Origin of the sequence: Enterobacter sp. SGAir0187 (genome assembly GCF_002952735.2) — a bacterium.
GTDB lineage: Bacteria > Pseudomonadota > Gammaproteobacteria > Enterobacterales > Enterobacteriaceae > Enterobacter > Enterobacter quasiroggenkampii.
The window spans coordinates 2110361-2168031 of sequence record NZ_CP025034.2 but is presented as its reverse complement, the minus strand read 5'-3'; the positions used below and the strand labels follow the sequence as shown (position 1 = coordinate 2168031).

Genomic DNA, 57671 nt, shown 5'->3' with positions numbered 1-57671 from the left:
GAAAGACAAAAAGGCGGGATTGGTTTGCGCGGCCCGGGTGAAACCCAGCTCGAAACCGACCGTCGTTTGCTGCGTGGCCGAATTACCCAGATCCTCTCACGTCTGGAAAGGGTTGAGAAACAGCGTGAGCAGGGGCGCCGGGCACGAACCAAAGCCGACATCCCGACGGTGTCGCTGGTGGGGTATACCAACGCCGGTAAATCCACCCTGTTTAACCAGATAACCGAGGCCCAGGTGTATGCCGCAGACCAGCTGTTTGCGACCCTGGACCCTACGCTGCGCCGTATTGACGTCGCGGACGTCGGTGAAACGGTGCTGGCGGATACCGTAGGGTTTATCCGTCACCTGCCGCATGACCTGGTGGCGGCATTCAAGGCCACCCTGCAGGAGACGCGACAGGCGACGCTGCTGCTGCACGTGATTGATGCGGCAGACGTGCGCGTGCAGGAGAACATCGACGCGGTAAACGTGGTGCTCGAAGAGATCGACGCCCACGAAATTCCCACGCTGTTGGTCATGAACAAGATCGATATGCTGGACGATTTCGAACCGCGTATCGACAGAGATGAAGAGAACAAACCGATTCGGGTCTGGCTTTCTGCCCAGACCGGTATTGGTGTGCCACTGCTTTTCCAGGCTTTGACAGAACGTCTTTCCGGTGAGGTAGCTCAGCACACGCTGCGACTGCCGCCACAGGAAGGCAGGCTGCGCAGCCGGTTTTATCAGCTTCAGGCGATAGAAAAAGAGTGGATGGAGGATGACGGCAGCGTGGGGATGCAGGTGCGTATGCCGATCGTTGACTGGCGTCGCCTCTGTAAACAAGAACCTGCGCTGGTCGACTATATCGTCTGATCAGAAAGGGGATGCCTGAATAATTCGCCCTTGCATAACAAATATGGAGCATATACATGGCGTGGAATCAGCCCGGTAATAACGGACAGGACCGCGACCCGTGGGGAAGCAGCAATAATCAAGGCGGCAACTCTGGGGGAAATGGCAACAAAGGTGGTCGCGAGCAGGGGCCGCCGGATCTGGATGATATTTTCCGCAAGCTGAGCAAAAAGCTTGGTGGTCTTGGCGGAGGTAAAGGTTCTGGCTCAGGTGGAAATTCCACCCAGGGGCCGCGCCCGCAAATGGGTGGCCGCGTAGTGGGCATTGTTGCCGCTGCAGTGGTAATCATCTGGGCTGCTACCGGGTTCTACACCATTAAAGAAGCGGAACGCGGTGTGGTGACCCGCTTCGGTAAATTCAGCCATCTGGTTGAGCCGGGCCTGAACTGGAAACCGACCTTCATTGACGACGTGACTGCGGTCAACGTGGAATCCGTCCGTGAACTGGCCGCCTCCGGCGTGATGCTGACCTCTGACGAAAACGTCGTGCGCGTTGAGATGAACGTGCAGTACCGCGTAACCGATCCTGAGCGTTATCTGTTTAGCGTGACCAGCGCCGATGACAGCCTGCGTCAGGCGACCGACAGCGCCCTGCGTGGCGTGATCGGTAAATACACCATGGACCGCATTCTGACCGAAGGTCGTACCGTTATTCGTAGCGATACCCAGCGTGAGCTGGAAGAGACCATTCGTCCGTATAACATGGGTATTACCCTGCTGGACGTCAACTTCCAGGCTGCCCGTCCGCCGGAAGAGGTAAAAGCGGCCTTTGACGATGCGATTGCTGCACGTGAAAACGAACAGCAGTACATCCGTGAAGCAGAAGCGTATACCAACGAAGTTCAGCCGCGTGCTAACGGTCAGGCGCAGCGTATTCTGGAAGAAGCGCGTGCGTATAAGACCCAGACCATCCTGGAAGCACAGGGTGAAGTGGCTCGCTTTGCGAAGATCCTGCCGGAATATAAAGCGGCGCCGGAAATTACCCGTGAGCGTCTCTATATCGAGACCATGGAAAAAGTGCTGAGCCACACCCGCAAAGTGTTGGTTAACGACAGTAAAGGCGGAAACCTGATGGTGCTGCCGCTGGATCAGATGCTGAAAGGCGGTTCTGCTCCGGCAGCAAAAGATAACAGCGGTGCGAACAACCTGCTGCGTCTGCCGCCATCCTCAACGGGCAGCGCCAGCACGAACACAACGCCTTCTTCGAACGATGGTGACATTATGGACCAACGCCGTGCTAACGCGCAGCGTAACGACTACCAGCGTCAGGGGGAATAAGGATGCGTAAGTCAGTTATTGCGATCATCGTCATCGTACTGGTCGTGCTTTATACCTCGATCTTTGTGGTGAAAGAGGGCGAGCGTGGGATCAAGTTCCAGTTCAGCAGCGTCGTGCGTGATGGCGACAAACGTCCGGTCATTTACGAACCGGGCCTGCACTTCAAGGTGCCGTTCATTCAGTCTGTGAAAACGCTGGATGCGCGTATCCAGACCATGGATAACCAGGCTGACCGTTTCGTGACCAAAGAGAAGAAAGACCTGATCGTTGATTCCTATATCAAATGGCGCATCAGTGATTTCAGCCGTTACTTCCTGGCAACGGGCGGCGGTGACGTTTCTCAGGCGGAAGTGCTGCTGAAACGTAAGTTCTCTGACCGTCTTCGTTCCGAGATTGGTCGTCTGGATGTGAAAGACATCGTGACCGACTCCCGTGGGCGTCTGACCCTGGAAGTTCGCGATGCGCTGAACTCCGGCACCGCGGGCACGGAAGATGAAGTTTCAACGCCAGCAGCTGACGATGCAATTGCCAAAGCGGCTGAACGCGTTCAGGCAGAAACCAACGGTAAAGTGCCGGTGATCAACCCGAACAGTATGGCTGCGCTGGGTATCGAAGTGGTGGACGTGCGTATCAAGCAGATCAACCTGCCGGTGGAAGTGTCCGAGGCGATTTACAACCGTATGCGCGCCGAGCGTGAAGCGGTCGCCCGTCGTCACCGTTCACAGGGCCAGGAAGAGGCGGAGAAACTGCGTGCTGCTGCGGACTACGAAGTGGCCAAGACGCTGGCGGAATCTGAGCGCCAGGGCCGTATCCTGCGCGGTGAAGGTGATGCGGAAGCCGCGAAACTCTTTGCTGATGCCTTCAGCCAGGATCCTGACTTCTATGCCTTTATCCGTAGCCTGCGTGCTTACGAGAATAGCTTCCAGAGCAACCAGGATGTGATGGTGCTCAGCCCGGACAGCGATTTCTTCCGTTATATGAAGACGCCGACTAACGCAACGCGATAAACTCAGGCTCGTTTGAGTATTCAAACCACCGCTCCCCACGGAGCGGTGGTTTTCTTTTATAAGGAACAAAAATGAATTCAACGATCTGGCTCGCGCTGGCCCTGGTCCTGGTGCTGGAAGGTCTGGGACCGATGCTCTATCCACGCGCCTGGCGTCGAATGATCGCCACGATGAGCCAACTGCCGGATAATATTTTACGTCGTTTTGGCGGCGGTCTTGTGGTTGCTGGCATCGTGATCTACTACATGTTGAGGAAAACGATTGGCTGATCAAAAACTAGCCGCAATTGGCGTATTTTGAGGTCAAAAAGTGCTGTATATCTGAAAAAGCGATGGTAGAATCCATTTTTAAGCAAACGGTGATTTTGAAAAAAATGGGTAACAACGTCGTCGTACTGGGCACCCAATGGGGTGACGAAGGTAAAGGGAAGATTGTTGATCTTCTGACTGAACGGGCTAAATATGTTGTGCGCTACCAGGGTGGTCACAACGCAGGCCATACTCTCGTAATCAACGGTGAAAAAACCGTCCTCCATCTTATTCCATCAGGCATTCTTCGCGAAAACGTCACCAGCATCATCGGTAACGGCGTTGTGCTGTCTCCAGCGGCGCTGATGAAAGAGATGAAAGGTCTGGAAGACCGTGGTATCCCTGTTCGTGAGCGTCTGCTGCTCTCCGAAGCCTGCCCGCTGATCCTGGATTATCACGTGGCGCTGGACGTTGCGCGTGAAAAAGCGCGTGGCGCGAAAGCGATCGGCACCACCGGTCGTGGTATCGGCCCGGCTTACGAAGATAAAGTTGCACGTCGCGGTCTGCGCGTGGGCGACCTCTTCGACAAAGCGACCTTCGCTGAAAAACTGAAAGAAGTGATGGAATATCACAACTTCCAGTTGGTGAACTTCTACAAAGCTGACGCTGTTGACTACCAGAAAGTGCTGGATGACGTCATGGCGATTGCAGATATTCTGACCGGTATGGTTGTTGATGTATCCGATCTGCTGGACCAGGCGCGCAAGCGTGGCGATTTCGTCATGTTCGAAGGTGCGCAGGGTACGCTGCTGGACATCGACCACGGTACCTATCCGTACGTCACCTCCTCTAACACCACTGCGGGTGGCGTGGCGACCGGCTCTGGCCTGGGTCCACGTTATGTGGATTACGTTCTGGGTATCATCAAAGCGTACTCCACTCGCGTGGGTGCAGGTCCATTCCCGACCGAACTGTTTGATGAAACCGGCGAGTTCCTGTGCAAGCAGGGTAACGAGTTTGGCGCGACCACCGGTCGTCGTCGTCGTACCGGCTGGCTGGATGCGGTTGCCGTGCGTCGTGCAGTGCAGATCAACTCCCTGTCTGGCTTCTGCCTGACCAAGCTGGACGTACTGGACGGCCTGAAAGAAGTGAAAATCTGCGTAGGCTACCGTATGCCAGATGGCCGCGAAGTGACCACCACTCCGCTGGCTGCTGACGACTGGGAAGGCATTGAGCCAATCTACGAAACCATGCCGGGCTGGTCTGAGACCACTTTCGGTGTGAAAGAGCGTAGCGGCCTGCCGCAGGCGGCGCTGGATTACATCAAGCGTATTGAAGAACTGACCGAAGTGCCGATCGATATTATTTCTACCGGCCCGGATCGTACTGAAACGATGATCCTGCGCGACCCGTTCGACGCATAATCTTCGTGACTGCTGGCCTGCGGGGAGACCCGTAGGCCGGATAAGCGTAGCGCCATCCGGCGACCGCTCCTGGATCTCCGCTTTTTCGCCCCGTCTGTCAAATAAATTAGCCGCTAACTATCTGGCTGGTTTATCATCATTAATGAATATCTCTGCGGTTTGTCCGCGATTTCCCTTTTTCCTGAGGTTGATGTGCAGTTAACAAGTTTCACCGATTACGGCTTACGCGCGCTGATCTACATGGCGTCGTTACCCGATGGGAAAATGACCAGTATCTCTGAAGTTACAGAGGTCTACGGCGTATCCCGTAATCATATGGTCAAAATAATCAATCAACTTAGTCGTGCCGGATACGTTGCTGCCGTCCGCGGGAAGAATGGTGGGATCCGTCTTGGTAAACCGGCACAGAGTATTCGTGTTGGCGATGTGGTACGTGAACTGGAGCCGCTCTCTCTGGTGAACTGCAGCAGCGAGTTCTGCCACATCACGCCCGCTTGCCGCCTGAAACAGGCGCTTTCTAAGGCCGTGCAAAGTTTTCTCATGGAACTGGATAACTACACGCTGGCCGATTTGGTTGAAGAGAATCAACCGCTTTATAAATTATTGCTGGTGGAATGAAGAAAATTTCCACCGGAGCTGACAACGGAGGAACCGACATGTCACACGATCCTTTCCAGGAACGCGAAGCCGAAAAATACGCGAATCCTATCCCCAGCCGCGAGTTCATCATTGAACACTTAACAAAACGCGAAAAACCCGCCAATCGTGAAGAACTTGCCGTTGAATTAAATATTGAAGGTGAAGAGCAAATTGAAGCCCTTCGCCGCCGCCTGCGCGCGATGGAGCGTGACGGGCAACTGGTCTTTACCCGCCGCCAGTGCTACGCGCTGCCGGAACGCCTCGATCTGCTGAAAGGGACCGTCATTGGTCACCGCGATGGCTTTGGCTTCCTGCGCGTGGAAGGCCGTAAGGACGACCTTTACCTCTCATCCGAACAGATGAAAATGTGCATCCACGGCGACCAAATTCTGGCGCAGCCGCTGGGCGCCGACCGTAAAGGCCGCCGCGAAGCGCGCGTCGTGCGCGTTCTGGTGCCAAAAACCAGCCAGATTGTCGGCCGCTACTTTACCGACGCGGGCGTGGGGTTCGTGGTGCCTGACGACAGCCGTCTGAGCTTCGACATCCTGATCCCACCTGAAGAGGTGATGGGCGCCCGCATGGGCTTTGTGGTGGTAGTGGAACTCACCCAGCGCCCAACCCGTCGCACCAAAGCGGTAGGTAAAATCGTCGAAGTGCTGGGCGATAACATGGGCACCGGCATGGCCGTTGATATGGCGCTGCGCACCCACGAAATTCCGTACATCTGGCCGAAAGCGGTTGAAGAGCAGATCGAAAGCCTGCGTGAAGAAGTGCCGGAAGAATCCAAAGTGGGCCGCGTGGATCTCCGCTCCCTGCCGCTGGTCACGATCGACGGTGAAGACGCTCGCGACTTTGATGACGCCGTCTACTGCGAGAAAAAACGCGGTGGCGGCTGGCGTCTGTGGGTAGCGATTGCAGACGTAAGCTACTATGTTCGTCCGCATACCCCGCTGGATAACGAAGCGCGCAGCCGCGGTACCTCGGTCTACTTCCCGTCGCAGGTTGTACCGATGCTGCCGGAAGTGCTCTCTAACGGTCTGTGCTCCCTGAACCCGCAGGTTGACCGCCTCTGTATGGTGTGTGAGATGACCATCTCCAACAAAGGGCGCTTAACCGGTTACAAGTTCTACGAAGCGGTGATGAGCTCGCATGCGCGTCTGACCTATACCAAGGTCTGGCATATGCTGCAGGGCGACCAGGATCTGCGCGAACAGTACGCGCCGCTGGTCAAACACATCGAAGAGCTGCATAACCTCTACAAAACGCTGGATCAGGCGCGCGAAGAGCGCGGCGGGATCTCGTTTGAGAGCGAAGAGGCGAAGTTTATCTTCAACGCCGAGCGCCGCATTGAGCGGATCGAACAGACCCAGCGTAACGATGCGCACAAGCTGATCGAAGAGTGTATGATTCTGGCGAACATCTCGGCGGCACGCTTCGTTGAGAAAGCCAAAGAACCGGCGCTGTTCCGTATTCACGATAAACCGTCGACGGAAGCCATCACCGCGTTCCGCTCCGTGCTGGCCGAACTGGGCCTGGAGCTGCCGGGCGGCAACAAGCCAGAGCCGCGCGATTACGCCGAGCTGCTGGAATCCATTAGCGATCGTCCTGATGCAGAAATGCTGCAGACGATGCTGCTGCGCTCAATGAAGCAGGCGATTTACGATCCGGAAAACCGCGGTCACTTCGGCCTTGCGCTGCAGTCTTACGCCCACTTTACGTCGCCGATCCGTCGTTATCCTGACCTCTCTCTGCACCGTGCAATCAAGTATCTGCTGGCGCAGGAGCAGGGACATAAAGGGAACACCACCGAAACCGGTGGCTACCACTATTCGATGGAAGAGATGCTGCAGCTGGGTCAGCACTGCTCCATGACCGAACGCCGTGCCGATGAGGCCACCCGCGACGTGGCGGACTGGCTGAAGTGTGACTTTATGCTGGACCAGGTAGGTAACGTCTTTAAAGGCGTGATTGCCAGCGTGACCGGCTTTGGTTTCTTCGTTCGTCTGGACGAGCTGTTTATCGACGGTCTGGTGCACGTCTCCAGTCTGGACAACGACTACTACCGCTTCGACCAGGTCGGTCAGCGCCTGATTGGCGAGTCTGGCGGCCAGACCTATCGTCTGGGCGACCGCGTGGAAGTGAAGGTTGAGGCCGTGAATATGGACGACCGTAAAATCGACTTCAGCCTGATCTCCAGCGAGCGCGCCCCGCGTAACGTCGGTAAAACCGAGCGCGAAAGAGCGAAAAAAGGCGGAAACGGCAAAACGAGCGGCAAGCGCCGTCAGGCCGGTAAGAAGGTGAACTTCGAGCCGGACAGCGCGTTCCGCGGCGAGAAGAAGCAGAAGCCGAAGGCGGCGAAGAAAGAAGCCCGTTCAGCGAAGAAACCTTCCGCGAAGACACAGAAAATAGCGGCCGCCACCAAAGCGAAGCGCGCGGCTAAGAAAAAGCAGGCGGAGTAAATTCTCCCCTCACCCTAACCCTCTCCCCAACCGGGAGAGGGGAAATACTTATTACGAGAACCATCAATGAGTGAAATGATTTACGGCATCCACGCGGTGCAGGCCCTTCTCGAGCGCGCACCGGAGCGTTTTCAGGAAGTGTTTATTCTGAAAGGGCGTGAAGACAAACGTCTGATGCCGCTGATCCACGCTCTGGAAGCGCAGGGCGTGGTGATCCAGCTGGCGAACCGCCAGTTCCTGGATGAAAAAAGTGACGGGGCGGTGCACCAGGGCATTATTGCCCGCGTGAAGCCGGGCCGTCAGTATCAGGAGAACGATCTGCCGGATCTGATCGCTGGGCTGGAGAATCCATTCTTCCTGATCCTCGATGGTGTTACCGATCCGCATAACCTCGGCGCGTGTCTGCGCAGCGCGGATGCGGCGGGCGTGCATGCGGTGATCGTGCCGAAAGATCGCTCCGCGCAGCTGAACGCGACGGCGAAGAAAGTGGCCTGCGGCGCGGCGGAAAACGTTCCGCTGATCCGCGTGACCAACCTGGCGCGCACCATGCGTCTGCTGCAGGAAGAGAACATCTGGATCGTCGGTACTGCCGGTGAAGCGGACCATACTCTGTACCAGAGCAAAATGACCGGCCGCCTGGCGCTGGTGATGGGTGCGGAAGGCGAAGGCATGCGTCGTCTGACCCGCGAGCACTGCGACGAGCTGATCAGCATCCCGATGGCGGGCAGCGTGTCCTCCCTGAACGTGTCTGTTGCGACGGGCATCTGCCTGTTTGAAGCGGTGCGTCAGCGTAGCTGATTTTCGCCCGGTGGCGCTTCGCTTACAGGGCCTACGGTTTTGTAGGCCGGGTAAGCGCCACCCGGCAAAACAACCTCACTCCTCTAACGACCGCAAATGGTCATCCTTCCTCAGTGTCATCAGCGCGAAAATACTCACCACCGCCGTTGCCATCACGTAGTACGCCGGAATATCGAGGTTGCCCGTCTGCTTAATCAGCCCGGTTATGATTAACCCTGCGCATCCCGAGAAAATCGCGTTCGATAACGAGTAGGCCAGCCCCAGCCCCGTATAGCGCACGCGGGTCGGGAACATCTCAGAGAGCATCGCCGGGCCCGGCCCTGCCAGCATGCCCACCAGACCGCCCGCAATCAGTACCACTATCGCTTTCACCGCCAGCGTGCTGGACTCCGCCTGCAGAAGTTTCAGCAGCGGCAGGGCGAGGATCAGAAGCAGCGCGGTGGCGATAATCATGACCGTGCGACGCCCGATCCTATCGCTCAGGATCCCCGACGGAATGATGGTCAGCGCAAACCCAACGTTCGAAATCACCGCGATCAGCAGCGCCTGGTTAAACCCGGTGTGCAGCGCCGACTGCAGATAGGTCGGCATAATCACCAGGTAGGTATACCCCGCCGCAGACCAGACCATCACGCGGCCAATCCCCATCACGATGGCCCTGAGCGTGGCGGCAATGTCCGCCTGAGCGACAGCCGGTTTGTCCTGCTGCTGCACAAAGCTGGGTGTTTCCTCCATGCTGACGCGAAGCCACAGCGCAACAGCGCCCATGGGCAGCGCCAGGAAGAAAGGAATACGCCAGCCCCAGTCGTGCAGGGCCTCAGGCGTGAGGAGGGCAGAGAGCAGCGCCACGATGCCTGCACCCGCTAACAGCCCCAGCGCTACGGTAAAGGATTGCCACGCGCCATAGAGCCCGCGCTTGCCGCGCGGAGCAAACTCCGTCATCAGCGAGACCGCACCGCCGTACTCACCCCCCGCGAACAGCCCCTGCAGGATGCGCAGCAGCGTAACGATCAGCGGTGCGGCAATCCCGATGCTGGCGTAGACCGGCACAATGCCGATGGCGGCGGTAGCGAGCGTCATCAGCACCAGCACAATAATGAGCGTCGGCTTACGGCCAATTCGGTCGCCGATGCGTCCAAACACCACCGCACCCAGCGGACGGAAGAAGAAGGCGATGGCGAATGAGGCGTAGGTGAGGATCAGGCTGGTAAGCCCCGCTTCTCCTTCAAGCTGGAAGAAGTTCTTCGCAATGACGGTCGCCAGAAAACCATAGACCGCAAACTCATACCACTCGATAAAGTTACCAATGGAGCCGGCAATTAATGCTCGCTTGTGCGCATCCGGTTGCATAACGATCCTCACTGAAAGGGTAAGAATAAATTATTCAACAAAAGCGGAGTCATGAAATAGTTTATTCTTATATTCTGTGAGCTATTTCACGAATGATATCAGCGGGATCGTGAACGTGTGACTCCCCTCCCATGCAGCGTATGCGCGGTCTGTCCATACTTATCGTCATTGCCACTGAAGGAGGAAGACAGTATGCACTGGCAGACCCATACCGTTTTCAATCAACCCGCACCACTCTCTAACAGCAACCTTTTTCTCTCGGACTGCGCGCTGCGTGACGCCGTTTCGCGCGAGGGTGCCGAGTGGGATATCGAGCTGCTCGCCAGCATAGGACAGCAGTTAGGCACCGCAGAGTCGCTGGAGCTGGGCAGGCTGGCGAACGTGAATCCGCCGGAGTTGCTTCGCTATGACGCCACCGGAGAGCGACTGGATGACGTCCGCTTTCACCCGGCATGGCACCTGCTGATGCAGGGGCTATGTGCCAATCGGGTACATAACCTGGCCTGGGAAGAGGAGGCGCGTAAAGGGTCGTTTGTCGCGCGGGCCGCACGCTTTGTGCTTCATGCTCAGGTGGAAGCGGGCACGCTTTGCCCGGTCACCATGACGTTTGCCGCCACGCCGCTGCTGCAGCAGGCGCTTCCCAAAATATTTCACGACTGGCTGACGCCGCTACTCAGCGATCGCTACGATCCGCATCTGGCCCCCGGCGCGCAAAAGCGCGGCCTGCTGATCGGTATGGGGATGACGGAAAAGCAGGGCGGCTCAGACGTGCTGAGCAACACCACCAAAGCGGAAAAATGTGGCGACGGCAGCTACCGGCTGGTGGGGCATAAATGGTTTTTCTCCGTCCCGCAAAGCGATGCACACCTGGTGCTGGCCCAGGCGAAAGGCGGGCTATCCTGCTTTTTTGTGCCGCGCTTTTTGCCTGACGGACAGCGCAACGCCGTCCGGCTGGAGCGCCTCAAGGACAAGCTCGGGAACCGCTCCAACGCCAGCAGCGAGGTGGAGTTCCTGGATGCCTCCGGCTGGCTGCTGGGGGAAGAGGGCGAAGGGGTACGGCAGATCCTCAAAATGGGCGGGCTGACGCGCTTTGACTGCGCGCTGGGTAGCCACGGACTGATGCGCCGTGCGCTGTCCGTGGCGCTGTACCATGCGCATCAGCGCCAGACCTTCGGCAAAAATCTTATCGATCAGCCGCTCATGCGCGAAGTGCTAAGCCGGATGGCGCTGGTGCTGGAGGGGCAAACGGCGCTGCTGTTCCGCCTGGCGCGGGCGTGGGATAAACGCGCGGATCCGCAGGAGGCGGCATGGGCGCGGCTGTTTACCCCGGCCGCGAAATTTAGCGTGTGCAAAGCGGGTATCCCGTTTGTGGCTGAAGCGATGGAGGTGCTGGGCGGAGTCGGGTACTGCGAGGAGAGCGAACTTCCCCGCCTGTATCGCGAGATGCCGGTGAACAGCATCTGGGAAGGGTCCGGCAACATCATGTGCCTGGACGTGCTGCGCGTGCTGGCGAAGCAGCCGGGTATTCACGATCTGCTTGCCGATGAGTTTGCACAGGTCAAAGGGCAGGACAGACACTTCGACCGCAGCTGGCGACAGCTTCAGCAAAAACTGCGTAAACCGCAGGAGGCGCAGGGGCGGGAAATTGCGCAGCAGCTTTTCCTGCTGGGTGCCGGGAGCGAAATGCTGCGGCACGCATCGCCCCCGGTGGCGCAGGCGTGGTGCCGCATGATGCTGGATACCCGTGGCGGCACGCTGATGAGCGAGCAGGTGCAAAATGACCTGCTGCTGCGTGCGACGGGCAGAGTCGGTTAGTCTTTTAGCTGGAACAGACTTACCAGCTGGGCCAGATGTGATCCCTTCTCGCGCAGCGTTTGAGCCGTTTGTTCGCTGCGTGAGATACGATCGGCATTGATATGCGACGCTTCGCCAATGTGGGTCATGGCAAGATTCACCTGGCCAATCCCGGCGGACTGCTCGCGTGAAGCATGGTTAATCTCGGTGACCAACTGGCTGATGTTATCGATATGAATGATGATGTCATCCATCGCCAGGCGCGTCTTTTCAGACAGCGCATGGCCCTCACTCACTTTCCTGAGCGTATCGCCAATAAGCTGTTCAATCTCCTTCACCGCGTTAGCGCTGCGTCCTGCCAGGGCGCGAACTTCCTGCGCGACCACCGCAAACCCTTTCCCGTGCTCGCCCGCGCGGGCCGCTTCCACTGCCGCATTCAGCGCCAGGATATTGGTCTGGAAAGCGATGGACTCAATCACGCGCGTGATGTCTTCGATGCGTTTTGACGCTTCGCGAATGTCGTCCATCGTCGACACCGCGTGGGTGACCGTCTCACCGCCCTGATGCACCGCGAGCGAGGTTTCACCCACCAGCTGCTGCGTTTGCTCCATATTGGCGGCATTTTGCTGCACGGTGGCGGCCAGCTGCTCCATGCTGGCGGAGGTCTCTTCCACGCTGCTGGCCTGCTTGTTGATCTGCTCTGAAATCTCGCCAGTGTCGGCGGCCAGCGCGTTGGTGCCCAAATGGATCTCGCCTGCGGCCTCGCGGACCTGCAGGACAATTTTTTGCAGGCCGCCACCGATGCCGTTGATGGCGTCGATCAGCTGGCCGACTTCGTCCTGGCGCGTCACGGGCAGGCTGGAACGGAGATCCCCTGCGGCATATTGCCGGGCAAGATGGATCACATTGCGCAGCGGTCGGGTCAGCACGCGGCGAATAATGACCACGAACAGACCAGCAAACAGGATAGATAAGACCACGCCGGCCAGCAGGAAACGATCGCGCATGGCGGTAACGCTTGAGAGCAGCACCGATTTATCCACTTCGCCGACAATAGTCCAGTTCCAGCCTGGCAGCGGGGTATACGCCATTTTCAGCGTGCGGCCGTCGTCGCTTACGCGTTCCAGCGTGCCGGGCTTGTCACCCAGAAGCTGCTGCTGCGTCGCGTCGTCCCACTTCGGCAGCTGCCCCTCTTCACCGGCATGGAAAAGGTATTGCCCGCGCGTTTTGCCGTTGCTGCGATCCAGCACGAAGAAGTGACCGCTCTCACCCAGGCGGCGGTTGAGAATTTTCTCGCGCATGACGTTCCAGGAGTGAGTGATGTCCACCCCGACAAAGACGATCGCAATGACCTGTCCTTCGGCGTTTTTTACGGGCTGATACTGGGTGATGTAGCGTTTGCCAAACAGCAGCGCCAGTCCGCGGTAGACTTCCCCTCTGTTGACGGCGGCAAAGGCCGGACTGGAGGCATCCAGCACGGTACCCATCGCCCGCTCGCCATTCTCTTTGCGCAGGGAGGTCGCTACGCGAACAAAGTCGTTTCCGCTGCGTACAAACAGCGTCGAGATGGCTCCCGTACGGTTCAGGAAGTCGTCCGACAGGGTGTTATTTTCATGTAGCCCGGTGTCGCCGCCTTTCAGAAGCGGGACGCTGAGCCCGTTGATCGTCTGGGGTTGGGAAGGATCACTATTCAGTGGCTGCGGTAAAAAGGTAGTAAACAGCCGGGTATAACTCTCAACCTCTTCACTCAGGCTGGTGTTAAACATCTGCACCATGTCGACCATGCCGGTAGACTGATTATGCAGGTCTTCTACCGCAAGGGCTTCAAGCTGCTGGCTGGCTTTTTGACTGAGCAGAAAAGTGAAAAGCAGAAACAGCGTGGCGACACTGACGCCCGTAAGCAGCGACAGCTTCGCTCCCAGGCCTGCACGGCGAAAAACGTTGATCATAAATTGCTCATCATTGAAAAGGTATGGTTCTTCAACGGCAGAGAGGGGATTACGTTTACTGAATTAATGTAACAAAATGTTATTTTGTTGTTATTGGTTGGTTTTTTATTAGATAAAAAATTTGCAAAAGCGAAAAGCCACTAAAAATAAGTGGCTTTTATCAGGAGGGATATTACACGTAGAGAATGGCCTGTACCCGCCAGTGGTCGATATGGTTATCTTCCTGCATCTGGATGATGCGATACCATGAAGCACCCTGCTCATCGGCCTTTAATGCCACAACGCGTTCAACGTCTTGCGGGCTCCCCGAGATATTATTCACGGAGATCTGGCCAATTTCATTCAGGCCAGTTACACAGTCAGCACTGGCGAATTCTGCTGACTGCGCAGTGGTGCTCACCAGGCCTGCTGAGAGCAACAGAGAGGTCAAAGCAAGAGTTCGTTTCATCGTCAGCTCCATTTCACATATCTCCGGTATCCGCCGGGCAATCCTTCGCAAATAAACTCCCTTCCATTGACGCGGGCATGGAGTTTATTGTGGACAGGAAAATGTCTATGGACGCAAAGCAGTGTAAATCTCGTTCAAAGGTAAACCATTATTTACGGTACAAAATGGCCTGTGAATACCACTGTCCCGTTATGATGGTTTCGTCGATCATAATGATGACGTAATAATCTGCTTTGGCGGCGACGGCCTGTGCTTTTATTGCCGCTTCTGCGTCATCCGGAGAGCCGCGAACCAGCGCGGAGACGGTGCCCATTCGTTGTAATCCTTCCGTCTGATTACGATGAATCTCCTGCGGATGATCGGCGACCGGTGGAGCGGGTTGCGGCGTTCCCTGCAGCGCGCTACAGCCACTGAGCAGAAACACCAGCACTAAAGCAGCAAACCTGCGCATAACCATATCTCGTTTCCTGATAGCCATAGTGTAGTTGTCTGTGAATTTAGTTTTGGGGGAATGTTCCCGAAGTGTTATCTGGGACGTATATTTCGAATGAAAATGATGTGAAAGCGTAACCCAGTTCTCAACATTATGAATCATACATTCGTACAGGGTCGACAATGATTGAAATTGAAATACGCCACCTCGGCGACCATGAAATTTTACACGCTATGCCAGCGGGTAAACGTGATAAACCGCTGCCTGTTGTGGTTTTTTATCATGGGTTTACCTCATCGAAGCTGGTTTACAGTTATTTTGCGGTTGCGCTGGCGCAGGTGGGTTTTCGCGTGGTGATGCCGGATGCGCCTGACCACGGCGCCCGCTTTATGGGTAACGAACAGGCGCGCCTTGGGCAGTTCTGGCACATTCTGCACGGGAGTCTGACCGAGTTTGCCGGGTTGCGCGATGCGCTTTATGAGGCAGGGCTGGTGGCTGAGAATCGTCTGGCCGTGGCCGGGGCGTCGATGGGCGGTATGACGGCGCTGGGGATTATGACGCATCATCCGGAAGTGAAATCGGTCGCCTGCCTGATGGGCTCGGGCTATTTTACGTCGCTGGCGAAGACGCTCTTTCCCCCTCAGGATTTAGCGGAAATCACCGCGACGCTCGAAGAGTGGGACGTGACCCGGGCATTGCCGCGCCTGGCGGATCGCCCGCTGCTGCTGTGGCACGGCGACGCGGATGATGTGGTCCCGCCTGAGGGAACCTTCCGACTACAGCAGGCGTTAATGAATGCAGGCCTGGACGGTAATCTCACCTGTCTGTGGGAAGCGGGCGTTCGCCACCGCATCACGCCCACGGCGCTGGACGCTACGGTGGCGTTTTTCCGCCAGCACCTTTAAACGCGCAGCACTTTTACGCCCTGATCTTCCAGCTTCTGGATGATCTCAGGGTTGGCGCCTTTGCCGGTGATCACCATGTCGATCTGTTCGGCACGGCTGAACAGCATGCCAGCGCGCTCGCCCACTTTGCTGCTGTCGACCAGCACAACGAGCTTGCCCACAACGTTGAGCATATTTTGTTCCGCCATCGCGGTCAGCATATCGGTTTTATACAGGCCATCTGCCGTCAGGCCTTTGCCGCTGGTAAACATCCAGTGCCCGGCATAGAGACTGTTTTCGCTGTCCTGAGGGCTAAGGGTGATGGACTGGCTTTTATTGTACTGCCCGCCCATGATCACCACGCTCTCATGCTCCTGGTCGATGAGATAGTTAGCGAGCGGTAAGTAGTTGGTGATGATTTGCACCGGCTTGCCGCACATTTCACGGCCCAGCAGAAATGCCGTGGAGCCGCAGTTGATCACGACGCTCTCACCGGGGTTCACCAGCTGCGACGCGGCTCTGGCGATCCGCACTTTTTCATCATGATTTTGCGCCTGATGAATATTCATTGGCGACCAGCGTGGACGCTGCTGGCTGATGGCTTCTGCGCCGTTGCGGACTTTTTTCAGCTTGCCGCTCTCATCCAGCTTGTTGATGTCTCGCCGCGCCGTTGCCGGGGAGATCCCTAAACGTTCGATCACTTTCTCGACGGTGATAAACCCTGTTTGCGCCAGGAGTTCCAGGAGAATTTGATGCCGTTGCGCTTCCGTCATGAGCTATTCCGATAAGAATTGATTTGAAAAGATGATATTTGAAATAGCGTGAAATTACTAAAAGAAATATGACATCGCCAGACATCACGTCTGGCGATGTGGCTACACAATCAGAGGAAGGACTTGAACGGCAGGTCTGGCTCAATGGTGAAGCAATCATCGAAACCACGTGGGTAGTGATATTCAAGATTATCTTTGTCCAGCGGCCAGATGAACTTGCCGCCGACCTGCCAGATGAACGGCTTGAAGCCATACTTCAGGCGGTCTTTTTTCATCTCCCACAGCACGCGGATTTCCTGCGGATCGGCCTGGAAGTTTGACCAGATATCGTGGTGGAACGGAATCACCACTTTGGTATTCAGCGCTTCCGCCATGCGCAGCATGTCGGCGCTGGTCATTTTGTCAGTAATGCCGCGCGGGTTCTCACCGTAGGAGCCCAGCGCCACGTCAATCTGGTGCTCGTTACCGTGCTTCGCGTAGTAGTTGGAGTAGTGAGAGTCACCGCTGTGGTACAGGGAGCCGCCAGGGGTTTTAAACAGATAGTTAACCGCGCGCTCATCCATACCGTCCGGCAGTACACCCGCGGCTTTCTGATCGGCAGGCAGGGTAATCAGTGCGGTACGGTCAAAGGCATCCAGCGCATGGATTTCAATATCTTTAATTTTCACCACGTCGCCAGGCTTCATCACGATGCAGCGCTCTTTCGGCACGCCCCAGCCAATCCACAGATCCACGCAGGTCTGCGGCCCGATAAACGGCACATCGTCAGCACAGTTTTGCATCACCGCTGCCGCCACGTTCACATCGATATGATCGTTGTGATCGTGAGTGGAGAGCACGGCGTCGATCTGGCGAATGGCAAACGGATCGAGCACAAACGGCGTGGTACGCAGGTTCGGCTGCAGTTTTTCCACGCCCGCCATGCGCTGCATCTGGTGGCCCTTTTTCATCAACGGGTTGCCGTGGCTCTGCTTGCCGGTGCCGCACCAGAAATCGACGCAGATATTGGCGCCGCCTTCTGATTTCAGCCAGATACCGGTGCAGCCCAGCCACCACATCGCAAAGGTACCAGGAGCAACCTGTTCCTGCTCGATCTCTTCATTCAGCCAGCTGCCCCATTCCGGGAAGGTGCTCAGAATCCATGACTCACGGGTGATGGTGTTCACTTTACTCATCGTTTTGACTCCTGGTTTAATCAAAAATAATCACATTATGATTTGTTGTGATTAATGCTGGCACCATTTGACGCGCTTTGCAATGGTAAAAATGCGGATTTTTATCCGTTCAACTTCACAGATTCTCCGCTTCTTGCTTGTTATAGTAGTACGCACAACTCATTAATTTGATGAATTATAAAGATTAATTTGTTTTTGCAATGCAGTGGTGAAAATCATTATTAACTGCATGGAAATAAATTGCGTGATACGTCACAAATAATCAAATGCAATCTTGTGGTGATTATTTGTGATTAATAGAGTGATGACACCAACCGCACAGGGATTACCCCTCGTGTTCTCATTTCTGGAGAGAGTTATGGAGATCCTCTACAACGTCTTTACCGTGTTCTTTAATCAGGTAATGACCAACGCCCCGCTGCTGCTGGGTATCGTGACGTGTCTGGGCTATATCCTGCTGCGCAAAAGCGTCAGCGTGATTATTAAAGGCACCATCAAAACCATTATCGGTTTCATGCTGTTACAGGCGGGGTCTGGCATTCTGACCAGCACCTTTAAGCCGGTCGTCGCCAAAATGTCCGAAGTGTATGGCATCAACGGTGCGATTTCTGACACTTACGCCTCAATGATGGCCACCATCGAGCGCATGGGTGATGCCTATAGCTGGGTGGGGTATGCAGTGCTGCTCGCCCTGGCGCTGAACATCATCTACGTTCTCCTGCGCCGCATTACCGGCATTCGCACCATCATGCTCACCGGGCACATCATGTTCCAGCAGGCGGGGCTGATCGCGGTTTCTCTCTATATCTTCGGTTACCCAATGTGGACCACGATTATCTGCACCGCGGTGCTGGTCTCGCTCTACTGGGGTATCACCTCCAACATGATGTACAAGCCGACTCAGGAAGTGACGGACGGCTGCGGTTTCTCCATCGGCCATCAGCAGCAGTTTGCTTCCTGGATTGCCTATAAAGTTGCGCCATACCTGGGCAAAAAAGAAGAGAGCGTTGAAGACCTCAAGCTGCCTGGCTGGCTGAATATCTTCCATGACAACATCGTTTCGACCGCAATTGTGATGACCATCTTCTTCGGCGCCATTCTGCTCTCCTTCGGTATTGACGTGGTGCAGGCGATGGCAGGCAAAACCCACTGGACGGTTTACATCCTGCAGACCGGTTTCTCCTTCGCGGTGGCGATCTTCATCATCACTCAGGGCGTACGTATGTTCGTCGCCGAACTGTCGGAAGCGTTCAACGGTATCTCCCAGCGCCTGATCCCTGGCGCGGTACTGGCCATCGACTGTGCCGCTATCTATAGCTTCGCGCCAAACGCGGTGGTCTGGGGCTTTATGTGGGGCACTATCGGCCAGCTGATTGCGGTGGGCATTCTGGTCGGCTGCGGCTCCTCAATCCTGATTATTCCAGGCTTTATCCCGATGTTCTTCTCCAACGCCACCATCGGCGTATTCGCTAACCACTTCGGCGGCTGGCGTGCGGCGCTCAAAATCTGCCTGGTGATGGGCATGGTGGAAATCTTCGGTTGCGTGTGGGCGGTCAAGCTCACCGGTATGAGCGCCTGGATGGGCATGGCGGACTGGTCAATTCTGGCACCGCCGATGATGCAGGGCTTTGCCTCCATCGGGCTGGTCTTTATGGCCATCATCATCCTGATTGCTCTGGCTTATATGTTCTTCGCTGGCCGTTCGCTGCGAGCAGAAGAAGACGCGGAAAAACAAACAGCAGAAGTCTCTGCTCATTAAGGAGTTTCGATTATGACCGTACGTATCCTGGCTGTGTGTGGTAATGGGCAAGGCAGCTCCATGATCATGAAGATGAAAGTGGACCAGTTTTTAACCCAGTCCAACATCGACCACACGGTGAACAGCTGCGCAGTGGGTGAATACAAAAGTGAGTTGAACGGCGCGGACATCATCATCGCCTCTACTCATATCGCCGGCGAAATCAGTGTGTCGGGTAATAAATACGTGGTGGGCGTGCGCAACATGCTGTCGCCTGCGGATTTCGGACCAAAACTGCTGGAAGTGATTAAAGAGCACTTCCCACAAGACGTGAAGTAAGGACGCCACATGAAACTACGTGATTCGCTGGCAGAGAATAACTCCATCCTTTTACAGGCTGAGGCTAGCACCTGGCAGGAAGCGGTAAAGCTGAGTGTGGATCTGCTGGTTAAGGCTGACGTTGTCGAGCCGCGTTACTACCAGGCCATTCTGGATGGCGTGGCGCAGCATGGCCCTTACTTTGTGATTGCGCCAGGTCTGGCGATGCCGCATGGCCGCCCGGAAGAGGGTGTGAAGAAAACCGGCTTCGCGCTGGTGACGCTGAAAACGCCGCTGGTGTTTAACCACGAAGATAACGACCCGGTCGACATCCTGATCACCATGGCCGCTGTTGACGCTAACACCCACCAGGAGGTGGGCATCATGCAGATCGTCAATCTGTTTGATGACGAAGCCAATTTCGATCGTTTACGCGCCTGCCGTACCGAGCAGGACGTGCTGGATTTAATTGATAACGCCACAGCGGCGGCTGTTTAAGAGGAATTGAAAATGTCATTACCCATGTTGCAGGTTGCGCTCGATAACCAAACCTTGTCCCACGCTTATGAAACGACCCGTCTGATTGCGGAAGAAGTCGATATCATCGAAGTGGGTACCATTCTCTGCGTGGGCGAGGGCGTTCGTGCCGTTCGCGACCTGAAAGCGCTTTATCCGCACAAAATCGTGCTGGCAGATGCCAAAATTGCCGACGCAGGCAAAATCCTCTCCCGCATGTGCTTCGAAGCCAACGCCGACTGGGTCACCGTCATTTGCTGTGCGGATATCAACACCGCCAAAGGCGCGCTGGACGTGGCAAAAGAGTTTAACGGCGACGTGCAGATTGAGCTGACAGGTTTCTGGACCTGGGAGCAGGCCCAGGAGTGGCGTGATGCGGGTATACAGCAGGTGGTGTATCACCGCAGCCGCGATGCGCAGGCCGCAGGGGTGGCGTGGGGCGAAGCGGATATCAGCGCGATCAAACGTCTGGCGGATATGGGCTTTAAAGTCACCGTTACCGGCGGTCTGGCACTGGAAGATCTGCCGCTGTTCAAGGGCATTCCGATTCACGTCTTTATTGCCGGTCGCAGCATTCGTGATGCGGCGTCTCCGGTGGAAGCGGCGCGTCAGTTCAAACGCTCAATCGCTCAGCTTTGGGGCTAAGGAGCGGGTATGTTGTCCAAACAGGTCCCGCTTGGCATCTATGAAAAGGCACTCCCTGCGGGGGAGTGCTGGCTGGAGCGGTTACAGCTGGCAAAACAGCTAGGCTTCGATTTTGTCGAAATGTCCGTGGATGAGACGGACGAACGCCTCTCTCGTCTCGACTGGGTCCGTGAACAGCGCCTGGCGCTGGTGAGCGCGATTGCCGAAACGGGGGTACGCGTGCCGTCGATGTGCCTGAGCGCCCACCGCCGGTTCCCTCTCGGCAGTGAAGACGATGCTGTACGCGCTCAGGGGCTGGAGATCATGCGTAAAGCCATTCGCTTTGCGCAGGACGTGGGTATCCGCGTGATCCAGCTGGCGGGTTATGACGTTTATTACCAGGAAGCCAACGATGAAACGCGCCGTCGTTTCCGTGACGGGCTGAAGGAGAGCGTTGAGATGGCCAGCCGTGCGCAGGTCACGCTGGCGATGGAGATCATGGACTACCCGTTGATGAACTCCATCAGCAAGGCGCTGGGCTACGCGCACTATCTGAATAACCCGTGGTTCCAGCTTTATCCTGATATCGGCAACCTGTCGGCATGGGATAACGATGTGCAGATGGAACTGCAGGCAGGCATGGGGCATATCGTGGCGGTGCACGTCAAAGATACCCGTCCTGGCGTGTTTAAAAACGTACCGTTCGGCACCGGGGTGGTGGATTTCGAACGGTGTTTCGAGACGCTCAAGCAGACAGGCTATTGCGGGCCTTATCTGATCGAGATGTGGAGCGAAACGTCGGAAAACCCTGCGGCGGAAGTAGCAAAGGCGCGGGACTGGGTGCGCGAGCGTATGGCGCGCGCGGGGTTACTGGAGGCTGAACATGCTTAAGCTGAAACAGCAGGTCTTTGAAGCCAACATGGATCTGCCGCGCTATGGCCTGGTCACCTTCACCTGGGGTAACGTCAGCGCTATCGATCGCGAACAGGGGCTGATCGTGATTAAGCCTAGCGGTGTGGCGTATGACACCATGAACGCTGACGATATGGTGGTGGTCGATCTTGACGGAAACGTCGTGGAGGGAAAATGGCGTCCCTCTTCAGACACGGCGACCCATCTGGCGCTTTATCGTCGTTATCCCTCACTCGGCGGCGTTGTGCATACCCACTCGACCCATGCCACGGCCTGGGCACAGGCGGGGCTGGCGATTCCGGCGCTGGGAACAACGCATGCGGACTACTTCTTTGGCGACATCCCCTGCACGCGCGCATTAACGCAGGCTGAAGTGGAAGGCGAATACGAGTTCAACACCGGGAAGGTTATCATCGAAACGTTGGGTGAAAGCGAACCGCTGCATACGCCGGGTATTGTGGTCTATCAGCACGGCCCGTTCGCCTGGGGAAAAGATGCCCACGACGCCGTTCACAATGCGGTTGTCATGGAGGAGGTGGCACGCATGGCGTGGATTGCCCGCGGCATCAACCCACAGCTTCAGGGGATTGATGATTACCTGATGAACAAGCATTTCATGCGTAAGCACGGCCCGAATGCCTATTACGGGCAGAAGTGAATAAGTGCTCTGGAATACCGAAAAACAGTTGTAACCGGTGGTATTCCGGAGCCATTCACAAAAAAAGCCCCCGGGCAGGGGGCAACGTCAACTATGGCTATGTTCTCGTTGTTGGCTTTCCTGGTGCTAGCGTTAACGCGTTATCGGTAAATATCTGCACTGGCGTGCATATTGCCGTTGCTGCCGGGCTCACGGATTAACATCACGTGGTAATAGGTTGCACCCTGTGCATCGGTTTCTTGATTAAGGGCCTGATCTGCTTCACTTTCCGTGGCGAAATTATGATTGATGTAAATGACGCCCAAGCTTTGCACATCATCCATGTTTCTGGCCTGTCGGCTGTCTATCTTGATGGCTGCCATCGCGTTTGCACTGAGCAAAAGCGCTGCCATTAGGGCTAATGCGATTTGTTTCATGATATGCGCTCCACGACTGCGTGCTCTGAGAGGGGGACTCCTTCTTCTGTTCAGGTGATCTCTGATTAAAGTGTAATCATTCCTCCGGCGGAGAAGCGTGACCATTTCTGATGCAGTTGTTCAAAAAAACACCGCTTACGGGTGTGAGTAATTTTAAATCACCCACTTAGACCCGCTTCGCGCTTTGTGCGAATTATTTGTGCAATCAGCTTGAGTTTCCGGGGGGGCGCAAGTATTATGACGCGTCAATTTTTCAGCCGACCTTTAACACGTTCCTTGCCTCCCCGGGCCTCGGCTGACCCAGACAGGAGGCTGAATAATCCGTAAGGAGCAATTCGATGCGTCATTACGAAATCGTTTTTATGGTCCATCCTGACCAGAGCGAACAGGTTCCGGGTATGATCGAGCGCTACACTGGTGCAATCACTGCAGCAGCGGGCACGATCCACCGTCTGGAAGACTGGGGCCGCCGTCAGCTGGCTTATCCGATCAACAAACTGCACAAAGCTCACTACGTTCTGATGAACGTTGAAGCGCCGCAGGAAGTGATCGATGAGCTGGAAACTAACTTCCGCTTCAACGATGCCGTTATCCGCAGCATGGTTATGCGTACTAAACACGCAGTTACCGAAGCATCTCCGATGGTTAAAGCGAAAGACGAGCGCCGTGAGCGTCGCGATGATTTCGCAAACGAAACCGCAGATGATTCTGATGCTGGGGATTCTGAAGAGTAATTTCTGATGACCAACCGTCTGGCGTTGTCCGGCATCGTATGCAGGGCTCCCCTTCGAAAGGTCAGTCCATCAGGAATTCCGCATTGCCAGTTCGTGCTTGAGCATCGTTCTGTGCAAGAGGAAGCCGGGTTTCACCGGCAGGCGTGGTGCCAAATGCCCGTTATTATTAGCGGACACGAAAACCAGGCCATTACTCACAGTTTAACGGTCGGTAGTGCAGTAATCGTTCAGGGGTTCATCTCTTGCCACAAGGCAAAGAACGGTCTGAGCAAAATGGTTCTGCATGCCGAGCAGATTGATTTGATAGATTCTGGAGACTAGCCATATGGCACGTTATTTCCGTCGTCGCAAGTTCTGCCGTTTCACCGCGGAAGGCGTTCAAGAGATCGACTATAAAGATATCGCAACGCTGAAAAACTACATCACCGAAAGCGGTAAGATTGTCCCAAGCCGTATCACCGGTACTCGTGCAAAATATCAGCGTCAGCTGGCTCGCGCTATCAAACGCGCTCGCTACCTGTCCCTGCTGCCGTACACTGATCGTCATCAGTAATCGGGCACGGTCCATTAATACGACTTTAAGAGGATAAGGTAATGCAAGTTATTCTGCTTGATAAAGTAGCAAACCTGGGCAGCCTGGGTGATCAGGTAAACGTTAAAGCGGGTTACGCTCGTAACTTCCTGGTTCCACAGGGTAAAGCTGTTCCAGCTACCAAGAAAAACGTAGAGTTTTTCGAAGCACGTCGCGCTGAACTGGAAGCCAAACTGGCTGACGTTCTGGCGGCTGCTAATGCTCGCGCTGAAGCAATCAACGCACTGGGCACCGTTACCATCGCGTCCAAAGCTGGCGACGAAGGTAAACTGTTCGGTTCCATCGGTACCCGCGATATCGCTGATGCAGTAACTGCTGCAGGCGTTAAAGTGGCTAAGAGCGAAGTTCGTCTGCCGAACGGCGTTCTGCGTACCACTGGTGAGCACGAAGTTGACTTCCAGGTTCACAGCGAAGTGTTCGCTAAACTGGTTGTTAACGTTGTAGCTGAGTAATTTTTTACTCTGCTCACGTTGAAACGCCGGCCTTGTGCCGGCGTTTTGCTTTTTACAGATCCCAGTCTTTAACGTGCCCTGATAAAACTGCCGTCCGGCTGGCGGGTAAACAACACCTGTTGTCCATTTCCGGTATCAATCGTTAACCCTGTCACCACCCCGCTGGCATTCTGGCGTATTTGCACCATCTGACCATTCTGCAGGTTACTGAGCGGCTTACCCGCACCTTCCACCTTCGCCATGGCATACACGTCTGTCGGCGGCAGGTTGTGGTCACGGAACAGCTGCGCCAGCGTTTTACCCGACTCTACGCGATAGGAACGCCACTGTTGCTCAATGCCGGTGGGCTGTTGCGTCTGAGGCTGAGACGGGGCGGCGGCTTGTTCCTGCGGCTGTTCGTCCTGAATGGGCTCTGGCTCAACCGGCGCGACCTGACCCGGGTCGTTAGACGGGGTGACGAGCTGCGTCTGCATCGGCTGTGCGTCAGACTGCGGTCGGGTTTGCGACTGAATATCCAGCTGAGCATTGCGGGTGACGGGAGCGGTATCAACATCATCGCCACCGGAAGGAAGCAGGAAGCCCACAATCACCATCAGCGCACCAATGATGATCCCTCTGCGATGCAGAGGCGGCAGCGGGTCCATGATGCGAAAATTGTCCGGCGCCTGCCAGATTTTCGCCAGGGTAGGTTTCAGTTCAAATCGCCCGGGCATGGCACTCCTCCTGCTCCGCGTATTTTTTATCCTGTGCCCCGAAGTATAGTTTGCTAACTGCCTGAACGGCGTAGTAAACCCGACATCCGTGACATCAGTTCGGGATTAATCCTGGTTCTCTCTATTGTTTCTGTTTCGTCGCGGTTTGTCACCTTAACTTCAGACAAAGTTTTACCCATAAGGGCATGGCTGATATGCTGCCCGCTACTTTAAATGTGATGGAAGGAAAACCCATGACCACCCCGACTTTTGACACTATCGAAGCGCAGGCAAGTTACGGTATCGGCTTGCAGGTAGGACAGCAGCTGAGCGAATCCGGCCTGGAAGGTCTGTTACCAGAAGCGCTGGTGGCGGGTATCGCTGACGCGCTGGAAGGCAAACAGCCTGCCGTTCCGGTTGACGTCGTGCACCGTGCGCTGCGTGAAATCCACGAACGTGCTGACGCCGTGCGTCGCGCGCGCTTTGAAGAGATGGCCGCCGAAGGTGTGAAATATCTGGAAGAGAACCGCGAGCGTGAAGGCGTGAACAGCACCGAGTCTGGTCTGCAGTTCCGCGTGATCACTCAGGGCGACGGCGCAATCCCGGCGCGTACCGACCACGTTCGCGTGCACTACACCGGTAAGCTGATCGACGGTACCGTCTTCGACAGCTCCGTGGCGCGCGGCGAACCGGCTGAGTTCCCAGTGAATGGCGTTATCGCAGGCTGGATCGAAGCGCTGACCTTGATGCCAGTGGGTTCTAAATGGGAACTGACTATTCCGCACAACCTGGCCTACGGCGAGCGCGGCGCTGGCGCGTCCATCCCGCCATTCAGCACCCTGGTCTTTGAAGTCGAACTGCTGGAAATTCTGTAATCGACTTTTCTTATTTCCTCTCCCCGGCTGGGGAGGGGAAAATAGCGTGAAAACCTATAGTTAAGCCGGAATCAATATTTTATCTTGCAAACGAAACTGTTGCGTGTATTTTTGTGAGCTGTTTCGCGCTGTATGAGTGATATGACACTCACTTTCAACATATTATTAACATAATATCTAAATCATAGTATTCATCCCGCCGATTCTTACCTAATATCGATTAGCCCTTACAAGGGAACGTCATTTTTTTGGCGTATTTAAAGGCCAGAAGAGCCTTAACAACACAGACAGGCATAAACAGGAAAATATCACATGGTAGATCAGGTCAAAGTCGTCGCCGACGAAGAGGCGTCGTCTGAACAGTCGCTACGGCGCAATCTCACAAACCGTCATATTCAGCTCATTGCGATTGGGGGTGCCATCGGTACCGGGCTGTTTATGGGGTCAGGCAAAACCATCAGTCTCGCCGGACCGTCAATCATATTCGTCTATATGATTATCGGTTTTATGCTGTTCTTCGTGATGCGTGCAATGGGTGAACTGCTGCTCTCGAACCTCGAATACAAATCCTTCAGCGACTTTGCTTCAGACCTGCTCGGACCATGGGCGGGCTATTTTACCGGCTGGACCTACTGGTTCTGCTGGGTCGTGACCGGTATGGCGGACGTCGTGGCGATTACCGCCTACGCGCAGTTCTGGTTCCCGGGGCTGTCGGACTGGGTGGCCTCGCTGGTGGTCATCGTTCTGCTGCTGAGCCTTAACCTCGCCACCGTTAAAATGTTCGGTGAGATGGAGTTCTGGTTCGCAATGATCAAAATTGTGGCCATTGTCGGGCTCATCGTGGTGGGCCTGGTGATGGTGCTCACCCACTTCCAGTCACCAACCGGCGTCCAGGCGTCGTTTACCCATCTGTGGAATGACGGCGGATGGTTCCCGAAAGGCATCAGCGGCTTCTTTGCTGGTTTCCAGATTGCGGTGTTCGCGTTTGTGGGGATTGAGCTTGTCGGAACGACCGCTGCGGAAACCAAAGATCCGGAGAAGTCCCTGCCGCGCGCCATCAACTCCATTCCGGTGCGTATCATCATGTTCTACGTCTTCGCGCTGGTCATCATTATGTCCGTGACGCCGTGGAGCTCGGTGGTGCCAAGCAAGAGCCCGTTCGTTGAGCTGTTCGTGCTGGTAGGTCTGCCTGCGGCAGCGAGCCTGATTAACTTCGTGGTGCTGACCTCTGCGGCTTCTTCCGCAAACAGCGGCGTGTTCTCAACGAGCCGTATGCTGTTTGGTCTGGCGCAGGAAGGCGTGGCGCCGAGCGCGTTCGCCAAGCTCTCTAAGCGTGCCGTACCGGCAAAAGGGCTGACTTTCTCCTGCATGTGTCTGCTGGGTGGTGTGGTGATGCTCTACGTGAACCCAAGCGTGATTGGCGCATTCACCATGATCACCACGGTCTCTGCGATCCTGTTTATGTTCGTCTGGACCATTATCCTTTGCTCCTATCTGGTGTACCGCAAACAGCGCCCACACCTGCATGAAAAATCGATCTACAAGATGCCGCTGGGCAAGCTGATGTGCTGGGTGTGCATGGCGTTCTTCGTCTTCGTGCTGGTTCTGCTGACGCTGGAAGATGATACCCGTCAGGCGCTGATCGTCACGCCGCTGTGGTTTATCGCGCTGGGGCTGGGCTGGATGTTTATCGGTAAGAAACGTATGGCAGGCGTAAGGTAAAAGCAAAACGGCAACGTCAGTTGCCGTTTTTAGTTTTTGCACCCTCTCCCTGTGGGAGAGGGCTGGGGTGAGGGCATCAGGCCGCAGCGGCCTTTTTTATTCCCCCGCCAGTGCCCGCGGGAACAGAACGTTATTCTCCAGACTGATGTGCTCCATCAGGTCGTCGATCGTTTCGTTAATGCCGTTATACATCGCTTTCCACGTTGTGCACGCTTCTGGCGGCGGCGTGACGTTGTGGGTGGTATGTTTGATCACCTCCAGCAGTTCGCCCGCGTCATCATGCTCGCTTTCCATCACGCTGATGGGCCCCATCGCCTGGCTTCCCATTCCCTGTTTAATCATCGGGAAGAGGATCTGCTCTTCCTTCATCATATGGCTGGAAAGTTCTTCGTGCAGCAGGGTCAGGTATTTCGCCAGACCGCGCGGTACGGAAGGTTTGTCGGCATGGACGCGCTCGACTTTGGTCGCCTGCAGGATCAGCTCCGGCAGCTGTTCACGGTGACGGTCATGGTAACGCACGATGATATGGTCGATGATTTCCGCGAGCGGAGCGGTTCGCCAGTCTTTATCGATGGGCTGCGCGGCCAGCTGCGTCAGCTCGGCTTCAATCACCTCAACGTCCAGCTCTTTGCGTAACGCCGCACGCGCCAGGGTTTGCTTACCGCCGCAGCAGTAGTCCATATCGTATTTACGGAACAGCGCAGAAGCGCGAGGAATGGAGAGCGCCAGCTCGCCGAGGGATTGGTCGCGAAAGGCCATAGCAGTTACCTCATTCTCAATAATATAAGATGCATGTTAAATGCATCTTTACGGTGACGCTATAACCCTTTAGAGGGACGGGTAAAAATGAGATGCAGATCACAAAAAAATATCCGATTTAACTCTCTGAATGGGCTCAGGAAAGTGGTTTCGAAACTTTTTAAAGGTGGAGAAACAGTAAACAACCCGCTGTGCCTGCCGATATATCCACGTCAGACAAACCTGCATATAACAAAGGCAACGCATGTTTAAACGTATAAAAGTCATTACCCTTCTTATTTCGGTGCTGCTTGTGCTCGGCATCATGCAAGTGATTTCCGCCGGTATCTTTATCAACGCCCTGAACAACGATAAAGACAACTTCACCGTGGCGCAGCTCTCCAGCAAGAACGTGGCGGAGTTTACCGATGCGTGGATCAGTCTGAACCAGGCGCGCGTCACCCTGAACCGCGGGATGCTGCGCCTGCAAAGCAGCATGGCCTCGCAAATTAACGGCGGTCAGCTGAATGAGCTGGTGACCACGGCGAAAAATCTGCTGACTGAAGCGCAGGTTCATTACGATAAATACTATGCCTTGCCGAATACGCCAGGCCTGGATGAGAGCCTGACTAACCAACTCGAAGAGCAGTACCGCATTTACTCAGCAACGCTGACGCAAATGAACGTTCTGCTGAGCCAGGGCAATCTGGAAGATATGTTCAAGCAGAATGCCGAACAAAAACAGAACGCGATGCAGACGGTTTATCGTGAATGGCGTGAAGCGCAGGCTGCGCTCACGGATAAAGGCATTCAGGATAACGAAAGTGATTACAAGCGCATCCTGTGGATCCTCTCTGCGGTCATGCTGTTGGTGATTGTGGTGATTATCTCCAGCTGGATTGCGATGCGCCGCGTGCTGCTGCTGCCGCTGGAAGAGGTGATTAACCATATTCGCGCCATTGCGGCAGGCGATCTCACTCAGCCGATTCAGGCCGACGGTAAAAATGAAATGGCTATCCTGGCGCGCAACGTGCAGGAGATGCAAACTTCGCTGGCGAACACCGTGGGCGTAGTGCGTGAAGGCGCAGATACCATTTACACCGGTGCAGGCGAAATCTCTGCAGGCAGTAACGATCTCTCTTCCCGCACCGAGCAGCAGGCCGCGTCTCTGGAAGAGACGGCAGCCAGCATGGAGCAGCTGACGGCAACCGTGAAGCAGAACGCCGATAACGCGCGTCAGGCGTCCCGTCTGGCGCTGGATGCCTCCTCAACGGCGAAGAAGGGCGGTAACGTGGTTGAAGGCGTCGTGCGGACGATGGATGAGATCGCCACCAGTTCCAGCAAAATCGCGCAAATCACTAACGTGATCGACGGGATTGCCTTCCAGACGAATATTCTGGCGCTTAACGCGGCGGTGGAAGCGGCCCGTGCAGGCGAGCAGGGCCGTGGTTTTGCGGTGGTGGCAGGGGAAGTGCGTACCCTTGCCCAGCGCAGCGCTCAGGCGGCGAAAGAGATCAAAGCGCTGATCGACGACTCCGGCGAACGCGTGAACGCGGGCTCGCAGCTGGTTAACGAAGCCGGGGCCACGATGGCCGAGATCGTCAATGCGGTTACCCGTGTCACCGACATCATGGGCGAAATAGCCTCGGCCTCTGACGAGCAGAGCCGCGGTATTGACCAGGTGGGCCAGGCGGTAGCCGAGATGGACCGCGTGACCCAGCAGAACGCCTCGCTGGTGGAGGAGTCTGCGGCCGCAGCGGCGGCGCTGGAAGATCAGGCTGCACGTCTGAACGAAGCGGTGGCGGTATTTAAAATCACCCGCAACCAGGCAGTTAAAGCGGCGCCGGTGAAAACCTATGTGCCAAAAGCGCAGCCCGTAGCGACGGCGCCTGAAGCGAACTGGGAAACGTTTTAATATCATGCCGGGTGGCGCTGACGCTTACCCGGCAAAAATCACATCTCCGACGCCGGAACAACACTCGGTTTTTCCGGCTTCGCTCTCACCGCCATCACCACGCCCACGACCAACAGCACGATCCCGCAGGCCGTGAACAACGGCGGCACGCTCTGGCGCATCAGGAAGGTATAAAGCAGTCCGGCCAGGGTTTCGAAGACAATCAGCGGCCCTAAGATCACCGTCGGCAGCTTCTGGCTGGCAATATTCCAGCACAGCGCGCCCACCCATGAACACAGCACCGCAATCGCCACCATCAGACCGATAAACACCCACGGTCTTGGCCCGAAGGGCTGGGCGAAGTCCGGCTGCTGATGGCCCAGCCAGAGGCATGCGCCGAGATACCCCACGATGGATACGGGCAACGTGACCAGCGCCTGCGCCGTCGCCCACATCATTGGGTGCTTGTCCGGATTCTCACGCAGCCAGCGCGCGTTGCGCAGGGCATACCAGGCCCAGCACGCCACGGAAATGAACGCCAGCAGAATGCCAGAGCCGTAGCGCCACAGGTCAACATCCCCCTGCCCATGACGCAGCTCGGCAATATTGACGCATATCAGCCCCAGGGCAGTGCAGACCAGCGCCGGGGCCATTTTTGACCAAGCCAGTTTGCCATCGCGGTGGCTGTAGAGCAGGTTAGCAAAGACGGGGATGACGACCGGCAGCGTGCCGATAATCATGGTCGATACCGGCGCACCGGTACGCTGAATGGCGCTCGCGAGGCAAACGTAATAGATAAGATTGCCCATCATGGTCAGCGCCAGCGCGGTGCCCCAGTCCTGACGGCTGAGCTGACGCAAGCGCGCGCGCCCCAGCCACGCCAGGGGCAGGGCAATCAGCCCCAGCGCCAGATAACGTCCGGTCGACTGCAATATTGCCGGGTACTCCGGCACGATCAGCGGGCCGACAAAAATCAGCCCCCACATCATCCCGGCCAGCAGGGCATACAACACTCCACTAATCATTTTTCCATCCACAGGTATTTACGCTGTTCTCAGTGTAGGAGGGGCAAATGCGCGCGTATTGTATGAGGTTGCGCATTAGCGCCGGGTGACCTGCTTCTGGTAGCGCACGGGAGTAATGCCATAGCGGTGGGTAAACGCGCGGGTCAGATGCGACTGATCGGTCAGCCCGGTTGCGGCGGCGACCTCTGCGGCGGGCATGCCGTGGGTGAGGAACGCTTTGGCGCGCCAGAGGCGAATGGCCATCAGCATCTGATGCGGCGTCACGTGAAAATGGGCTTTGAACTGGCGCTGGAAATGATACGGGCTGAGTGAAACGACGCTGGCCAGCTCGTCCAGCGTCAGGGCGCGCATATAGTTGTCGTGCAGGTACTCGCGTACCCGTTCGAAGCGGTGCGCGCCTTCCTGAACCCGCGGCGCGTGATGGGCAAACGGCTGGAAGGTCTCAATCAGATCCAGCAGTAATCCTTTTTGCGCAAGCGGATCGTCCGTGTGCCACAAGCCGTAAATAAGCCTGCCAATTTGCTGCGAGCGCAACGGGTCATGACGGGTCACGTCGCTGAACCACCAGTGCCGCAGACCGGTCACCTCTTCCAGCAGATTGGGTTCGATATAGACCATCCTGTAGCGCCAGCCGCCCTCGGTGGCGGATTCGCCGGTGTGGATCTCGTCCGGGTTCATGGTGACAACGGATTTCTCGGGGGCGAGGTGCTGGGTACCGCGATAGCGGAAGCGTTCGGCACCGGTTTCAATCGTGCCGATCCCGAAGGCTTCATGGGTGTGAGGCTCAAAGGCGTAGTCAGAAATGTGCGCGTGGTAGAGCTCCAGGCCAGGCAGTTGCGCCAGATGGCGAAAGCGCGCGCTGTCTCTTTCATCATTGAACTGTTCCGGTACGCCTTGCACGGTGAGCCTCCTCGCGGTTATCTATTTTATTATCAGAGATGACCGGCGTTTATGCACTAAACATCTTTGCCCGGACCGTCTTACGATAATCCCCCGGTGACACCGTGGTTTTATGTTTAAACTGGCGGTTAAAGTGCGCAATGTCCTGATAGCCAACCGCATTGGCGATCTCCTGAATGCTCAAATTGGTGGATTGCAACATCGTCATGGCGGATTCAATTCTGGCGGTTAGTAAATATTGCAGGGGCGACATGTCGGTGGCATTTTTAAAGCGACGGTTGAAGTTGCGCAAACTCATGCCAGCCATATCGGCAAGATTTTGCATGGAGATATCCGAGGCGCAGTTGGCTTTTATCCAGATTTGAATTTGAACAATATCTTCATCCGGATGAGGTTTGTTTTCTTCACTGTAACACTGGCGATCAAACTGACTTCGAATTTCATGGAAAAAGGTCCGTTGGGTGTGTGTGGCTACACGTTTCCCGTATATCGTTTCGATGAAATGGATGGTCAGATCTGAGAGAGCTTTGACGCTGGCGGCACAGTAAATATTATCGGCCTGCGTGAGAAAATGTTTGGTTTGTAATTTTACGTTGGGGTAGTCGCGCGAGAACTGTTTGAAGTAGTGCCAGTGGGTGGTGGCGGGTTTCCCGTTGAGCAATCCCGACTCCGCCAGGAAACAGCAGCCCGTTCCGACGGCCGCGATGCGGGTCCCTCGCGTCGCCTGTTCGCTAAGCCATGCCAGGAGTTCAGGCTGTTGTCTGACCACTGCACGAGGATTGCGCCACAGTGCGGGAAGATAGATAACGTCATAGTGCCTGTCTGCGGCAAGGGTCGTATCGGCGGTAATGCTGAAGCCACTGTGCGTCAGGATGGGCTCGTTATTTATGCCAATAGTATGAACTTTCAGTATATTCTCCGGACGACAGAGCCTGAATGAAGACGTCTCCGGTTTGTGGGTGTCTGCGTGGGATGTTGTTTTTTGCTCGGCTAAATAGCTACTGGCTGCGGCTTTCCACATTTCAATCGGAAGACTGAGACCGGAACTTAGCATGCGTTCACATAACACAAATCCTATTTGTGTATTTGTCATTTTTGATTAATACCTGTTTTGACTATTATTTTTGGTAGCTCATCGTTGTCCTGGCCAAAAAAGTCAGCATTTTGGCTGGATTTTCATATTAGCTTTTGTTGGTAATTTGTAAACTAATATCTGAAATTATCGCACTTGCTTAACAAAATAAATCCACGACCACTACAGGATGAATTATGGCGAAATTACCCGTAATAACGGCTTTTGGCGGCTATGGTCCAGCTGGTCGTAGTTCTTCACATCATGCATTTCGTCGAATGATTATTGAGTCATTGTCGGAAGAGGAAAGACAAGCTACGTTATTATCGTTAGCCATTCTGATGGGCGTGCTTAAATATGATGAGGGCGGGTATTGCGACATTTCCGGTAAAAGATTTACACCTGCTCAGGCCGCCGCGAAGATAAAAGACGAGGCGCTTGAGGGAACCCTTATCAGAAAAATTACGCGCGACTATTTTGATGTCGATGCTATCGTCAGCCATGCAAAAATGAATATGGTTTCAGGCGAAGAGGGATTCAGTTTTAATATATCTTCCAGACAATTACCTCAACCCTTACCGGCGGGATGGCACGTTGAAGAATTAGCGGATCAGCGTGTGCGTATTACCGTTAAGGGAGAGATTGACTGTAAAATTGAGGCATTGCTGCGCACGGAGGTTCAGGCAGCAGGGCTGTTGCCGCAAGGATTCCGCCCGGGTGACCATTACAATTCGCAGTTCCATCCGCGGGCGCTACAAATGGCGATTGTCGGAGCGTCAGACGCCATCAACGCCCTGGGGATCCCGTGGCGAGAGATACAGGCCAACATCACACCGGATCAGCTCGGGGTCTATTCGGGCAATATCATGGGACAGCTCGACGATTATGGCTTCGGCGGTATGCTCCAGTCGCGCCTTAAAGGCCATCGCGTCAGCGCCAAACAGTGTCCGCTGGGCCTGAACAGCATGTGCGCTGATTTCCTCAATGCGTACGTGCTGGGTAGCGTTGGTCATACCAGCGCCACGCTGGGGGCATGCGCCACGTTTCTGTATAACCTGAATGCGGCAGTTGAAGATATCAAAGCGGGGCGCATTCGCGTGGCCGTTGTGGGCAGCGCCGAAGCGCCGGTCACCTCAGAGGTGATTGAAGGATTCGATGCCATGGGCGCCTTGGCAACGGAGAGTAAGCTTAAGCATATTGATGAAACGGAAACGGCCGACTGGCGCAACAGCAGCCGCCCGTTTGGCAACAGCTGCGGTTTTGTGATCGCGGAGTCCAGCCAGTATGTCGTGTTAATGGACGACGAGCTGGCGCTGCAGCTTGGGGCAGAGATCCACGGTTCGGTGGGGAATGTCTTCATCAACGCTGACGGCTTTAAGCGTTCTATCGCGTCACCGGGGCCGGGGAACTACATCACCATGGCGAAAGCTGTAGCCTCTGCGGTATCGATGGCGGGGATGGAGACGGTGCAGAAGGGATCGTTTATTCAGGCGCACGGCTCAAGCACGCCGAAGAATTGCGTCTCCGAAGCGGATATTTTTGACCGCGTTGCGCAAGCCTTTTCGATTCGCGACTGGCCGGTGACGGCGGTGAAATCGTATCTTGGTCACTCCCTGGGGCCTGCCAGCGGCGACCAGCTCATCAGTTGCCTTGGCGTCTTCCGCTATGGCATTTTGCCGGGAATTAAAAGCGTGTCGCACATTGCGCCGCAGATGAACAACGCACGCTTAACCATTCCTCTTCAGGACTGCAAGTTAGAGGAAGGCCAGGGGCAGATTGCCTTTATAAATTCAAAAGGCTTTGGCGGGAATAATGCCACGGGGGTGGTTTATTCGCCAACGCTTACCCATCAATGGTTGCGCAAACGCTATGGGGACGCGGCGTTTGCGGATTATCAGCAACGTAACCGCCAGGTGCGACGTCAGGCGAACGCGTACGACGAGGCGGCTTCGCAGGGTGAACTCAATGTCATTTATCTGTTCGGCCAGCAGGGGATAAATGAGGAAGATATTAAGATTGATATGAACGGTATCACCATTCCCGGATTTGAAAAACCGATTACATACGCGACGGATAAAGAATACCCCGACTTTTAATCGTTATATCTGATTTTATTTTTAATAAATAAAGGTGCCTGTATTTCCTCAGGTGCCTTACCTTTATGCACCACTAAACAGGAGAAAGAAAGTGGCTAATCTCAGTGCAATACTGATTGCCTTTGGCTGGAGCGGTATTGTTGTCGGCATAATGATGGGCGGGTTAATGGGGATGTATGCCTTTAAGGGACCGTTTCGCGCGCCTAAAGGACATGAAAACTACACCGATTTAAATCGCAGAATGTTAAGGCTGGCACATATTGCCTTTATTATGCTGCCGTTAATATCCATGCTCTATGGCATGTGTATTGATGACCTCGCCGTGTCTTATACCTATAAATATTATGCCGTTATTTGCATGATGATACTTTCAGTGGGTATTCCGGTTCTCCTGATTGCATCCTGTTTTTATCTACCATTTAAATATGTGCAGGTTATACCGTTTAGCTGTGGAATGTATGCGTTAGTTGTAATGGCAATTGGCAGGGTTTCCGCCCTGTAAACTATCACCTACCTGAGAAATAAAAATGAAAACGTTACTGAATACCCGCCAGCTGGGTCGGGACGCTATTGTCGCGACCGTAGATAAGCACGTTTATACCGAAAACCGCGCCTTTGCCAACAGGCTTATTGACCGGATTGAATCTCATCCGCTGATGCGCAGCCCTATTTTGTCAAAAATGAACAGCGGTGAAGTCGATCTTCAACAGATGCGCGTCTTCCATCTGGAATTTTATCACGCGTTTGCGCAAGTCTTTACCGATGCCGTTATTGAAGCGTTAAGCGCGGCGAAACAGCTGGAAGCGCCGCTGGGCGCGCAGGCGAAAATGGCGGCCCGTTTTCTGCTGCAAATCAACCTACTGGATGAGCTGGGCTTCCACCCTGGCGAAGATGCCGAGGGCAATTACAACGGCCAGCCCGCACTGGCGCACTACGTGCAGTTCTTTACGACCATCCAGCAGTTGGGGATGACGGAACACGAGGTGAAATCCTGGCTGCCGATGTCCAGCTCTCTGGCCTGCCGCGCAACGTTTGAGAATGCCTATGGCGACTATACCCAGCTGGTGGGGTTGCTGGCCGTTGCCGAGACCGTCTTCCATGACTTCGCCACGCCGTGGGCCAAAGGTGTTGATAAAGCGACGGATATTGACGTCACCAAGGGCTATCACAGTATCCATGTAGAAAGCGAAACGGGAGAGTCCATTGAAGATGGCCACTCCGAAGATGCATGGATCCTGTTCTGCCAGGCGCTGACAGAAGACCGCTATGCCGAGATGGAACAGCGCGTCGATCTCTGGCTGAAGGTATGGAACGACTTCTGTAACGATCTGCTGGCTGGCCGCGCCGGAAAATAATCTTTTCACCCTCATTCATTTGAAAATATAGAGCGAATTATGATGCCGTCTCATCAGTTGTTTAACAGGGGATATCATTCCTTCAACCAGCTTTTGCCCGAACTTGCTGTTCAACAGACTACTCAGACGGCATTTGAATTCGTCCGCAGCGCCAGTGAAATTCACAGCCAAAGCTATGACCAGCTCCACCAGCGAGCCGCATCGCTTGCAGAGGCATTGATGCAGTACGGGCAGCGGGGCGACCGGATAATATTGCTCTATCCGGATGGTGAAGATTTTATTGGCGCTTTTTTGGGCTGTCTTTACGCCGGCAGGGTGGCGGTTCCGGTCCCGATGCCCGCAAAATCATCAGGAAGTGCGTGGGAGCGTTTTGCTGGCGTATTACGCGATGCGCAAACGGACTGTATTGTTACAACGGCAAAGGGGGCAGAAACGCTAGGCCAGCTATCACTTCCGTTATTCCCGCTTATTTTTACCTTCGACAAACCAGACACCACTGCGCTACCTGCGGGCTATCGTCTGCATCATCTTGAGCGCACGTTCTCCGGGGCGTTTCACCCCGTTTCGGTAGCAGAAAACGATCTGGCTTTTTTACAGTACACCTCGGGCTCGACGGGCTCTCCGAAGGGCGTGATGGTGACCCATGGCAACCTGTGGGCTAACTCGCATGCCATTCACCGCTTTTTCGGCCACCACAGCGAAAGCCGGGGCACGATCTGGCTGCCGCATTTTCATGATATGGGGCTTATTGGCGGGCTACTGCAGCCCGTGTTTGGCGCATTCCCTTGTCGGGTGATGTCGCCCATGATGTTAATGAAAAACCCCCTTAACTGGCTCAAACAGATTTCCGACTATCAGGCCACGACCTCCGGTGGCCCTAATTTCGCCTACGATCTGTGCGTGCGTAAGATTGGCAGAGAGCAGGTTGAGGCTCTGGATCTTTCACGCTGGGATGTGGCCTTTTGCGGCGCAGAGCCGATTCGGCCCGCCACGCTAGCGCAGTTTAGCGAACATTTTGCCCCCGCAGGGTTTCGGCCCGGTGCGTTCCTGCCCTGCTACGGCATGGCGGAAACCACGCTCATCGTTACCGGAATGGACAAAGGACAGGGGTTCCGCGTGTCGGATGAGGCCGGTGCGGTGAGCTGCGGGCAGGCTCTGACTGATACCGAGGTGCGTATCGTCGATCCTGACCTCCATCAGCCGCTTGCTGACGGTGAGAGCGGAGAAATATGGCTGCGTGGTCCGAGCGTTGCCGCCGGATACTGGGCCAATGATGCCGCCACGCGCGAAACCTTCCGGGCGTCTCTGGCAGGCGATCCGTACCCGTGGCTGCGCAGCGGCGATATGGGTTTTCTCCAGTCCGGCCATTTGTACGTCACCGGACGGCTCAAAGAGCTGCTGATTATCAACGGCCAAAACCATTACCCGACGGATATTGAGGAGACGATCCGCCAGTCCGCTCCCGCGCTGGCGGAAGCGACGGTCTGCGTGTTTGCCAGTGAAGACGAGCGCCCGGTTGCGCTGCTTGAGCTGATGACGCGCCATAAAAATGATCTCGATATGGCGACGCTGGCACCGTCAGTAACCGCGGCGGTGGCGGAGCGCCACGGCATTACGCTGGATGAACTGCTCCTTGTCGAACGAAGGGCAATCCCCCGCACCACCAGCGGAAAATTACAGCGTACCCGCGCGAAGATGATGTATCAGCAGGGGACCCTGGACGTGGCCTGGCGTAGCCGCCAGGACGCGTCAAAACCGGTTGAACACGCGGGGGAAACCCCTCCCGCGCTGGCGGCGCTGATTGCCGGGATAATCGGCAACACGCTGAATACGACGATCGGCGAATCCCGGTGGGATGACGCGTTTACCGGCTTTGGCTTGAGCTCTTTGCAGGCGGTAGGCGTCATTGGCGAACTTGAACAGCGGCTGGGCCGCGAGCTCTCTCCCGCGCTGATTTACGACTATCCCACCATCAATCAGCTGGCGGTCGCGCTGGGACAACCCACTATGGTCCGGCCGGTCAGCGCTACCGTCGCGGAAAGCGCCATTGCGGTGATTGGCATCGGCGTGGAACTGCCGGGGCATAGCGGCGTGGAGGCGCTGTGGTCGCTGCTGCAGCAGGGCCACAGCACGACCGGCGAGATCCCGGCGCAGCGCTGGCGTACCTCGTCCCTTGACGGTTTTAACCGTAAAGGCAGCTTCTTTGACGAGGTCGACGCCTTCGACGCAGGTTACTTTGGCATCTCTCCCCGCGAAGCCGTCTACATCGATCCGCAGCATCGTCTGCTGTTAGAAACCGTTCAACAGGCGCTCACCGATGCCGGCCTTAAGGCATCCTCCCTACGCGGGAGCGATACGGCGGTTTATGTCGGGATCAGTGCCAGTGACTATGCCCTGGCCTGCGGCGATAACGTCTCGGCCTACAGCGGCTTAGGCAATGCGCACAGCATCGCGGCCAACCGAATTTCTTATCTTTATGATTTAAAAGGGCCAAGCGTCGCCGTCGACACGGCATGTTCTTCCTCGCTGGTGGCGATTGAGGGGGCAATGCAGAGTCTGCGGAACGGACGTTGCGCCCTGGCCATTGCCGGAGGCGTTAATCTGGCGCTGACGCCGCATTTGCAAAAAGTCTTCACCGACGCCCAAATGCTGGCCCCTGACGGCCGGTGTAAAACCTTTGACGCCCGCGCGGATGGCTACGTTCGTGGCGAAGGGTGTGGCGTCGTGGTGCTTAAGCCGCTTTCGCAGGCGCTGGCGGATGGCGATCGGATCTATGCCACGCTGGTGGCGAGCGCCGTGAATCAGGACGGCCGCAGCAACGGCATTACCGCGCCAAATGGCCCATCGCAGCAGGCGGTCATCCGGCAGGCAATGGCGGATGCCGGGGTGGATAGCGATAAGATTGACTATATCGAAGCGCACGGGACGGGAACGGCGCTTGGCGATCTGATTGAATATCAGGCGCTGGAAGCGGTATTTGCGGACCGGAAAAAAAACGCACCTGTCCTGGTGGGCTCGATCAAAACCAATATTGGCCACCTGGAGGCGGCGGCGGGCGTGCTGGGCGTGGTGAAAGCATCTCTGATGTTGCACTACCGGCAATACGTGCCGCACCTCAATTTCCAGCATAAAAACCCGCATATTGCGGCGATTAGCCGTCATGTTGAGGTAAGCGGTGCGCAGCCTGCCTCATGGCATACCGATGGCGAAGCGCGCTACGCGGGCGTAAGCAGCTTTGGCTTCGGCGGTACCAACGGTCACGTGATTTTGCGCAGCGCGCCAGCGGTGGAAAAACGCCAGGAGCCCGCTGCGCCCCACGGCCTGCTTCTGATCGGTTCACATGATGAAGGGGCGTTTACCCTTCAGCGAGAGGCGGTCAAAAAAGGGTTATCGACATGCCTGGAGAGCGATATCGCCACCTGGTGTCGCCTGGTGAACACCCGCTACGACGCGGCCCGCTATCGCGGCGTGGCGTACGGCGCGGATCGCACCCAATTGGCGGAAAGCCTTGCGCAGCTGACGGCCTGCAAGGCAGGTAAAGCCCAGCCTCAGGTCTGGCTCTTCCCGGGGCAGGGCACCCAGCAAATCGGCATGGGGGCCGAGCTGTATCACCATCTGCCGCACTATCGCGCTCAGTTTGACGCGCTGGCGACGACCATCCGGCAGCGTTATGAGATTGATATCACGCAGGCGCTGTTTGCTCGTGACGATAGCTGGCAGCGCTGCGCCAGAACCTGTCAGCTCTCCTTATTTGCCTGTAGTTACGCGCTTGCTCAGAGCGTGATGCAGTTTGGACCTCGTCCGGCAGCCGTAATGGGGCACAGCCTGGGAGAGTACTGCGCGGCGGTCATCGCAGGCTATCTCTCGCTCGACGACGGGCTGGCTATGGTTCATCAGCGCGCGCTGTTGATGTCAGCCCTGACGCAGGAAGGGGCGATGGCGGTTGTCTTCAGCGGTGAAGCCGAGGTGCGCCAGCTGATTTCACTCTGGGCGGGCGACATTGATATTGCCGCATTCAACACGCCGACGCTGACCACCATCGCAGGCAGCCAGACGGCGATTGACGCCTGCCTTCAGGGCATTTCTGCTCAGGGCGGCCACGCGAGAAAAATTAAAACCGCCAGTGCATTTCACTCCTCGATGATGGATCCGATCCTCGGAGCCTGGCGCGAGTGGCTGGTCAACAACGTCACCTTCACCCGCGGGACACTCCCGTTTTACAGCAACCTGAACGGTGAGGCGTGCGACCAAACCGACGCTGACTACTGGACCCGGCAAATTCGCCAGCCCGTGAGTTTCCTTCAGGGTGTGCAAAACGTGCTTGTACAGGGTGAGTTCACCTTTATCGATCTGAGCCCGGACGGTTCGCTGGGCAAATTTGTGACCGCCACCGACCGTCGTCACCCGGTGCTGGCCGCAGGCGATCGGCGACATGAGTACAAATCACTGCTGACGCTGCTGGGTACGCTGTGGCAGCAAGGGCACGACATCAACTGGAGCGGGCTTTACCACGCGGCCACGCGGGAGGCGCTAACCCTGCCCGCAATCCAGTTCTGCCGCAAACGTTACTGGCTGGCGGGTGAGACGCCAGCGCAGACCCCATCTGCAAAAGAGGACGCTATGTCAAATCAACACCATTTAGCCGCTGAAATAAAAGCGATTATTGCCGGTTTTCTTGAGGCGGATCCTGCCGAGCTTGACGACTCTCTGCCCTTCCTGGAAATGGGGGCGGACTCACTGGTGCTGCTGGATGCCATCAATACCATTAAAGACTGCTACGGCGTGGTCATCCCGGTGCGGGCGCTGTTTGAAGAGCTCAATACGCTGGACGCGGTGATCGGTTATGTGGTGGAGCACGCGCAGCCAGCGGCGGCTGCGGCTCCGCTCAGCCCCCCGGAAACCGCTGGCCAGGTGGCACCGCCTGTCGTGGCACAGCAGGGCGCCAGCAGGCCGGTGCCTGATACGGTTCAGGATCTGATTGCCCGCCAGCTGGAGCTTATGTCCCAGCAGCTCACGCTGCTCAACGGCACGGCGCAAACTCTCCCGATGCCAGCCGCACCCGCGACGCCGGACGTTATCGCGCCAGCGCCTGTCGCGACCCCGGCCGCACCGGTGAAGGCCAGCGCGCACAGCAGCTGGTTTAAAAAAGAGACGAAAAAAGTCTCCCTGGGCGCCGAGCGAGACCAGCATCTGGCGCAACTCACGCAGCGGTTTGTCGATAAAACGGGCGGGTCGAAACGCAATGCCCAGCAGTACCGCGCCGTGCTGGCGGATAACCGGGCCTCTGCCGGCTTTCGTTTATCCACCAAGGAGATGCTTTACCCCTTAGTGGGGGAGCGCTCTCAGGGATCGCGCATCTGGGATGTCGATGGCAACGAGTATATTGATTTCACGATGGGGTTTGGCGCTAACCTGCTGGGGCATGCCCCGGACTGTGTACAGCAGGCGGTAGCCGACCAGCTGGCACAGGGCATGCAGATTGGGCCGCAAAGTGCCCTGGCGGGCGAGGTGGCAACGCTTATCAGCGAGCTGACCGGCCAGCAGCGCGTGGCATTTTGTAACTCCGGCTCTGAAGCGGTAATGAGCGCCGTGCGCCTGGCGCGCGCCGTGACGGGGAAAAATAAAGTCGCGCTGTTTAGCGGCTCATATCACGGCGTGTTTGACGGCATTCTTGGGCGACAGCAGGGGGGCGAAAACCCCGAGCGCGCCACGCCGGTTGCCGCCGGCACACCGCCATCGCTGGTGGACGACCTGCTGGTGCTCGACTACGGCAGCGAAGAGAGCCTGGCGCTTATCGCTCGCTATGCTGCCGAGCTGGCGGTGGTGATCGTTGAGCCGGTGCAGAGCCGTTATCCCGATCATCAGCCGCGCGAATATCTGCATACCCTGCGTGAACTGACGACATCCCACAACATTGCGCTGATGTTTGATGAGGTGATCACCGGTTTCCGTCTGGCGGCCGGTGGCGCGCAGGCGTATTACGGCGTTCAGGCGGATATCGCCTCCTACGGAAAGATTGTCGGTGGCGGTATGCCGATCGGCGTGATTGCAGGCTCTGCCCGTTTTATGGACAGTATCGACGGAGGATTCTGGCAGTATGGCGATGACTCCTGGCCGCAGGCTGAACTGATCTTCTTTGCCGGTACGTTCTCCAAGCATCCGCTGACCATGGCGGCAAGCAAAGCCGTGCTGGAGTACATCAAAGCCCATCCGGCGCTGTATGACGACATCAACCAAAAAACCGCGCGTCTGACGATGTCGCTAAATACCTGGTTCTCTGCAACCGGTACGCCGATTGAGATCGTCTCTGCCGGCAGCCTGTTCCGTTTCAAATTCAACGGCAACTACGACATCCTCTTCCACCACCTGATGCTGCGCGGCATTTTCATCTGGGAAGGGCGTAACTGCTTTGTCTCGGTCGCACACGCGGACGAGGATATTGATCGGTTTATTACGGCAGTGAAAGAGAGCGTTAACGCCATGCGCGTGGACGGCTTCTTTGGGGAGGCGGGATTACGCCCCGACACGCGTTATACCGTTGCAGACAGCCAGCAGCGTTTTCTGCAGCTGGCCGCGCAGGATGAAAGCGGGCGGTTGGCCGGGACGATCGGCGGCGTCATTGAAACGCCGCGCAATGTAGACAGCGACATCATGCGCGCCGCCTGGCAACTGCTGTGCGAGCGCCATGACGCGCTGCGTATGCAATTCACTGACGCAGGCGAACTTCAGGTGACCCTGGCGCCCACCCTCGATGTCTGCGAGGAATACGCTGCGCCTGCCGCCTGTCTCGCTGATTTTGCCGCACGTCCTTTTGATCTTACCGCCGTGCCGCTGGCTCGCCTGCTGCTGGTCCGCCAGGAGGGGAAAACCACGCTCGCGATCGCGGCACATCATTCGGTGGCGGATGGCTGGTCGTTTATGGTGATGCTGCGCGAGCTGCTCCATCTTTACGATGCCCTGGCGTCGGGTAAACGTCCTGAGCTGGCTGCTGCGGCAAGCTATCTGCAGGTCATCCGTGCGCAGAATATCGTCAGCGAGGAAGCGCTACCTGCGCGTCTTGCAGCGCTACCTGCGCGCCGGGCAACGCCAGACGCCCTTACCGTGCTGGCACCCTCCCGGACGTATCAGGGGCAGCGGCTGGTACAGCGCCTGTCGTATCCGGGCCTGACCGGGCAGCTGCGCAAAGCCTCCGCCGTGCTGCGGGTGACCCGCTTCGCGATGCTGAATGCGCTCTTTACCCTGACGCTTGAGAAGGCGGTCGGTCATTCCCCGGTGCCGGTCGGCGTGCCGGATGCCGGGCGGGATTTCGGGCAGGGCGATGCGCTTGTCGGCCAGTGCGTCCGGCTGTTGCCGCTGTGTATCGACAGCGCCGCCTGTGCGTCGTTATCTGATGTCGCCAGGGCAATCCATGACGGCATCCTCGCGCAGCGCGACGAGCCCGCCCTGCCGTCACGCTGCTTCCACGGTCAGGATGCGCCGCTTCCGCTGCTGGCGACCTTTAACGTCGAGCCGCATGCTCCGCTGGCAGAGCTGCGGCAGTGGGAGGCCAGCCTGTCGCTCCTCCCGATCGGCGCCGTCGAATTCCCGCTGATGGTTAACATTCTCGAGACGAAAGAGGGGCTGTCCGTCGAGCTGGATTACCAGATGCGCTATTTCACCGAGGCGAGCGCCCGTGCGTTGCTGGAGCACTTCCTGAAGGCGATAACCGTGCTGGCCGAGCAGGGCGAAGAGGCTGTTGAAGCATTGTTCTCGTCGTCAGAGGAGCTGGCCGCATCATGAAAAAGCTGATGATTTTTGTCCTCGCAGGTGCCGTGCTGGCGTTCGTGGTTAACCTGCTGATCGATGCCGGGCTGTTTTATCGGGTGCAGGAGAGCGGCGGGTTACAGTGCCAAAAAATAACGGGTATTGAGGGCGCGGAGGATATCGCTCCCTTATCGGGCGGCGGGGCGATAGCCAGTAGCCTCAACCGACACGGCAGCGCGCCCGGGGCGCTGTATTACCTCAACGGCAGCGACAGGCCGCAGCGATTAGCCGGTGACTATCCGGATGCCTTCCTTCCGCACGGTATCGATGTCTGGCAACACGAGGGCGAGACGTGGGTCTACGTGGTGAACCACCGCCCTCAGGAGGACAGCATTGATGTGTTTCGCTTTAATCGCGCGCAGATGCGTCTTGAGTATCAGCCCGCCCTGTCGCGCGCGGTCGGAAACAACATCAATGATATCAGCGTCATTGATAAAAACCGCTGGCTGCTGACGCGGGACCACCGGTGGAAGGGCTTCGCGGGACGCGTGGAGGACTATCTGCGACTGCCGCTGTCCAGCGTCCTGCTGGCAGACGAGGCGGGGCTGCATACCCTGATTGATGGCCTGCATTTTGCGAACGGCATTTACTACAGCCGACCGTGGGGGCGTCTGTACGTGGCGGAAACCACCCGCGGCGCGGTGAGCAGTTGGGCGTGGCAGCCGAACAAGGCCGCGCCCGTCCTGCTGGGGCGCTTCAGCGGTCTGCATGGCGTCGACAATATCCTGCCGGACGGGCAGGGAATGCTGGTGGCGGCGCACCCGCAGCTGCTGAAGCTGGCCGCCTATCAGAAAGATGCACAGGCGCGTTCACCGTCCATGGTGTGGCGGCTGACAACCGGCGCGCGGGGGGAAATCGCTCAGGCCAGTATGCTCTATCAGAGCCACGGCGAAGCGCTGGCGGCGGTCAGCGTCGCCGCGCCGGTGGGCGGAAAGGTGATGATGGGCAGCGTCTTTGACGACGGACTGCTGCTGTGCGGGGAACAATAAGATGCTGAAGAGATGGTTTTCCCGACGCGCTCATTTTCAGGGGACGCTTGAGGGACGTGAATTCCCTCTGTCGTCCGGCCATACGCTCCTCGAAAGCGCGCTCAGCGCCGGCGTTTCCCTGCCGTATAACTGCCAGGTCGGCTCGTGTAAATCCTGCCTTTGCCGGGTAACGAGCGGCAAGGTGCGTTCGCTCGTCGACCTGAGCTATTTGCTCAGCCAGGAGGAGATTGCCGCCGGCCACGTGCTGGCATGCCAGTGCCTGCCGGAATCAGATGTAACGCTGGCCGCGGTATCGACGACCTGGACGTCTGCGCAAATTAAGCAGGCTGTCGCGCTCTCATCAACGGTATGGCGCGTGACGCTGCTGGCGGAGCAGGCGCTGCCCTTTCAGCCAGGACAATACGTTCAGGTCGGTCTCGAAAAGGATAATGATATCAGGAGCTTCTCCGTCAGCTGGCCGAGCCGGGGGCGAGAGATTGTTCTGGATATCACGCGCCGTGAAGAGGGGCGGCTATCCCCGCTGCTGTGTGATGAACAGGGGGCTGGCCGGAAGGTGTGGCTCTCAGACTGCCGGGGGCAGTTCGGCCAGCAGGATGACGGTAACGGTCCGCTGCTGGCCATCGCCAGTGGATCGGGACTGGGAACGACGCTGGGTTTGGTCCGCGCCGCGCTGGCGCGTCATCCCCACCGCGAGGTCATGCTGATCCACGCGGTTCGCAGGCGGCAGGACACATTCGACCTGCCTGAGCTGCAGCGTCTGCGTCAGCACTATCCCGGTTTTCACTTTCTGCACGCGTTATCCCGGGAGCGTGAGGTTCAGGAGCATGAGCTGGCAGGCCGTATTACCTGCTGGCTGGACGACTGGCGTGCTCTCTATCCCCGCCGGACGGCGGTAGCCGAATGGCGCGTCGTGATTTGCGGTAATCCAGCGCTGGCGCAGGCGTGCCGGCAAAGTCTGCTTGCCGGAGGGGTGATGAGCCACCTGCTTGAAATGGACTGCTTCTCTCCGCCGGTCGGTGCAAAAAACAGTCATAACAATAAGGAGCCCGTATGTTGAGTTACCTCAGATTTGCCCTTGTCCCCTGCGTTTTTTTACCGCTAACCGCGCTAACCACCCTGCTCGGCGGCGTGTGGATCGTCGTTTCCATGCTGTGCGTGACGCTGAGCTATCTCCTTTTCGATAACGCAACCACGCACGACACCGCCGATCGCCACTACCGGCTTCCGGCGCTGCTGGAAATCATCCCGTATTTACAATTCCCGGCCGCGCTGCTGGCGTTGTTCGCCCTTATCTGGCAGGCCGCGCCGGGCGATCTGCTCGGGTTTGGCGCATGGCTTTCCGCTCTGACGGGTCACAACGTCATGGCATTGCATAACCTTGCCCTGCCGGAGCTGCTGCTTGCGGCGGCATCCACCGGCTATACCATGAGCACCAATACCGTGGTGGCCCATGAGCTTATCCACAAAACCCACAGTCTGACGGCGATGATGGTCGGACGCTGGCTTCTGGCGCTGGTCGGCGATGCGCAGTTTTCGATTTCACACGTCTATTCGCATCATCCTAACGTGGCGACCCCGGCGGACGGCGCGACGGCGCGTCGAGGGGAGACTGTGTATCGTTTCTTTATCCGTTCTTCTCTGTCGCAGTATGTTGAATCCTGGCAGGTGGAAGCGCAGCGGCTGTCGCAGCAGAACCGGCGCGGCGCCATGCTGGCGAACCGGGTGATACGCGGAGTGCTGATGAGCCTGCTGATCGTGGCGGTCTGCTTCACGGCGGCGGGCGTCCGGGGCGCGCTGGCGTGTCTGGTGACCATGCTGGTCTCTAAGTTCTTGTTTGAAACAGTGAATTACATCCAGCACTACGGTCTGGTCCGCCTTCCCGGCACGCGGGTGGAGCCGCGACACAGCTGGGATTGCAATAACCGGGCCTCGTCGGCCGGTCTGCTGAACCTGACGCGCCACTCCGATCATCACACCCATCCGCGTCGTGAATACTGGAATTTGCAGGCGCACAGCTACGCGGTGGGAATCGAAAAAGGGTATGTCGCCCATATTTTTTACGCGCTGATCCCGCCGCTGTGGTTTAAACGAATGGAAGCAAAACTCGCGTACTGGGACGAACACGTTGCCAGTGACGCAGAGCGTGCCCTGATCCGTCAGTCTGAATCATCTGCGGTTAAGTCCACTGTTCCCTGTGTTTCCGGAGAGTCCCATGAGTGAGCAATTTGATCGACTGATTGAGCAAGCCTACCAGCAGTATCGTGGCCCCGCCTACCTGCGCTCGCCGATGGTGTCATGCGTGAAAGCCGGTATCCGCCTGATGGATCGGGTTGTGCCGGGGGCGACCGCCGACTGGCTGGGCAATCGGTTTTTTACGCCGCGCCGGGTGCCGACGCGTGCAAGCGATAAAGAGATGACGGCGCTGGCGAGTCGCATTGAGTCCCTCCCTCTGAGTAATGGTAAACATGCGGTGGTATACCGCTGGGGCAGCGCGGGACCCACCGTGCTATTAGCCCACGGCTGGGAGTCGAGGGCTTCCCACTTTGGCAGGCTGATCAAGACGCTGGTCGAAAAGGGCTTTCAGGTCATCGGGTTTGACGCCCCCGCACATGGCAACGCGGCTGGACGCCAGAGCAGCATCGTCGAGTTCATTGAAATCATTGAACAGCTGGCGAAGCAGGAAGGCGATTTTGACGCGATTGTGGCCCACTCTTTTGGCGGTTTATCCGTCATCAATGCGGTAAAGGCGGGATTGCGGACCCACGCGCTGGTTATCGTAGGGGCACCGACGCACTTTAGCGGGTTGGTCACCAAATATGCCGCGATCCTGAATCTCCCGGGACGCCAGCAGCAGAGGCTACGACGGTATATTGAAGGATACTTTGGCATTGGTGAGGCAGTCTGGCAGCGCTTTAACGCCTATGAGGGGCTGCAGCAGGTCGATCAGCCTGCCCTTGTTATTCACGACAGCAGCGATGACATCGTATTGCGGGTCGAAGCGGAATGCCTGGTCAACGCCTGGCCTGGCGCGAGGCTGGCAGAGACACACGGTCAGGGGCATAACCCGCTGCGCCGTCCGGGGGAGGGCATCGACATGGTGATGACGTATCTGGCCCCCTTGCTGGCGTCAGGCAATGATCGTGATAACCCTGTCGCCTGAAAGCTGATAATAGCCCTGGATCCGGCTGCCCTGTACGCGTTGAGGCGACAGCGTTTGGGTCAGCTCCAGGGTAATCCTCTGCTGTTCAGGCGCGATGAGGCACACGCGGGCGGCGTCAAAATCGAGGGCGCGGCCAACCTCAGGATAGAGCGCTTTATAGAGACTCTCCTTCGCGGAAAAGGTGATGAGTAGCGCGCTGGCGTCGTCGATCTGGCTGGCGGCAAGACATGCCCGCTCCTGCGGTGTGGTAAACAGGTGCGCTGTCCGCTGGATCGTCTCGGGTGCCAAAAACTCAATGTCGACGCCCGGCGTCAGCCCCGACGCCTCTGGCGCAACGACCACCAGCGCCCATTCATGAGAATGTGACAGGCTTCCCCGCCAGCCGGTAGGCCACACCGGAGAACGATCCGGCGCGCTGCCCGGCGTAGCGTCACAGCCCCAGGATCTCAGCACCCGCTGCGCGGCGTAACGTGCCGCAAGATACTCCGCCCGGCGTTTGACCACGGCGCTGTTGAGCGGGCCGGGAAAGGGGATACCCCATTTATCATAGAGCCCGTCACAGTAGTCGCGCGCGGTGAATGAGACCAGGCAGTAGCGCAGTGCGGGGAAAGGGTCGACGTTGCCCATTTCAACGGAGTGAATAAAAGGGGGCGCTGAATCCGTGTTTATTACAGTCAACATTGCGGGATATCGGTATCTGTCGGGAGGACAGAATGCCACATAAGTGCGGGCCGGGTAAGGGGAAAAACCCGGCCGCGGGAGATAACGGCCAGGCCGTTACAGAATGGCTTTAATGCTCTGCGCCAGTGGTGTAGTCGCGCGCCCGATCAGTTTGCTCAGCGTATGGCTATCGTCAAAAAGTCCCCCTTTGGAGGCACCGACATCGGAGTCCGCCAGCATATCTGCCAGCCCGGCAGGCAGGCCGACGCTTTTCAGCGCGGCGGCAAAATCCGCTTCACTGAGATTCTGATAGGTGACTGGCTTCCCGCTCTGTTTGCTGAGTTCAGCCGCCAGTTCGCTCAGCGTCCAGCCGTGGTCGCCCGCCAGTTCGTATACCTTGCCGGCATGGCCCTCTTCAGCGATCACTTTGGCTGCCGCCGCGGCATAGTCTGCGCGGGTGGCAGCGGCAATTTTGCCTTCGCCTGCCGCACCGATAAACACGCCGTGTTCCAGCGCAGGCGGTGCGCTCGCCAGATAGTTTTCGGTATACCAACCGTTGCGCAGCAGGGCATAAGGAATGCCGGACGCCGCCAGCGCTTTTTCGGTGGCAACGTGTTCTACGTGCAGACCGAGCGGCGAGGTATCCGCATGCAGCAGGCTGGTGTAGGCGATAAATTTCACGCCCGCGGCTTTGGCGGCGTTAATGACATTCTGGTGCTGGGTGGCGCGTTGGCCCACTTCGCTGGAGGAGATCAGCAGCAGTTTATCCACGCCGCTCAGCGCAGTCGTGAACGCCGCCTGGTCGGTATAATCCGCCTGACGGACGACGATACCCTGGTTACTCAACGCTTGAGCTTTCGCCGGGTTACGTACAATAGCCACAATCTGGTTCGCTGGAACGGTTTTCAGCAGCTCTTCAATAACATGTTGGCCAAGCTGGCCGGTGGCGCCGGTAATTGCGATCATGATGAATCTCCTGTGAAGTGACAATAAAGTTGTACTCTTATTTAAAAAAATGACATTAAAGTTGTACCGCTAAGCGGAGATAGTTCTTCTTTTTCATCAACACAGCATTGCGATTTTTAAAACTCACGGTTACTAGATCAACACATAGTGGTATGACATCTTTTCATTTGCTGGTGTCCAGGAAGGATAATGTACTTTAGATAACTTGTCGCCAGCATAGTAACCGTTCTTAATCATTCTCGGATGAATATGCAACGTCACCATTTTTCCCATTTGGCCGGAGAATTTTCATATTTTTTTATCACTTCAGTTGTTGGGCCTGAGTGATGTAATGAAGAAAAGGTAAGTTCAACCCCTAAAGCTGATAACACTCTAAACAAACGCTCAAAACTAGCACTGGCAGGATTGGATTCTAGTCGGGCGTAGGCCTGTTGAGATATTCCTAATCGCTGAGAAATATCTTTCTGTGTTAGCCCATTTTCTTTGCGGAAACCAATCAAAATTGGACGTAACTGATTAATGTGTTTTATCGGGTAAGTCGTATTCATATTAGATAACCGCAGTGTTTGCGCCTGATACTTGCATCTGTAAACACATTAAACAACGTATAGGGTGTTAAAACAAGAAAACAGCCTATAGGTTGTTAAAAGAGTATAAGGTCATACATATCTGGCCAAGAGCCTGGATGGAGTATCCTTGAGCGAGATTGTTACATGACATCCAAAAAGGATGATTGCAAATGAAATGCTATAGCACTAACCGTAGAGACGTTTACCGTCTATGTTATGTGCCTACTCGTGGAAGAGGCTTTTTGAGATTGGCGGTATCCTCATGCGTTACAAAGGCCGGGCTGTAAAATTTTTGCAGGTATTCCTATATGGTAAGGGTGTGAACGGAAGCGTGAAGGCGACCTTCTATAGTTACGTTGACCTGCTCCCCGTTGATTAACACCCCCCGATGTAAGTAATGTCTTCACAAGCCACATGAGGACATTCCCATGAAGAAGCGTTTTTCCGACGAACAGATCATCAGCATTCTTCGCGAAGCGGAAGCCGGGGTTTCTGCCCGTGAGCTCTGCCGTAAGCACGCCATTTCCGATGCCATCTTTTACACCTGGCGCAAGAAGTATGGCGGTATGGAGGTGCCCGAGGTTAAGCGGCTCAAATCTCTTGAAGAGGAGAACGCCCGCCTCAAGAAGCTACTTGCCGAAGCCATGCTGGATAAGGAGGCACTTCAGGTGGCTCTGGGGCGAAAGTACTGACGACAGGCCAGAAGCGGGAAGCTGTTTAGTTTATGTGTGATGCGACCGGTCTGTCGCAACGTCGTGCCTGCAGGCTACTGGTTTGTCCCAGTCAACCTGCCGCTATGAGGCTCAGCATCCGGCAGCTGATGCGCATTTATCAGGGCGCATCACTGAGCTGGCGGAGCGCAGGCGTTTTGGCTACCGCCGCATCTGGCAGCTGCTGCGTCGGGAGGGCCTTCACGTCAATCACAAGCGTAATGGACTGAGCGCAAACGCAGACGACGCCGTAAAGGGCTGGCAACCGAACGGTTTCCGCTTCTGCGCCCGGATGCGCCGAACCTGACATGGTCGATGGATTTCGTTATGGACGCTAGGCCAACGGTCGGAGGAGCAAGTGCCTGACCTGTGTGGATGATTTCACGAAGGAGTGTCTGACGATCACCGCTGCTTTCGGTATTTCAGGCGTTCAGGTCACGCGTATTCTGGACTGCATCGCGCAGTTTAGGGGCTATCCGGCGATAATAAGAACCGATCAGGGCCCGGAATTTACCTGCCGCGCGCTCGATCAATGGGCCTTTGAGCATGGTGTGGAACTACGGCTTATCCAGCCAGGTAAGCCAACGCAGAACGGATTTATAGAGAGTTTTAACGGACGCTTTTGCGATGAGTGTCTGAATGAACACTGGTTCAGCGATATTCTTCATGTCCGGAAAACGATTAATGACTGTCGGCAGGATTATAACGAGTGCCGTCCCCATTCATCGCTGGATTACCAGACACCAGCTGAATTCGCAACGGAGTGGCGAAACAGGAAATATGAAGAAAAACCAACCGACATTACTAACTGAAGGTTGTATCTAATCCTGGGGGCAGGTCACACCATCATCATCTTAAGCCATAATATAGATGTTCTCAGGCCATTGGTGACGATGAGTTATGTCTAGAACATCAGCGATACTCGTAGTTATAAGAGTAAATATTGCTAGAATTAACAAAAAGAAAAAATGAAATATTTGATAGCCAACAGAGTCATTTGTAACAGTGAAAGCGGGGAGTTGATGGTCAATGAACTTGGCTCTGAACAGAGTAAGAGCCTAACAAATACCGCAAACCGCCTTCTTTCTTTGCTAATTGCGTGTCCGGGCAAAGTGTTTGGATTCGATTACTTGTTGGATAAAGTATGGGAGGAGACTGGTCAATTCAGCTCTAATTCTTCGCTCAGCCAATAAATTAGCATTCTAAGGAAAACATTAAACTCTTTAATATTGAGTGAAGAAATAATAATTTTGGTGCCAAAGGTTGAGTTTTATTTTCGCATGAGATAACTGTATACATCCTCGACGTTGACGATATTGAGGTCAGTCTTGTTCCTGTTCATTCTTTAACACAAGTAACTTTGCTTAAGGATAAAACCCCGTTGTGGCTGGTAGCGGTTTTTGTACTCTTGCTGTTGGTGAGTTTATGGAGATGGACGCAGCCAAAAGCATCACAACGTTTTACGTCATCATACAAATTTGGTGAAATAGGCAAATGCTTGTTTACTGGCTTCGTTGATTTATCTGATGAAATTGACCCTCAGGTGTAGAAGCATCTATTTCATGAAAAGCCGGATCTTGAGCAAAAGTGTAGTCAACACAATGCGCAGGTTATGATACATTTTCAGCCCGGCGTGCTCTATGGTAGTCGTGGGCGCTTTTTCTACGCTTATTGTCCTAAAGAGGAAATATCACAAAAAATTATCTATTGTGAGAACTTTTATTCTTTTAACTGGGAGCTAAAATGAAACTGATTGTTACGCTTCTATTGGCCATTTTTGCTTAAATCGGTGGGGTTATATGGCAATTGAGTCAGCATCCATACGTATATGTTGATGAAAGATGCTTTGCAAATATAAGCTATGTCGGTGCTTCAGATAATCCTTTGTTATTCAATGGGATATTACCTTTGAATTTAATGGCAATAGAACCGGAATGTTTAATCTTTCCGCAGTGTTCCTACCATTGTTGGGGAAGGTTTTGGTATGGATGGAGAATACACAATTTACCTGGGTAGGAAAGAAAATAATCTCATTACTATTACTAATGCCTTATCGTCTTTAATAATCTGCGTGAATCAATAGTCATGGTTAGGCTATCCGACCATTATGAAAAAAAAACGGGATCTATTGTACATGGTCGGCTTCGCTGATGGGGGACATTTTTGTTTTTTTTATAACTGAATACAGTGGCAAAAAAACATAAATGACGCTTATACCAAAGTTGTAATATCTGTTCTGGGCTAAGTTAAAATGCCCCTAACTTAATATACCAGAAGGGGCCTTTATTATCTTATTAATTAAAATCGATATTTTAATCCTAGCATCGCCTGCGTTGATGTGTAACCAGAATCACCTACCTGCTGGGTAACATTACCCCACATATCAATAGTTGGTGCTACATGCCCCTCTACGCCTAATTTCGCTTCGCCAATATTACGTGTGCCTTCAATGGAGTTGGCCGTATCGTCCATCTTTATTCTCCAATCTTGGGTATTATGTATCCAACTAGTTTCGACAAAAGGTTGAAATTCTCTCCCGTTGTTGGAATCAAAAGTGCTATGACCGCGTAAAAAGACCCGAACACCAAGACGCGTCATAATGTTAGACGAAGTTTGCTGATGGGTGCGTGTGCCATTTGGCTCGATGTAATCGTTAGCAGTAATATTTGTCCAAACGATTTGCGCTTTTGGCTGTACCCAACTACTCAGCACTCCATTATTTGTCAGTTTAGTACTATAGCCACTTTCCAGAGACGCTTGTACTCCGCGGGACGTGTATATTTCACTGTCGATATCTTGACCGGAAACTGAGTTGTGAAACCAGTTATATCGCAGCGAGTTGTCGACATAGGCCCCTTCGCGGTTCGCAATATTCTGGTACCATGTCCCATAGCCGCCCAAACTGTAACCTTTCGTGCGGCCTTTGGATGAGTAACCCGACACGTCGGAGTGTGTCTGGCTATTGCTGTGGGCATACCCCGCCATTATGCCAAAGTAAACGCGGTCTTCAGTAGTAAAGTTCCACTGTCCAAGATCGGCTCCAATCTGAACCATAAATCTGTTCGATTTGGTTTTCAACTGCCCACTATTATCATTAAACCGATTATGTTCACCAGTCTGAATCATCCACATCCCTGCGCCATTATCGTTGTTACTTAAATACCGAGCGCCTTCGCGATCGTGAAGTTGCAGCAGGAATAGCGTATTGGTTGCCAGCTGGTTTGCCAACCAAGCACCCATTTCAGGACGCATTGTGGAATTATGGCTGCGGCTATTGTTGCCGCCCTGCACGAATAGTACGGAAGGAGACGCTTCCGTGCTTTGAAGCATGGTATCCATTAATACAAATTTACCGCCTTTAACCGCCTGCATGGCATTTGTGCTTACATAACTAGAGCTTGAAGTGATCCCAGGGGCTGCAGTTACAGGCTTGCTTCTATTGCCAAAGCTATAGTGTTCATTGCTTTCTTGTTGCGTTGCACTGTAGCGGCTGGTGAAATCGTGATTAGAACTATCACTGACTTGCCAAGGAGAATTAGAAGCTGCAAAGGTTGAAACTGGTATTAAATAAATATAACTCAGTAAGTTTAATTTTTTCATTGAACTGCATCTTTTCCAGATAGACATGTATTGATCCTACTATTACAGCCATAAAGATGGAAGGCTATATATGATTTTTGATTTGAGGGAAGAAATAATATAACTAGTACTTCTTCTACTTTTTTAGAATTTATTCTAAATATGAGTGCAGCATAGCTGCTAACTTAAATTATATGAGCTGAAAGGGGGGAGGGGAAGTGTATTAATGCCGCGGAAGCTGTTTATTTAATTTTTAGGTTTGCACTATACAATTCCGTACTGGTATTCAATAAGCCAAAGAGCACTTCATCGACAAATGAATGCCAGATTGCTTGCAATCAGGCTTATTCACCACTATCTGGTCATAAGAAGAGGTTTTCTACTGTAAGAAAAATATAATACATATAAATCAATGGGATGTGAATTTTATCCATTGACTCAAAAATTGAAGAACTCCATATAGTTGGTTTGAAGAAATTACTGAAATCATTTTTTAACAAATAAAAAACATGGTGGGTGTTTTTTTTACCATATTTAACAATGTTAAAACATTTAGTGTTGTTTTGTTCGTTTCTTTTAATATTTTTACCGGGGAGTTAATCGCTTTTTTTGTAACTGATATCCAATTTTCTACAAGCGAATAGTGAAAGAGTAGGTAATAAATTTAGATTGCACTTAATTGATCGTATTAATTCTAGATATATATACTCTATCAAGATGTATTTTTTGTTGCGTTATTTACAAAAAATGACATGAGTGTAATTATATTTACGTCAGCTCGTGATGGCGATGCAATCAAGTAATGGCATTTAAGAGCGACTTATACATATCTTGTCTTGAATATTAAGGGGTCCTAATAATGGACGTCCTCAAATACATGGAGTATCAAAAATGAAAAAACTTATTCTGGCATCAGCATTGAGTGTACTTTTCGCGTCTCAGGCATTTGCGGTTTCTGATAACACGATCACTTTTAAGGGGGAAGTAGCTGACGAAACTTGTTCTGTAACCGTAAATGGTAATGCAAGCTCTCCACTCGTTCTTCTTCCTACTGTAAGTACTTCTGATCTTTCTGCTGCAGCTGCAACTGCTGGCGAGACAACCTTTGATATTGCTGTTACTGATTGCCCCGCGGCTCTAGATGGTAAAACCATCTCAACCCGCTTTGCTGGGAACAATGTAAGCTCTAACGGTAACTTGGGAAACATCGCTACTGATGCAGCTGCGAACGTAGAAGTTCAGATCCTCGATACCGCAAACAAAGTTATCGACCTAACGTCTGAATTTACAGCTAACGGTGACTTGTCTTTGGCATCTGGCCAGAGCGATGCTTCTGCGACATATACTGCACAGTACTACGCAACTGCAGCGTCAACTGCTGGTGCAGTTGAAGGTACCATGCAGTACGCAGTTGTTTACGAATAATTTACTCTAACTAAATCCATTTGAGTGGTCTGATTAAGCTTAGCTTTTATCAGTTAGCCAAGGATGGCTTTTCTGAAAAATTAAAGTTCGCGGGAAATATTTATGCAGCATAATTTGTTTGTACGGGCTGTAGTGGCTGTTGCTTTATTAATTTCACTTTTTGTCTACAAAAACGTCAACGCTACAGTGATTATGATTGGGTCGCGAGTTATATATCATGCAGAAGATCAGTCGGTGGATATTCAGCTACGTAATCGTGATAATTTCCCCTATGTCATTCAGGCATGGTTAGACAATGGAGATATTGAATCAACACCTGCAACTGGAAAATCACCTTTTATGATTACACCCGCTTCTTTTCGTATTGCTGCGAATGAAGGGCAGGTTCTGCGTCTCTCGAAAGTAGGGAATGTTTCTTTACCAAAAGACCGTGAAAGTGTGTTTTATTTTAATTTTTTGCAGATTCCACCATCTAATCTCGGTGGAGAGAAAAAAAATAAAATAATGCTAATGCTAAAGAACAGAGTGAAGGTATTCTATCGCCCGGAAGAGATAAACGCTAATCCGAAAAAAATTTCTGATATGTTGTCGTTTATATCAACAGAAAATGGCTTGACGATAAAAAATAACTCACCTTTCTTTTTGACACTTGCGGAAATAAAGATTGATAAGAAAGTGCAAAAAGGAAAAATCCCTATGATTCCCCCTTTTGAATCTCAAAATGTAACTATCAATCACGATGCTGCTCTCAAGGGCAAACAGTCGAAATTAGAAATAACGCATATAAATGATTATGGGGCCAGGGTGGCAAATGAATACGACATTCAGTTCTAAATTTATTAAAAATGGTGATGCCTCAGCCTATTACCTGAGCGCTATGGCGCTCTTTTTGCAACTTGCCATGCAGAACAATGCTCATGCAGAAGAATACC

General features: G+C 54.9%; 50 protein-coding genes and 1 pseudogene (2 of these 51 running past the window's edge). 35 read left to right on the top strand and 16 right to left on the bottom strand.

All coding sequences use genetic code 11. From position 1 onward, the window contains the following. The 8 genes from hflX to rlmB all read left to right on the top strand — a co-directional run. A protein-coding gene (hflX, locus tag CWR52_RS10355) for a ribosome rescue GTPase HflX (protein WP_023310136.1) crosses the window boundary here: on the top strand, positions 1-852 show its 3' portion. It extends 429 nt beyond the left edge of the window; 852 of the gene's 1281 nt are visible here — the last part of the coding sequence; its start codon lies beyond the left edge, outside the window; the stop codon is at positions 850-852. Positions 853-908: 56 nt separating this feature from the next. Then, the gene (hflK, locus tag CWR52_RS10350; RefSeq protein ID WP_045907965.1) at positions 909-2168 is read left to right on the top strand and encodes an FtsH protease activity modulator HflK; all 1260 of its coding nucleotides are present in this window, start codon (positions 909-911) and stop codon (positions 2166-2168) included. Positions 2169-2170: 2 nt separating this feature from the next. Continuing rightward, complete coding sequence (gene hflC, locus CWR52_RS10345; RefSeq protein WP_008502916.1) at positions 2171-3175, top strand: protease modulator HflC; 1005 nt, start codon at positions 2171-2173, stop codon at positions 3173-3175. Positions 3176-3246: 71 nt separating this feature from the next. Continuing rightward, on the top strand, positions 3247-3444 hold the full coding sequence (locus CWR52_RS10340; RefSeq protein ID WP_003855996.1) for a DUF2065 domain-containing protein: 198 nt from the start codon (positions 3247-3249) through the stop codon (positions 3442-3444). Positions 3445-3548: 104 nt separating this feature from the next. Continuing rightward, positions 3549-4847: an adenylosuccinate synthase gene (locus CWR52_RS10335; RefSeq protein WP_006178975.1), complete on the top strand. Its 1299-nt coding sequence runs from the start codon at positions 3549-3551 to the stop codon at positions 4845-4847. Positions 4848-5039: 192 nt separating this feature from the next. Beyond that, entirely contained in the window at positions 5040-5465 is a 426-nt protein-coding gene (gene nsrR / locus CWR52_RS10330; protein WP_010427492.1) for a nitric oxide-sensing transcriptional repressor NsrR, read from the top strand. A gap of 38 nt (positions 5466-5503) precedes the next feature. Continuing rightward, positions 5504-7945, top strand: a complete 2442-nt coding sequence (rnr, locus tag CWR52_RS10325) for a ribonuclease R (RefSeq protein ID WP_048027861.1) — start codon at positions 5504-5506, stop codon at positions 7943-7945. Positions 7946-8011: 66 nt separating this feature from the next. Further along, on the top strand, positions 8012-8743 hold the full coding sequence (gene rlmB / locus CWR52_RS10320) for a 23S rRNA (guanosine(2251)-2'-O)-methyltransferase RlmB (RefSeq protein WP_048225287.1): 732 nt from the start codon (positions 8012-8014) through the stop codon (positions 8741-8743). Between the two features lie 75 nt (positions 8744-8818). Here rlmB and CWR52_RS10315 read toward each other — a convergent pair whose 3' ends face one another. After that, positions 8819-10093, bottom strand: coding sequence for an MFS transporter (locus CWR52_RS10315; protein WP_023326551.1), 1275 nt, complete (start codon positions 10091-10093; stop codon positions 8819-8821). Between the two features lie 192 nt (positions 10094-10285). Between CWR52_RS10315 and CWR52_RS10310 the strand changes: the two genes are divergently transcribed. After that, the gene (locus tag CWR52_RS10310) at positions 10286-11908 is read left to right on the top strand and encodes an isovaleryl-CoA dehydrogenase (RefSeq protein WP_104949596.1); all 1623 of its coding nucleotides are present in this window, start codon (positions 10286-10288) and stop codon (positions 11906-11908) included. Here CWR52_RS10310 and CWR52_RS10305 read toward each other — a convergent pair. From CWR52_RS10305 to bsmA, 3 genes are all read right to left on the bottom strand, one after another. Continuing rightward, positions 11905-13836 carry a methyl-accepting chemotaxis protein gene (locus tag CWR52_RS10305; RefSeq protein WP_104949595.1) on the bottom strand — a complete coding sequence of 644 codons (1932 nt, stop codon included), beginning with the start codon at positions 13834-13836 and terminating at the stop codon, positions 11905-11907. The two genes, CWR52_RS10310 and CWR52_RS10305, sit on opposite strands and share 4 nt — an antisense overlap. A 172-nt stretch (positions 13837-14008) precedes the next feature. After that, positions 14009-14296 carry a DUF1471 family protease activator YjfN gene (gene yjfN, locus CWR52_RS10300; RefSeq protein WP_021240708.1) on the bottom strand — a complete coding sequence of 96 codons (288 nt, stop codon included), beginning with the start codon at positions 14294-14296 and terminating at the stop codon, positions 14009-14011. Positions 14297-14432: 136 nt separating this feature from the next. Next, entirely contained in the window at positions 14433-14762 is a 330-nt protein-coding gene (bsmA, locus tag CWR52_RS10295) for a biofilm peroxide resistance protein BsmA (protein ID WP_104949594.1), read from the bottom strand. Between the two features lie 137 nt (positions 14763-14899). Between bsmA and yjfP the strand changes: the two genes are divergently transcribed. After that, positions 14900-15622, top strand: a complete 723-nt coding sequence (gene yjfP, locus CWR52_RS10290) for an esterase (protein WP_104949593.1) — start codon at positions 14900-14902, stop codon at positions 15620-15622. Here the strand turns inward: yjfP and ulaR are convergent. Both ulaR and ulaG read right to left on the bottom strand, forming a co-directional pair. Further along, positions 15619-16374 carry an HTH-type transcriptional regulator UlaR gene (ulaR, locus tag CWR52_RS10285; RefSeq protein ID WP_104949592.1) on the bottom strand — a complete coding sequence of 252 codons (756 nt, stop codon included), beginning with the start codon at positions 16372-16374 and terminating at the stop codon, positions 15619-15621. The genes yjfP and ulaR overlap by 4 nt on opposite strands. A 110-nt stretch (positions 16375-16484) precedes the next feature. Then, the gene (ulaG, locus tag CWR52_RS10280) at positions 16485-17549 is read right to left on the bottom strand and encodes an L-ascorbate 6-phosphate lactonase (protein ID WP_104949591.1); all 1065 of its coding nucleotides are present in this window, start codon (positions 17547-17549) and stop codon (positions 16485-16487) included. A 358-nt stretch (positions 17550-17907) separates the two neighbouring features. Between ulaG and ulaA the strand changes: the two genes are divergently transcribed. The 6 genes from ulaA to CWR52_RS10250 are packed head-to-tail and all read left to right on the top strand — an operon-like array spanning position 17908 to position 22315. Next, positions 17908-19308, top strand: a complete 1401-nt coding sequence (gene ulaA / locus CWR52_RS10275) for a PTS ascorbate transporter subunit IIC (RefSeq protein ID WP_032675818.1) — start codon at positions 17908-17910, stop codon at positions 19306-19308. A 12-nt stretch (positions 19309-19320) separates the two neighbouring features. Beyond that, positions 19321-19626 carry a PTS ascorbate transporter subunit IIB gene (ulaB, locus tag CWR52_RS10270; protein WP_003856022.1) on the top strand — a complete coding sequence of 102 codons (306 nt, stop codon included), beginning with the start codon at positions 19321-19323 and terminating at the stop codon, positions 19624-19626. A 9-nt stretch (positions 19627-19635) separates the two neighbouring features. Beyond that, complete coding sequence (gene ulaC, locus CWR52_RS10265) at positions 19636-20103, top strand: PTS ascorbate transporter subunit IIA (protein WP_024907321.1); 468 nt, start codon at positions 19636-19638, stop codon at positions 20101-20103. A 12-nt stretch (positions 20104-20115) separates the two neighbouring features. Then, positions 20116-20766: a 3-keto-L-gulonate-6-phosphate decarboxylase UlaD gene (ulaD, locus tag CWR52_RS10260; RefSeq protein WP_008502901.1), complete on the top strand. Its 651-nt coding sequence runs from the start codon at positions 20116-20118 to the stop codon at positions 20764-20766. Positions 20767-20775: 9 nt separating this feature from the next. Continuing rightward, positions 20776-21636, top strand: coding sequence for an L-ribulose-5-phosphate 3-epimerase (locus tag CWR52_RS10255; protein ID WP_104949590.1), 861 nt, complete (start codon positions 20776-20778; stop codon positions 21634-21636). Continuing rightward, entirely contained in the window at positions 21629-22315 is a 687-nt protein-coding gene (locus CWR52_RS10250) for an L-ribulose-5-phosphate 4-epimerase (RefSeq protein WP_104949589.1), read from the top strand. Before CWR52_RS10255 ends, CWR52_RS10250 begins: the two co-directional genes overlap by 8 nt. 140 nt (positions 22316-22455) lie before the next feature. Here the strand turns inward: CWR52_RS10250 and yjfY are convergent, their stop codons facing one another. Next, positions 22456-22731, bottom strand: coding sequence for a DUF1471 family protein YjfY (yjfY, locus tag CWR52_RS10245; RefSeq protein ID WP_045907976.1), 276 nt, complete (start codon positions 22729-22731; stop codon positions 22456-22458). Between the two features lie 338 nt (positions 22732-23069). On the opposite strand from yjfY, the gene rpsF reads away from it, so the two are divergent. The 4 genes from rpsF to rplI are packed head-to-tail and all read left to right on the top strand — an operon-like array spanning position 23070 to position 24509. Further along, the gene (gene rpsF, locus CWR52_RS10240; RefSeq protein WP_025758283.1) at positions 23070-23465 is read left to right on the top strand and encodes a 30S ribosomal protein S6; all 396 of its coding nucleotides are present in this window, start codon (positions 23070-23072) and stop codon (positions 23463-23465) included. Positions 23466-23471: 6 nt separating this feature from the next. Continuing rightward, positions 23472-23786 carry a primosomal replication protein N gene (priB, locus tag CWR52_RS10235; RefSeq protein ID WP_008502895.1) on the top strand — a complete coding sequence of 105 codons (315 nt, stop codon included), beginning with the start codon at positions 23472-23474 and terminating at the stop codon, positions 23784-23786. Between the two features lie 4 nt (positions 23787-23790). After that, positions 23791-24018: a 30S ribosomal protein S18 gene (rpsR, locus tag CWR52_RS10230; protein WP_000135199.1), complete on the top strand. Its 228-nt coding sequence runs from the start codon at positions 23791-23793 to the stop codon at positions 24016-24018. A 41-nt stretch (positions 24019-24059) separates the two neighbouring features. After that, a complete protein-coding gene (rplI, locus tag CWR52_RS10225) occupies positions 24060-24509 on the top strand; it encodes a 50S ribosomal protein L9 (protein WP_003856039.1) in 450 nt (149 codons plus the stop codon). Positions 24510-24577: 68 nt separating this feature from the next. Here rplI and CWR52_RS10220 read toward each other — a convergent pair whose 3' ends face one another. Further along, on the bottom strand, positions 24578-25222 hold the full coding sequence (locus tag CWR52_RS10220) for an OapA family protein (protein WP_104949588.1): 645 nt from the start codon (positions 25220-25222) through the stop codon (positions 24578-24580). A gap of 233 nt (positions 25223-25455) precedes the next feature. On the opposite strand from CWR52_RS10220, the gene fklB reads away from it, so the two are divergent. Both fklB and cycA read left to right on the top strand, forming a co-directional pair. After that, complete coding sequence (gene fklB, locus CWR52_RS10215) at positions 25456-26076, top strand: FKBP-type peptidyl-prolyl cis-trans isomerase (protein ID WP_048225322.1); 621 nt, start codon at positions 25456-25458, stop codon at positions 26074-26076. Between the two features lie 312 nt (positions 26077-26388). Further along, entirely contained in the window at positions 26389-27798 is a 1410-nt protein-coding gene (cycA, locus tag CWR52_RS10210; RefSeq protein ID WP_104949587.1) for a D-serine/D-alanine/glycine transporter, read from the top strand. A 96-nt stretch (positions 27799-27894) separates the two neighbouring features. Here cycA and ytfE read toward each other — a convergent pair whose 3' ends face one another. Then, a complete protein-coding gene (ytfE, locus tag CWR52_RS10205) occupies positions 27895-28557 on the bottom strand; it encodes an iron-sulfur cluster repair protein YtfE (protein WP_104949586.1) in 663 nt (220 codons plus the stop codon). Between the two features lie 244 nt (positions 28558-28801). On the opposite strand from ytfE, the gene CWR52_RS10200 reads away from it, so the two are divergent. Continuing rightward, positions 28802-30451 carry a methyl-accepting chemotaxis protein gene (locus CWR52_RS10200; RefSeq protein ID WP_048027882.1) on the top strand — a complete coding sequence of 550 codons (1650 nt, stop codon included), beginning with the start codon at positions 28802-28804 and terminating at the stop codon, positions 30449-30451. Positions 30452-30489: 38 nt separating this feature from the next. On the opposite strand, the gene CWR52_RS10195 is transcribed toward CWR52_RS10200, so the two are convergent. From CWR52_RS10195 to CWR52_RS10185, 3 genes are all read right to left on the bottom strand, one after another. Further along, positions 30490-31455, bottom strand: coding sequence for a DMT family transporter (locus tag CWR52_RS10195; protein ID WP_104949585.1), 966 nt, complete (start codon positions 31453-31455; stop codon positions 30490-30492). Between the two features lie 75 nt (positions 31456-31530). Next, positions 31531-32355, bottom strand: coding sequence for an AraC family transcriptional regulator (locus CWR52_RS10190; protein ID WP_104949584.1), 825 nt, complete (start codon positions 32353-32355; stop codon positions 31531-31533). Positions 32356-32404: 49 nt separating this feature from the next. Next, positions 32405-33448: a GlxA family transcriptional regulator gene (locus tag CWR52_RS10185; RefSeq protein WP_252152191.1), complete on the bottom strand. Its 1044-nt coding sequence runs from the start codon at positions 33446-33448 to the stop codon at positions 32405-32407. Positions 33449-34044: 596 nt separating this feature from the next. Here CWR52_RS10185 and CWR52_RS10180 point away from each other — a divergent pair. The 8 genes from CWR52_RS10180 (at position 34045) to CWR52_RS10145 (ending at position 48830) form a co-directional block, all read left to right on the top strand. Continuing rightward, entirely contained in the window at positions 34045-35523 is a 1479-nt protein-coding gene (locus CWR52_RS10180; RefSeq protein ID WP_348982985.1) for a beta-ketoacyl synthase, read from the top strand. 91 nt (positions 35524-35614) lie between these two features. After that, positions 35615-36025, top strand: coding sequence for a membrane protein (locus CWR52_RS10175; protein WP_024907308.1), 411 nt, complete (start codon positions 35615-35617; stop codon positions 36023-36025). A gap of 25 nt (positions 36026-36050) precedes the next feature. After that, positions 36051-36878 (top strand): hypothetical protein, encoded by an 828-nt coding sequence (locus CWR52_RS10170; RefSeq protein WP_104949582.1) that lies wholly within the window; start codon positions 36051-36053, stop codon positions 36876-36878. Positions 36879-36920: 42 nt separating this feature from the next. Beyond that, positions 36921-44657, top strand: coding sequence for a type I polyketide synthase (locus CWR52_RS10165; protein WP_104950909.1), 7737 nt, complete (start codon positions 36921-36923; stop codon positions 44655-44657). After that, complete coding sequence (locus CWR52_RS10160) at positions 44654-45670, top strand: arylesterase (RefSeq protein WP_104949581.1); 1017 nt, start codon at positions 44654-44656, stop codon at positions 45668-45670. Before CWR52_RS10165 ends, CWR52_RS10160 begins: the two co-directional genes overlap by 4 nt. A 1-nt stretch (position 45671) precedes the next feature. Beyond that, positions 45672-46727, top strand: a complete 1056-nt coding sequence (locus CWR52_RS10155) for a 2Fe-2S iron-sulfur cluster binding domain-containing protein (RefSeq protein WP_104949580.1) — start codon at positions 45672-45674, stop codon at positions 46725-46727. Beyond that, positions 46721-47890 carry an alkane 1-monooxygenase gene (locus CWR52_RS10150; protein WP_104949579.1) on the top strand — a complete coding sequence of 390 codons (1170 nt, stop codon included), beginning with the start codon at positions 46721-46723 and terminating at the stop codon, positions 47888-47890. The genes CWR52_RS10155 and CWR52_RS10150 overlap by 7 nt, the downstream gene beginning before the upstream one ends. Further along, positions 47883-48830 (top strand): alpha/beta fold hydrolase, encoded by a 948-nt coding sequence (locus CWR52_RS10145; protein ID WP_104949578.1) that lies wholly within the window; start codon positions 47883-47885, stop codon positions 48828-48830. Before CWR52_RS10150 ends, CWR52_RS10145 begins: the two co-directional genes overlap by 8 nt. On the opposite strand, the gene CWR52_RS10140 is transcribed toward CWR52_RS10145, so the two are convergent. The 3 genes from CWR52_RS10140 to CWR52_RS10130 form a co-directional block, all read right to left on the bottom strand. Next, the gene (locus tag CWR52_RS10140; RefSeq protein WP_104949577.1) at positions 48798-49511 is read right to left on the bottom strand and encodes a 4'-phosphopantetheinyl transferase family protein; all 714 of its coding nucleotides are present in this window, start codon (positions 49509-49511) and stop codon (positions 48798-48800) included. The two genes, CWR52_RS10145 and CWR52_RS10140, sit on opposite strands and share 33 nt — an antisense overlap. A 96-nt stretch (positions 49512-49607) precedes the next feature. Next, complete coding sequence (locus CWR52_RS10135; RefSeq protein ID WP_104949576.1) at positions 49608-50456, bottom strand: SDR family oxidoreductase; 849 nt, start codon at positions 50454-50456, stop codon at positions 49608-49610. Between the two features lie 257 nt (positions 50457-50713). After that, entirely contained in the window at positions 50714-51004 is a 291-nt protein-coding gene (locus CWR52_RS10130; protein WP_104949575.1) for a helix-turn-helix domain-containing protein, read from the bottom strand. Positions 51005-51453: 449 nt separating this feature from the next. Here CWR52_RS10130 and CWR52_RS10125 point away from each other — a divergent pair. Beyond that, positions 51454-52547 (top strand): annotated as a pseudogene (locus CWR52_RS10125) (IS3 family transposase). Between the two features lie 1486 nt (positions 52548-54033). Here CWR52_RS10125 and CWR52_RS10115 read toward each other — a convergent pair. Next, a complete protein-coding gene (locus tag CWR52_RS10115; protein ID WP_104949573.1) occupies positions 54034-55362 on the bottom strand; it encodes an autotransporter outer membrane beta-barrel domain-containing protein in 1329 nt (442 codons plus the stop codon). A gap of 843 nt (positions 55363-56205) precedes the next feature. Between CWR52_RS10115 and CWR52_RS10110 the strand changes: the two genes are divergently transcribed. From CWR52_RS10110 to CWR52_RS10100, 3 genes are all read left to right on the top strand, one after another. After that, positions 56206-56739, top strand: a complete 534-nt coding sequence (locus CWR52_RS10110) for a fimbrial protein (RefSeq protein WP_104949572.1) — start codon at positions 56206-56208, stop codon at positions 56737-56739. Between the two features lie 102 nt (positions 56740-56841). Further along, positions 56842-57573: a fimbrial biogenesis chaperone gene (locus CWR52_RS10105; protein ID WP_104949571.1), complete on the top strand. Its 732-nt coding sequence runs from the start codon at positions 56842-56844 to the stop codon at positions 57571-57573. Positions 57574-57616: 43 nt separating this feature from the next. Beyond that, positions 57617-57671 carry the 5' end (the start) of a fimbrial outer membrane usher protein gene (locus CWR52_RS10100; RefSeq protein ID WP_104950908.1) on the top strand. It continues 2498 nt past the right edge of the window, so the window shows 55 of its 2553 coding nt (coding positions 1-55); its start codon is at positions 57617-57619; its stop codon lies off the right edge, out of view.

Excerpts from the sequence above, each read along its gene's own strand:
- CWR52_RS10150 (WP_104949579.1), top strand. The coding sequence starts at position 46,721 with ATGTTGAGTTACCTCAGATTTGCCCTTGTCCCCTGCGTTTTTTTACCG.
- hflK (WP_045907965.1), top strand. The coding sequence starts at position 909 with ATGGCGTGGAATCAGCCCGGTAATAACGGACAGGACCGCGACCCGTGG.
- CWR52_RS10105 (WP_104949571.1), top strand. The coding sequence starts at position 56,842 with ATGCAGCATAATTTGTTTGTACGGGCTGTAGTGGCTGTTGCTTTATTA.
- ulaA (WP_032675818.1), top strand. The coding sequence starts at position 17,908 with ATGGAGATCCTCTACAACGTCTTTACCGTGTTCTTTAATCAGGTAATG.
- CWR52_RS10315 (WP_023326551.1), bottom strand. The coding sequence starts at position 10,093 with ATGCAACCGGATGCGCACAAGCGAGCATTAATTGCCGGCTCCATTGGT.
- ulaD (WP_008502901.1), top strand. The coding sequence starts at position 20,116 with ATGTCATTACCCATGTTGCAGGTTGCGCTCGATAACCAAACCTTGTCC.
- CWR52_RS10250 (WP_104949589.1), top strand. The coding sequence starts at position 21,629 with ATGCTTAAGCTGAAACAGCAGGTCTTTGAAGCCAACATGGATCTGCCG.
- CWR52_RS10340 (WP_003855996.1), top strand. The coding sequence starts at position 3,247 with ATGAATTCAACGATCTGGCTCGCGCTGGCCCTGGTCCTGGTGCTGGAA.
- priB (WP_008502895.1), top strand. The coding sequence starts at position 23,472 with ATGACCAACCGTCTGGCGTTGTCCGGCATCGTATGCAGGGCTCCCCTT.
- yjfP (WP_104949593.1), top strand. The coding sequence starts at position 14,900 with ATGATTGAAATTGAAATACGCCACCTCGGCGACCATGAAATTTTACAC.
- CWR52_RS10140 (WP_104949577.1), bottom strand. The coding sequence starts at position 49,511 with ATGTTGACTGTAATAAACACGGATTCAGCGCCCCCTTTTATTCACTCC.
- CWR52_RS10135 (WP_104949576.1), bottom strand. The coding sequence starts at position 50,456 with ATGATCGCAATTACCGGCGCCACCGGCCAGCTTGGCCAACATGTTATT.
- rpsR (WP_000135199.1), top strand. The coding sequence starts at position 23,791 with ATGGCACGTTATTTCCGTCGTCGCAAGTTCTGCCGTTTCACCGCGGAA.
- CWR52_RS10255 (WP_104949590.1), top strand. The coding sequence starts at position 20,776 with ATGTTGTCCAAACAGGTCCCGCTTGGCATCTATGAAAAGGCACTCCCT.
- CWR52_RS10195 (WP_104949585.1), bottom strand. The coding sequence starts at position 31,455 with ATGATTAGTGGAGTGTTGTATGCCCTGCTGGCCGGGATGATGTGGGGG.
- CWR52_RS10185 (WP_252152191.1), bottom strand. The coding sequence starts at position 33,448 with ATGACAAATACACAAATAGGATTTGTGTTATGTGAACGCATGCTAAGT.
- CWR52_RS10165 (WP_104950909.1), top strand. The coding sequence starts at position 36,921 with ATGCCGTCTCATCAGTTGTTTAACAGGGGATATCATTCCTTCAACCAG.
- rplI (WP_003856039.1), top strand. The coding sequence starts at position 24,060 with ATGCAAGTTATTCTGCTTGATAAAGTAGCAAACCTGGGCAGCCTGGGT.
- CWR52_RS10170 (WP_104949582.1), top strand. The coding sequence starts at position 36,051 with ATGAAAACGTTACTGAATACCCGCCAGCTGGGTCGGGACGCTATTGTC.
- ulaC (WP_024907321.1), top strand. The coding sequence starts at position 19,636 with ATGAAACTACGTGATTCGCTGGCAGAGAATAACTCCATCCTTTTACAG.
- bsmA (WP_104949594.1), bottom strand. The coding sequence starts at position 14,762 with ATGGCTATCAGGAAACGAGATATGGTTATGCGCAGGTTTGCTGCTTTA.
- CWR52_RS10305 (WP_104949595.1), bottom strand. The coding sequence starts at position 13,836 with ATGATCAACGTTTTTCGCCGTGCAGGCCTGGGAGCGAAGCTGTCGCTG.
- CWR52_RS10335 (WP_006178975.1), top strand. The coding sequence starts at position 3,549 with ATGGGTAACAACGTCGTCGTACTGGGCACCCAATGGGGTGACGAAGGT.
- CWR52_RS10310 (WP_104949596.1), top strand. The coding sequence starts at position 10,286 with ATGCACTGGCAGACCCATACCGTTTTCAATCAACCCGCACCACTCTCT.
- CWR52_RS10220 (WP_104949588.1), bottom strand. The coding sequence starts at position 25,222 with ATGCCCGGGCGATTTGAACTGAAACCTACCCTGGCGAAAATCTGGCAG.
- CWR52_RS10200 (WP_048027882.1), top strand. The coding sequence starts at position 28,802 with ATGTTTAAACGTATAAAAGTCATTACCCTTCTTATTTCGGTGCTGCTT.
- rpsF (WP_025758283.1), top strand. The coding sequence starts at position 23,070 with ATGCGTCATTACGAAATCGTTTTTATGGTCCATCCTGACCAGAGCGAA.
- CWR52_RS10155 (WP_104949580.1), top strand. The coding sequence starts at position 45,672 with ATGCTGAAGAGATGGTTTTCCCGACGCGCTCATTTTCAGGGGACGCTT.
- rlmB (WP_048225287.1), top strand. The coding sequence starts at position 8,012 with ATGAGTGAAATGATTTACGGCATCCACGCGGTGCAGGCCCTTCTCGAG.
- ytfE (WP_104949586.1), bottom strand. The coding sequence starts at position 28,557 with ATGGCCTTTCGCGACCAATCCCTCGGCGAGCTGGCGCTCTCCATTCCT.
- ulaB (WP_003856022.1), top strand. The coding sequence starts at position 19,321 with ATGACCGTACGTATCCTGGCTGTGTGTGGTAATGGGCAAGGCAGCTCC.
- CWR52_RS10130 (WP_104949575.1), bottom strand. The coding sequence starts at position 51,004 with ATGAATACGACTTACCCGATAAAACACATTAATCAGTTACGTCCAATT.
- cycA (WP_104949587.1), top strand. The coding sequence starts at position 26,389 with ATGGTAGATCAGGTCAAAGTCGTCGCCGACGAAGAGGCGTCGTCTGAA.
- CWR52_RS10115 (WP_104949573.1), bottom strand. The coding sequence starts at position 55,362 with ATGTCTATCTGGAAAAGATGCAGTTCAATGAAAAAATTAAACTTACTG.
- fklB (WP_048225322.1), top strand. The coding sequence starts at position 25,456 with ATGACCACCCCGACTTTTGACACTATCGAAGCGCAGGCAAGTTACGGT.
- ulaG (WP_104949591.1), bottom strand. The coding sequence starts at position 17,549 with ATGAGTAAAGTGAACACCATCACCCGTGAGTCATGGATTCTGAGCACC.
- hflC (WP_008502916.1), top strand. The coding sequence starts at position 2,171 with ATGCGTAAGTCAGTTATTGCGATCATCGTCATCGTACTGGTCGTGCTT.
- yjfY (WP_045907976.1), bottom strand. The coding sequence starts at position 22,731 with ATGAAACAAATCGCATTAGCCCTAATGGCAGCGCTTTTGCTCAGTGCA.
- CWR52_RS10160 (WP_104949581.1), top strand. The coding sequence starts at position 44,654 with ATGAAAAAGCTGATGATTTTTGTCCTCGCAGGTGCCGTGCTGGCGTTC.
- CWR52_RS10145 (WP_104949578.1), top strand. The coding sequence starts at position 47,883 with ATGAGTGAGCAATTTGATCGACTGATTGAGCAAGCCTACCAGCAGTAT.
- yjfN (WP_021240708.1), bottom strand. The coding sequence starts at position 14,296 with ATGGAGCTGACGATGAAACGAACTCTTGCTTTGACCTCTCTGTTGCTC.
- ulaR (WP_104949592.1), bottom strand. The coding sequence starts at position 16,374 with ATGACGGAAGCGCAACGGCATCAAATTCTCCTGGAACTCCTGGCGCAA.
- rnr (WP_048027861.1), top strand. The coding sequence starts at position 5,504 with ATGTCACACGATCCTTTCCAGGAACGCGAAGCCGAAAAATACGCGAAT.
- CWR52_RS10110 (WP_104949572.1), top strand. The coding sequence starts at position 56,206 with ATGAAAAAACTTATTCTGGCATCAGCATTGAGTGTACTTTTCGCGTCT.